The sequence below is a fragment of the Kitasatospora sp. NPDC005748 genome (genome assembly GCF_040630735.1).
Lineage (GTDB): Bacteria > Actinomycetota > Actinomycetes > Streptomycetales > Streptomycetaceae > Kitasatospora.
Genome location: NZ_JBEXYD010000056.1, coordinates 1 through 50,963 on the forward strand (window position 1 = coordinate 1; position 50,963 = coordinate 50,963).

General features: G+C 73.2%; 45 protein-coding genes and 1 pseudogene. 23 read left to right on the forward strand and 23 right to left on the reverse strand.

The genetic code is table 11. From position 1 onward, the window contains the following. Positions 1-653 precede the first annotated feature (653 nt). Positions 654-1,658, reverse strand: coding sequence for an NADP-dependent oxidoreductase (locus tag ABZ495_RS29335; RefSeq protein WP_359838893.1), 1,005 nt, complete (start codon positions 1,656-1,658; stop codon positions 654-656). Between the two features lie 586 nt (positions 1,659-2,244). Further along, on the reverse strand, positions 2,245-2,931 hold the full coding sequence (locus ABZ495_RS29340; RefSeq protein WP_359838895.1) for an SDR family oxidoreductase: 687 nt from the start codon (positions 2,929-2,931) through the stop codon (positions 2,245-2,247). Between the two features lie 116 nt (positions 2,932-3,047). Between ABZ495_RS29340 and ABZ495_RS29345 the strand changes: the two genes are divergently transcribed. Then, complete coding sequence (locus ABZ495_RS29345; RefSeq protein ID WP_359838897.1) at positions 3,048-3,608, forward strand: DUF6262 family protein; 561 nt, start codon at positions 3,048-3,050, stop codon at positions 3,606-3,608. A gap of 175 nt (positions 3,609-3,783) precedes the next feature. On the opposite strand, the gene ABZ495_RS29350 is transcribed toward ABZ495_RS29345, so the two are convergent. Next, positions 3,784-4,257, reverse strand: a complete 474-nt coding sequence (locus ABZ495_RS29350) for an MSMEG_6728 family protein (protein WP_359838898.1) — start codon at positions 4,255-4,257, stop codon at positions 3,784-3,786. Positions 4,258-4,527: 270 nt separating this feature from the next. Beyond that, positions 4,528-4,767, reverse strand: coding sequence for a hypothetical protein (locus ABZ495_RS29355; RefSeq protein WP_359838900.1), 240 nt, complete (start codon positions 4,765-4,767; stop codon positions 4,528-4,530). Positions 4,768-4,976: 209 nt separating this feature from the next. Between ABZ495_RS29355 and ABZ495_RS29360 the strand changes: the two genes are divergently transcribed. Then, the gene (locus ABZ495_RS29360) at positions 4,977-5,147 is read left to right on the forward strand and encodes a hydrophobic protein (protein ID WP_329485246.1); all 171 of its coding nucleotides are present in this window, start codon (positions 4,977-4,979) and stop codon (positions 5,145-5,147) included. Positions 5,148-5,268: 121 nt separating this feature from the next. Here the strand turns inward: ABZ495_RS29360 and ABZ495_RS29365 are convergent, their stop codons facing one another. After that, on the reverse strand, positions 5,269-5,553 hold the full coding sequence (locus ABZ495_RS29365; RefSeq protein ID WP_359838902.1) for a hypothetical protein: 285 nt from the start codon (positions 5,551-5,553) through the stop codon (positions 5,269-5,271). 475 nt (positions 5,554-6,028) lie between these two features. On the opposite strand from ABZ495_RS29365, the gene ABZ495_RS29370 reads away from it, so the two are divergent. Beyond that, on the forward strand, positions 6,029-7,495 hold the full coding sequence (locus tag ABZ495_RS29370) for an ornithine decarboxylase (RefSeq protein WP_359812200.1): 1,467 nt from the start codon (positions 6,029-6,031) through the stop codon (positions 7,493-7,495). 20 nt (positions 7,496-7,515) lie between these two features. Next, on the forward strand, positions 7,516-8,055 hold the full coding sequence (locus ABZ495_RS29375; RefSeq protein ID WP_359838904.1) for a CinA family protein: 540 nt from the start codon (positions 7,516-7,518) through the stop codon (positions 8,053-8,055). A gap of 313 nt (positions 8,056-8,368) precedes the next feature. On the opposite strand, the gene ABZ495_RS29380 is transcribed toward ABZ495_RS29375, so the two are convergent. Together ABZ495_RS29380 and ABZ495_RS29385 are read right to left on the reverse strand one after the other, a co-directional pair. Beyond that, the gene (locus ABZ495_RS29380; protein ID WP_359838906.1) at positions 8,369-8,866 is read right to left on the reverse strand and encodes a hypothetical protein; all 498 of its coding nucleotides are present in this window, start codon (positions 8,864-8,866) and stop codon (positions 8,369-8,371) included. Positions 8,867-9,201: 335 nt separating this feature from the next. Beyond that, complete coding sequence (locus ABZ495_RS29385; RefSeq protein WP_359838908.1) at positions 9,202-9,876, reverse strand: hypothetical protein; 675 nt, start codon at positions 9,874-9,876, stop codon at positions 9,202-9,204. A 576-nt stretch (positions 9,877-10,452) separates the two neighbouring features. Here ABZ495_RS29385 and ABZ495_RS29390 point away from each other — a divergent pair. Together ABZ495_RS29390 and ABZ495_RS29395 are read left to right on the forward strand one after the other, a co-directional pair. Then, positions 10,453-10,656 carry a cold-shock protein gene (locus tag ABZ495_RS29390; protein ID WP_030918248.1) on the forward strand — a complete coding sequence of 68 codons (204 nt, stop codon included), beginning with the start codon at positions 10,453-10,455 and terminating at the stop codon, positions 10,654-10,656. Positions 10,657-11,027: 371 nt separating this feature from the next. Next, the gene (locus tag ABZ495_RS29395; RefSeq protein WP_359838910.1) at positions 11,028-12,566 is read left to right on the forward strand and encodes a DEAD/DEAH box helicase; all 1,539 of its coding nucleotides are present in this window, start codon (positions 11,028-11,030) and stop codon (positions 12,564-12,566) included. 347 nt (positions 12,567-12,913) lie between these two features. Here the strand turns inward: ABZ495_RS29395 and ABZ495_RS29400 are convergent, their stop codons facing one another. After that, positions 12,914-13,303, reverse strand: a complete 390-nt coding sequence (locus tag ABZ495_RS29400; protein ID WP_359838912.1) for an STAS domain-containing protein — start codon at positions 13,301-13,303, stop codon at positions 12,914-12,916. Positions 13,304-13,530: 227 nt separating this feature from the next. Further along, positions 13,531-13,812 (reverse strand): MerR family transcriptional regulator, encoded by a 282-nt coding sequence (locus tag ABZ495_RS29405; protein ID WP_329492399.1) that lies wholly within the window; start codon positions 13,810-13,812, stop codon positions 13,531-13,533. A 1,083-nt stretch (positions 13,813-14,895) separates the two neighbouring features. Between ABZ495_RS29405 and ABZ495_RS29410 the strand changes: the two genes are divergently transcribed. Both ABZ495_RS29410 and ABZ495_RS29415 read left to right on the forward strand, forming a co-directional pair. Next, positions 14,896-15,333, forward strand: a complete 438-nt coding sequence (locus ABZ495_RS29410) for an Hsp20/alpha crystallin family protein (RefSeq protein WP_359838914.1) — start codon at positions 14,896-14,898, stop codon at positions 15,331-15,333. A 160-nt stretch (positions 15,334-15,493) separates the two neighbouring features. After that, positions 15,494-15,877: pseudogene (locus tag ABZ495_RS29415) on the forward strand (DUF2267 domain-containing protein); the annotation flags it as partial. A gap of 389 nt (positions 15,878-16,266) precedes the next feature. On the opposite strand, the gene ABZ495_RS29420 reads toward ABZ495_RS29415, so the two are convergent. Next, complete coding sequence (locus ABZ495_RS29420) at positions 16,267-16,662, reverse strand: hypothetical protein (protein WP_329491749.1); 396 nt, start codon at positions 16,660-16,662, stop codon at positions 16,267-16,269. A 194-nt stretch (positions 16,663-16,856) separates the two neighbouring features. Here ABZ495_RS29420 and ABZ495_RS29425 point away from each other — a divergent pair, with 194 nt between their 5' ends. After that, positions 16,857-17,048 (forward strand): hypothetical protein, encoded by a 192-nt coding sequence (locus ABZ495_RS29425; RefSeq protein WP_329491748.1) that lies wholly within the window; start codon positions 16,857-16,859, stop codon positions 17,046-17,048. A 127-nt stretch (positions 17,049-17,175) separates the two neighbouring features. Continuing rightward, a complete protein-coding gene (locus ABZ495_RS29430; protein WP_329491747.1) occupies positions 17,176-17,376 on the forward strand; it encodes a hypothetical protein in 201 nt (66 codons plus the stop codon). 977 nt (positions 17,377-18,353) lie between these two features. Here ABZ495_RS29430 and ABZ495_RS29435 read toward each other — a convergent pair. Together ABZ495_RS29435 and ABZ495_RS29440 are read right to left on the reverse strand one after the other, a co-directional pair. Next, positions 18,354-20,690 (reverse strand): molybdopterin-dependent oxidoreductase, encoded by a 2,337-nt coding sequence (locus ABZ495_RS29435; protein ID WP_359838915.1) that lies wholly within the window; start codon positions 20,688-20,690, stop codon positions 18,354-18,356. Positions 20,691-20,782: 92 nt separating this feature from the next. Further along, complete coding sequence (locus tag ABZ495_RS29440; protein WP_359838917.1) at positions 20,783-21,106, reverse strand: plasmid stabilization protein; 324 nt, start codon at positions 21,104-21,106, stop codon at positions 20,783-20,785. Positions 21,107-21,405: 299 nt separating this feature from the next. Here ABZ495_RS29440 and ABZ495_RS29445 point away from each other — a divergent pair, with 299 nt between their 5' ends. Both ABZ495_RS29445 and ABZ495_RS29450 read left to right on the forward strand, forming a co-directional pair. Continuing rightward, complete coding sequence (locus tag ABZ495_RS29445; RefSeq protein WP_359838919.1) at positions 21,406-21,966, forward strand: hemerythrin domain-containing protein; 561 nt, start codon at positions 21,406-21,408, stop codon at positions 21,964-21,966. Positions 21,967-22,190: 224 nt separating this feature from the next. Then, positions 22,191-22,700, forward strand: coding sequence for a hypothetical protein (locus tag ABZ495_RS29450; protein ID WP_359838921.1), 510 nt, complete (start codon positions 22,191-22,193; stop codon positions 22,698-22,700). 172 nt (positions 22,701-22,872) lie between these two features. On the opposite strand, the gene ABZ495_RS29455 is transcribed toward ABZ495_RS29450, so the two are convergent. Together ABZ495_RS29455 and ABZ495_RS29460 are read right to left on the reverse strand one after the other, a co-directional pair. Continuing rightward, positions 22,873-23,118 (reverse strand): hypothetical protein, encoded by a 246-nt coding sequence (locus tag ABZ495_RS29455; RefSeq protein WP_359838923.1) that lies wholly within the window; start codon positions 23,116-23,118, stop codon positions 22,873-22,875. Next, positions 23,093-23,782, reverse strand: a complete 690-nt coding sequence (locus tag ABZ495_RS29460; RefSeq protein ID WP_359838925.1) for a hypothetical protein — start codon at positions 23,780-23,782, stop codon at positions 23,093-23,095. Before ABZ495_RS29460 ends, ABZ495_RS29455 begins: the two co-directional genes overlap by 26 nt. A gap of 109 nt (positions 23,783-23,891) precedes the next feature. Between ABZ495_RS29460 and ABZ495_RS29465 the strand changes: the two genes are divergently transcribed. Both ABZ495_RS29465 and ABZ495_RS29470 read left to right on the forward strand, forming a co-directional pair. After that, entirely contained in the window at positions 23,892-24,326 is a 435-nt protein-coding gene (locus ABZ495_RS29465) for an Hsp20/alpha crystallin family protein (RefSeq protein ID WP_359809608.1), read from the forward strand. 125 nt (positions 24,327-24,451) lie between these two features. Beyond that, on the forward strand, positions 24,452-24,745 hold the full coding sequence (locus ABZ495_RS29470; RefSeq protein WP_359838927.1) for an STAS domain-containing protein: 294 nt from the start codon (positions 24,452-24,454) through the stop codon (positions 24,743-24,745). A 156-nt stretch (positions 24,746-24,901) separates the two neighbouring features. On the opposite strand, the gene ABZ495_RS29475 is transcribed toward ABZ495_RS29470, so the two are convergent. From ABZ495_RS29475 to ABZ495_RS29485, 3 genes are all read right to left on the reverse strand, one after another. Continuing rightward, a complete protein-coding gene (locus ABZ495_RS29475; RefSeq protein ID WP_359809604.1) occupies positions 24,902-25,321 on the reverse strand; it encodes a hypothetical protein in 420 nt (139 codons plus the stop codon). 314 nt (positions 25,322-25,635) lie between these two features. Then, entirely contained in the window at positions 25,636-26,604 is a 969-nt protein-coding gene (locus ABZ495_RS29480) for an LLM class F420-dependent oxidoreductase (protein WP_359809602.1), read from the reverse strand. A gap of 508 nt (positions 26,605-27,112) precedes the next feature. Further along, positions 27,113-28,024, reverse strand: a complete 912-nt coding sequence (locus ABZ495_RS29485; protein ID WP_359809600.1) for a helix-turn-helix transcriptional regulator — start codon at positions 28,022-28,024, stop codon at positions 27,113-27,115. Positions 28,025-28,249: 225 nt separating this feature from the next. On the opposite strand from ABZ495_RS29485, the gene ABZ495_RS29490 reads away from it, so the two are divergent. The 4 genes from ABZ495_RS29490 to ABZ495_RS29505 all read left to right on the forward strand — a co-directional run bounded on the left by ABZ495_RS29490 (position 28,250) and on the right by ABZ495_RS29505 (position 31,678). Beyond that, the gene (locus ABZ495_RS29490) at positions 28,250-29,266 is read left to right on the forward strand and encodes a zinc-dependent alcohol dehydrogenase family protein (protein WP_359809598.1); all 1,017 of its coding nucleotides are present in this window, start codon (positions 28,250-28,252) and stop codon (positions 29,264-29,266) included. 29 nt (positions 29,267-29,295) lie between these two features. Beyond that, entirely contained in the window at positions 29,296-29,706 is a 411-nt protein-coding gene (locus tag ABZ495_RS29495) for a cupin domain-containing protein (protein WP_359809597.1), read from the forward strand. A gap of 414 nt (positions 29,707-30,120) precedes the next feature. Beyond that, positions 30,121-30,762, forward strand: a complete 642-nt coding sequence (locus ABZ495_RS29500) for a dihydrofolate reductase family protein (RefSeq protein ID WP_359809595.1) — start codon at positions 30,121-30,123, stop codon at positions 30,760-30,762. Positions 30,763-30,766: 4 nt separating this feature from the next. After that, positions 30,767-31,678 carry an alpha/beta hydrolase gene (locus ABZ495_RS29505; protein WP_359838929.1) on the forward strand — a complete coding sequence of 304 codons (912 nt, stop codon included), beginning with the start codon at positions 30,767-30,769 and terminating at the stop codon, positions 31,676-31,678. Between the two features lie 144 nt (positions 31,679-31,822). Here ABZ495_RS29505 and ABZ495_RS29510 read toward each other — a convergent pair whose 3' ends face one another. After that, the gene (locus tag ABZ495_RS29510; protein ID WP_359838946.1) at positions 31,823-32,989 is read right to left on the reverse strand and encodes a GDSL-type esterase/lipase family protein; all 1,167 of its coding nucleotides are present in this window, start codon (positions 32,987-32,989) and stop codon (positions 31,823-31,825) included. Positions 32,990-34,226: 1,237 nt separating this feature from the next. Here ABZ495_RS29510 and ABZ495_RS29515 point away from each other — a divergent pair. Together ABZ495_RS29515 and ABZ495_RS29520 are read left to right on the forward strand one after the other, a co-directional pair. Beyond that, the gene (locus ABZ495_RS29515; RefSeq protein ID WP_359838931.1) at positions 34,227-42,266 is read left to right on the forward strand and encodes a DNRLRE domain-containing protein; all 8,040 of its coding nucleotides are present in this window, start codon (positions 34,227-34,229) and stop codon (positions 42,264-42,266) included. A gap of 111 nt (positions 42,267-42,377) precedes the next feature. Beyond that, positions 42,378-42,839 carry a hypothetical protein gene (locus ABZ495_RS29520; RefSeq protein ID WP_359838932.1) on the forward strand — a complete coding sequence of 154 codons (462 nt, stop codon included), beginning with the start codon at positions 42,378-42,380 and terminating at the stop codon, positions 42,837-42,839. 217 nt (positions 42,840-43,056) lie between these two features. Here the strand turns inward: ABZ495_RS29520 and ABZ495_RS29525 are convergent, their stop codons facing one another. Further along, positions 43,057-43,548, reverse strand: a complete 492-nt coding sequence (locus ABZ495_RS29525) for a heme-degrading domain-containing protein (RefSeq protein WP_359838934.1) — start codon at positions 43,546-43,548, stop codon at positions 43,057-43,059. Continuing rightward, positions 43,545-44,639, reverse strand: a complete 1,095-nt coding sequence (locus ABZ495_RS29530) for a Gfo/Idh/MocA family oxidoreductase (RefSeq protein WP_359838936.1) — start codon at positions 44,637-44,639, stop codon at positions 43,545-43,547. Before ABZ495_RS29530 ends, ABZ495_RS29525 begins: the two co-directional genes overlap by 4 nt. Positions 44,640-44,708: 69 nt before the next feature. Between ABZ495_RS29530 and ABZ495_RS29535 the strand changes: the two genes are divergently transcribed. Then, on the forward strand, positions 44,709-45,845 hold the full coding sequence (locus ABZ495_RS29535; protein ID WP_359838937.1) for an ROK family protein: 1,137 nt from the start codon (positions 44,709-44,711) through the stop codon (positions 45,843-45,845). 502 nt (positions 45,846-46,347) lie between these two features. On the opposite strand, the gene ABZ495_RS29540 is transcribed toward ABZ495_RS29535, so the two are convergent. From ABZ495_RS29540 to ABZ495_RS29550, 3 genes are all read right to left on the reverse strand, one after another. Then, positions 46,348-47,289, reverse strand: coding sequence for an ADP-ribosylglycohydrolase family protein (locus ABZ495_RS29540; RefSeq protein WP_359809582.1), 942 nt, complete (start codon positions 47,287-47,289; stop codon positions 46,348-46,350). A 231-nt stretch (positions 47,290-47,520) separates the two neighbouring features. Beyond that, positions 47,521-48,051 (reverse strand): HAD domain-containing protein, encoded by a 531-nt coding sequence (locus ABZ495_RS29545; protein WP_359838939.1) that lies wholly within the window; start codon positions 48,049-48,051, stop codon positions 47,521-47,523. A gap of 294 nt (positions 48,052-48,345) precedes the next feature. After that, the gene (locus ABZ495_RS29550) at positions 48,346-49,263 is read right to left on the reverse strand and encodes an alpha/beta hydrolase (RefSeq protein ID WP_359838941.1); all 918 of its coding nucleotides are present in this window, start codon (positions 49,261-49,263) and stop codon (positions 48,346-48,348) included. 96 nt (positions 49,264-49,359) lie between these two features. On the opposite strand from ABZ495_RS29550, the gene ABZ495_RS29555 reads away from it, so the two are divergent. Together ABZ495_RS29555 and ABZ495_RS29560 are read left to right on the forward strand one after the other, a co-directional pair. Then, positions 49,360-50,064, forward strand: a complete 705-nt coding sequence (locus ABZ495_RS29555) for a TetR/AcrR family transcriptional regulator (protein WP_359838943.1) — start codon at positions 49,360-49,362, stop codon at positions 50,062-50,064. A 256-nt stretch (positions 50,065-50,320) separates the two neighbouring features. After that, entirely contained in the window at positions 50,321-50,878 is a 558-nt protein-coding gene (locus ABZ495_RS29560) for a hypothetical protein (protein WP_359838945.1), read from the forward strand. Positions 50,879-50,963: the final 85 nt, after the last annotated feature.

Here is a 50,963-nt window from a genome sequence, read left to right on the forward strand (position 1 = left end):
GTGGGACGGCTCACCGAGGGCGACTGGGTGGTCGACCACGAAGTCGCCCACGGCCTGTCCGACGAACCGGTCCGCGTCCTGGTGGCCTACCGGGTCCGCGAAGGCCTCATCGACCGCGTCGAGTTCCTCGGCTGAGCCGCCTGGGCGTGCGGTGATGTGCGACGTCGCTTGACTTCCCCTGAGCCCCGCAGAGCGGCCGGGTTGGCCGAACGGACCAGGAGCCCGGCATCGCGGCCGAAGCGCCACCGTCCGCGACGCACTGCCGGCGACAGGGCCGCGATGAAGGAGGCAGCCGGCACGATCCGCTTCTCGAAGCGCGGTGGCGGCAGGCGTGTCAGCAGGTCACGGAGGCAAGACGTCTGGTCGGTGACGCAGATGATCGCCAGCGCACCCGCGTCGAGCGCGTCGCCGATGGTCGGTGCCAGCCGTGCCCCCTCGTCACCACCGAGAACACCACGCTCAAGCAGCGGGTCCGCCGGCTCACGACCGACAACCGCACGCTCGACGAGCGGCTCAAGGCCACTCGCTCCAGTCTGCGTGGCCAACACCGCCGCGTCGCCGGCCTCGAGGCCCAGCGGTCCGCGCCAGGATGACCCTCGTCTCCCGGCAGCCGAGGGGGCTCCGCCGGTCTGCCGGCGGGAGGACTGTTTCGGTCAGGTCATCGTGACGACGACCTTGCCGGCCTTCGCGCGGCCCTTCTCGACGTACTCCATCGCCTCCCCGGTCCAGTCGAAGGGGAAGACACGGTCGACCACCGGGCGGATCTTTCCGGCGTCGATGAGCGCGGTGAGTTCGCGCAGCTGGTCGCCGCCGGCCTTCATGAACAGGAACGAGTACGTCACGCCGCGGCGCCGGGCGCGGCGCCGGGTCCTGAAGCTCAGCGCGTTCATCACCAGCCGCAGGGCCGCGTTCGCGCCCAGCTCGCGGGCGAACGCGGCGTCCGGAGGGCCTGCGACGCTGATGACCGTCCCGCCGGGCTTGAGCACCCGCAGCGACTTCTCCAGCGTCTCACCGCCGAGGGTGTCCAGGACGACGTCGTAGTCGTCGAGTACGGACGCGAAGTCCTGCTTCCTGTAGTCGACGACGATGTCGGCGCCCAGCTCCTTCACCAGGTCGGCCTTGGCGGTGCTCACGGTGGTGGCCACCTGCGCGCCCAGGTGTTTGGCCAGCTGGACGGCGATGGTGCCCACCCCGCCGGCGCCGGCGTGGACGAGGACCTTCTGGCCCGGCCGCACGTGTGCCCGTTCCACCAGTGCCTGCCAGGCGGTCAGGGCGACCAGGGGAAGGGAGGCGGCCTCCGCCATGGTGAGTGCGGCCGGTTTGGGGGCGAGGTCGTCCTGGTGGACGGCGATGAGTTCGGCGAACGTGCCGATGCGGTCCTTGTCGGGCCGCGCGTAGACCTCGTCGCCCACCGTGAACCGGGTGACGGACGATCCCACCTGGACCACCACCCCGGCGAGGTCGTTGCCCAGGACGAGAGGGAGACGGTAGGGCAGGATCGCCTTGAAGGCCCCGTCGCGGAGCTTGATGTCGAGCGGGTTGACGCTCGCCGCGTGGATCCGGACCAGGACGTCGCCGGCGCCCACCCGGGGGTCGGGCATCTCACCGGCGTGGGGGCCGGCCGTGTCGCCGTACCGCTCGATCAGGAAGGCCTTCATCGTCGTCTCCGCTTCTCGTCCGGGAGGGGACGGATCTCGGGTCCATGCTGGGCTTCTCCCAGTACGAGACACTCTGTGGTGCTTGTTTCGGTCTTCCGGGGCCCCTCGCCGATGCGGCGCTCTGCGCTCACCGGCTCGGCGTCCATCGCCCTCCGTGCACCCGGAGCAGGTCGATGTGGTCCGTGCCCAGGCGCCTCAGGCTCGCCTCCACCGAGGCGACCATGTTCTTGCGGCTGTTGCCCGTTGTGGAGATGCCGGCTGCGGCGCGGCCCCGAGGGTGAACTTGGTGGCCAGGACGAAGTGGTCCCGGTCCGCGGAGACGAACTTCCCCGTCAGCTCCTCCGACTCGCCGAACTGCTAGGTGTCCGCGGTGTCCAGGAAGGTGCCGCCTGCTTCGGCGAACCGGTCGAAGATCCGGCGTGCCTTCCGGCTCGGCGCCGGCGCCCCAGCCGGTGCCGAAGTTCGCCGTGCCGAGCGCGTACTCGGACACGCGCAGACCCGTCCGGCGTCCAAAAGTCGTGTAACGCATCAGCTGTCCTTGCTCAAGATTCACCAGGGGAGGAAGGGAGGGTGCGGCGGATGCGCTTCACGCCGCGTTCGGCGAGGCGGCCAGGCCCTGCTTGACGTACCGGGTGCTCTCGTCGGCGAGGATCTCGGGCAGGCCCGTCTCGATGCCGTGCAGGGCCTGGGCGGCGACATCGGCGGGGTCGGCCTTCTGGTCGGCGGGAATCCCTGCGGCCATGTCGGTGTCCATGTATCCGACGTGCAGCGCGGAGACGGTGATGCCGTGCGGGGCCAGTTCCTCCCGGGCCGCGCCGGTCAGTGCCCATGCCGCGGCCTTCGCCGCCGCGTAGGACCCCAGGGCCGCCGGATGCAGCCACGACAGCACGGACAGGACGTTGAGCACGGCGCCGCCGCCGTTGGCCTCGATGACCGGGGCGAAAGCCCGTGTCACCGCGAGCGGGCCGAAGTAGTTCGTCTCCATCTCCAGACGCACCGCGTCCAGGCCGCCCGCGATCAGCGGCGTGGCGGTGGAGATGCCCGCGTTGTTGACCAGCAGCGTCGCGTCGGACGCGACGCGGGCAGCGGCCCGGATCGACTCCTCGTCCGTCACGTCCAGCCGCAGCGGGATGACACCCGGCAGGTCCACCGTCTCGGGGCGGCGGGCCGCCGCGTACACCTTCGCTCCGCGCTCCACGAGCTGCGCGGCCAGATGGCAGCCCAGCCCCCGATTGGCTCCGGTGACCACGGCGACCGCGTCCTTCAGTTCCATGTGCGCTCCCAGCGTCGCGGCGGCCCGACCGTTCGGGCCGCCCTCAATTAGATTACGCATCCAATCTAACCTGCGACTAGGATAGATGCCAGTCGACATCCACATGGAGGTGCCCGATGGGCCGCGTATCGCAGGCGCAGGCGCAGGAGAACCGCAAGCGGGTCGTGGAGACCGCCTCACGCCTCTTCCGCGAGCAGGGCACGCACGTCAGCGTCGCCGACCTCATGAAGGCGGCCGGATTGACCCACGGCGCCTTCTACAAGCAGTTCGCCTCCAAGGAGGCCCTCATCGACGAAGCCACCACCCACGCGTTCGAGGCGCTCACCCAGCGCCGCGATGCCGGACTCGAGCAGCAGGCTGGGCAGCGTGAGGCCGCCCGGCGAGCCCTCGTCGACATCTACCTCTCCACGGAGCACCGCGACGACGTGGCAGAGGGCTGCCCCACCGCCGCCCTGGCCGCCGACATGGCGCGCGAACCCGGCGCCCGCGACGCCCACCGCGCCTACACCGAAGGAGTGAGCGACTTCGCCGCGTGGCTCGCCACCGAGGACCAGGACGGCATCGCCCAGCTCTGCACGATGGTCGGCGCACTCGTCCTGGCACGCGCCACCAAGGGCTCCCCGCTCTCCGAGCAGATCCTCACCACCGCGCGCGCAGCCCTGACGGCAACCAGCTGATCCGCACAGCCAGGCTGGTCGGCGCGGTGCTCGAAAACGCAGCACTCGCGACCCAGGCGACGCGACCGAGAACCACCCCGAACGGACGGCACCAGCTCGTGACGCGACGCCGACGCCGCCATGTCTCGGCGCGAAACGCCCGGCCGGCCGCCGCGCGGAGGGCGGTGGCCCCGCCTCACACCCGGCGCGCACGGTCGGATGCGGGCCACACGTAGGACAGGTCGTCCGGTTCGTCCGGGAAGCGGGCCCGGTAGAAGGCCGGGTCCTTGCGGAGCAACGCGGACCGGTGGCTGCGGTGGAACTCCGCGGCTCCGAGCCACGGAGGGAGTTCTCCCGCACCCCCCAGCTCCGCCTGCGAGCGCACGGCGGGCGCCCCGGCGCGCTCCGGCAGGCCGTCCCGGAGGCTGTGCGCGCAGGTGTCCCGGCGCCCCTCGGCGGTCCAGGCCCGGCACATCTCCAGCCCGTACCGGACGAGCGCCTCCTCGTAGCCGGCCCACATCCCTACGGCCGGATGGTGGCGCCAGCCGTACCCGGGGACGGTCAGTCCACGAAGCACCTGAAGGGCCTCCACCCGCTGCTTGCCGAGCCGCCTCGGGTCCAGCACCGCGGCGGACTCAGCGAAGTCCGGGTAGGGCAGGAAGGTCTGCACCCCTCCATCGTGCCGGGCCCCTCCGGAGCGCGCGCGGCAGGGCGGCCGGGCCGACCGGCCGGGTCAGCGGCCCGGTTGGGGCTCGCCGAAGCGCTGGGCGGCCCGTCGCCGGAAACAGCCTGAGCACCTCGTACAGGTGCGGGTCGGATCCGCACGGTCCGCTGGTGGTGACCCTGACGACAACGTCGATCGGGTACCTCTTCGGTCCTCATGTCCCGCTGGCCGTGCGCCGGCTGACAGCCTTCCCTGTGCCCCTTGCCAGGGGTGCATTCACTCGTCGGGTCGGTCGCTCGTGGGCTGCTCCCGATCGCCGCTCTCCTGCCGATCGGCCTTCCGGTCGGTCCGCTGTTCGGCGACCGGCTGTCCGGCGCGGACGGTCTTCGCCTCCCGGCCGCGGCCGTCCGACGGACCGTCCGGGGTCGCGGGGCTGTCGGGAGTCCCGGGGTGGCCGGGGTCGTCGTGGTGGTGACCGGGCACTCCGCCGGAGCCGCCCTGGGGGATGTCGTCCATGGCTCCTCCTCTTCGGGTACCGCGCGCCTGCCCGGGCGGTCCTGCGCCAAACGGGCACCGCGGCAGCCCGCCGGGCCCGGGAGGCGCCGAAGCGGTCGGGGCACCTGCGCCGAACGGGCCCCTCTACCCCGGGCTGCCGGAAAGATTCGGGCGAATATGCGTGCGACCCCGGGGCAACCGGTTGCTCGACACCGACTGCGGAGGTTCCGATGGTTCCCCTTCTTCTCGTCCTGCTGCTGGCCCTGCTGCTCTTCGGCGCCGGGTTCGCACTCAAGATTCTCTGGTGGGTGGCGATTGCCGTACTCGTGCTGTGGCTGGTGGGCTTCGTGGCCCGTGGCACGCACTCCTCGGGCCGGCGCCACCGCTGGTACCGCTGGTAGGTCACATCCGCAGATCAGGCTCGGCGGGGCGCACGCGTGAAGCGAGCGCCCCGCCGCCGTGCGTGCGGCCCCGTCAGCCGACCGCCGTTCCCGCCGGACGGGAGCTGTCGTCCCGGCGGTCCTAAGCGGCCGGCCCGGTGTACTGCCTGGCCGTCCGGCACGTGTAGCAGGTGTTCCAGCGCGCCTGGCGCCAGGGCTGGTCGGGGTCGGTGGGTCGGTGCGGGGCGAGGGTCATCTCGCCGGTGTCCAGGCCGCACAGGGTGAGGGGGCCGCAGACGCCCGAGGCCTCCGCCGGGGCGGCGTGTGCGCGGCGTACCGGGCCCTGCGGGTCGGCCGGGGCGAAGTCCGCTTCCAGGAGCCGAACGTTGGTCGGGGTGTCCGGCTCCAGCACGGTGACGATGTCCATCTCCTCAACCTGGCCGCAGGGACGGTCCGTCGCACCCCGACGGTGGCATCCGGACCAGCCCGGTAGCCCGGTGGGGGGAGCGGAGGGTGCGCGCGCCCCCGGCACCCGGGTGCGGACGCCGCCCGGCCCGCGTCCGTCCCGTGGACCTGCGCCGGCTCCGGCGCCACCCACCCCGACCGGGTTCTCAGCGCGGCAGACGCGTCGGCCCCACCCACTCCCCCACCACCTCGTACCGGCCGACCGCGGTCACCGTGCCGGGCGCCAACACCGTCGGCCACCCGGCCCGCGCATCCCCCTGCCACCCCAGCCCACCGGCCCGCCGGCTGAGCCCCGATCCCTTCGCGACCCCGCACCCAGGTCGGCACGTCGGGCGCGGCCGCGTCAGCCCCGGCAGCTCAAAGCAGCCTCGGGGCGGTGCCGGCTCCGAGCCGGCGCCGCCCCGTTTCCTGACCCGACCTGTGGGAAGACGCGCGGCATGGACCAGTCCCAGGCACCGGTACTCGAAGCACTCGCGGCATTCCACGCCAACCCGCTGACCGCCTTCACCCCGCCCGGCCACAAGCAGGGCCGCGGCGCCGACCCCCGCGTACTGGAGACCCTTGGCACGGGCGTCTTCCGCGCGGACGTCCTGGCCACGGGCGGCCTGGACGACCGCCTCGATACGCGAGGCATCCTCCAGCACGCCCAGGAACTGATGGCGGAGGCCGTCGGTGCCGACCACACGTTCTTCTCCACCTGCGGCAGCTCCCTGTCGGTGAAGGCCGCGATGCTCGCCGTCGCCGGTCCCCACGAGACGCTGCTGGTGGGCCGGGACGTGCACAAGTCCGTCGTCGCCGGACTCATCGTCGCCGGGATCCGGCCGCTGTGGGTCGATCCCCAGTGGGACGCCGACCTGCACCTCGCGCACCCCCCGACCGCCGAGTCCTTCAAGGCGGTATTCGACGAACACCCTGACGCCCGCGGCGCCCTGGTGACCTCGCCCACCCCCTACGGGACATGTGCCGACCTGGAGGCGATCGCCAGGGTGTGCCATGACCGCGGCAAACCGCTGATCGTCGACGAGGCATGGGGCGCGCACCTGCCCTTCCACCCCCGGCTGCCGCGCTGGGCGATGGACGCGGGGGCGGACGTGTGCGTCACCTCCGTCCACAAGATGGGATCGGCCCTGGAGCAGAGTTCCGTCTTCCACCTGCAGGGCGACCTGATCGACCCCGCCGTCCTCAAGCAACGCGAGGACCTGCTCGGCACCACCAGTCCCTCCACCCTGATCTACGCCGCTCTCGACGGCTGGCGCCGCCAGATGGTCCAGCACGGCCGCGCCCTCTACGACCGAACCCTCGACCTCGCCGACACGACCCGCGCCCGGATCGAAGCCCTGGAGGGTCTGCACGTTCACGGCCGCGACGACTTCTGCGCACCGGGCCTCGCCGCCGACCTCGACCCGCTCCAGGTCATCGTCGACATCTCCGCACTCGGCACCACCGGCTACCGCGCCGCCGACTGGCTGCGCTCCCACCACCAGATCACCCTGCACGTCTGCGACCACCGCCGCGTCAGCGCCCAACTCACCCACGCCGACGACACCACGACCGCCGACACCCTCATCCGCGCACTGACCGAACTGGCCGAGAGCGCCCCGGATCTGCGGCCCGCACCCCGTATCCACATTCCCGCCCCCGGGGACCTGCGCCTGGAACAGGTGATGCTGCCGCGCGACGCGTTCTTCGGCCCCACCGAACAGGTGCCCGTCGAGAAGGCGTCGGGCCGAATCACCGCCGAGATGCTCACCCCCTACCCGCCGGGCATCCCCGCCGCCCTCCCGGGCGAACGCCTCAACGACGACGTGATCGACTACCTGCGCAGCGGCGTCGACGCGGGGATGCTCGTCCCCGACAGCGCCGACCCCGAACTCGCCTCCCTGCGCGTCGTGGTCGAGACCTGATCCTTGCCTGAGAGATCCCCATGCCCCCCGACACAGGCCGCACTGGACACGCCGGCCAGGACGGCTCCCGCGGGCTCGACCCGGCCGGCGTCCTGGTCCGGCAGATAACCTCCGCGCTGGCCGCCGCCGGCCACAGCGTCGCGGCGGCCGAATCCCTCACCGGCGGCCGCCTCGCGGTGGCGCTGTCGGACGCGCCCGGCTCCGGCGCGACGTTCCTCGGCGGAGTCGTCGCCTACGCCACCGACCTCAAGACCGGGCTGCTGCACGTCGATGCCGCCCTGGTCGGCGAGGTCGGAGCCGTCCACCCCGAGGTGGCCGCCCAGATGGCCCAGGGCGTGCGCGCCCTCACTCAGGCCACCTACGGCCTGGCCACCACCGGCGTCGCCGGCCCCGCCCCGCAGGACGGCCAACCGGTGGGCACGGTCTTCGTGGCCGTCGCCGCCCCGCACGCCACGATCGCCACCCAGCCCGAGCCGCGCTCCGGGCACCGCGACGACATCCAGAACGACGCAGTCCTCGCCGCCCTGCAGCTCCTCCACGACCTGCTGCGACCCGACTGATCAGCACGGACACAGTTCGGGAGCACAGGCGTGGCGCAGTCGGGGAAGAGTCTGCTCTCCTCGTCCCGGACGTGGGCGGCGGCCTCGTCCGTGAGCTGCTGAAGAAGCGTGCTCATCCGCGGATGGCCGTTGCGCGCCCTCTCCGGCTGCTTGACGAGCTTCTCCTCTGGGGAGCGGCCCTCGATCTCCGCCTCGGCGAGGGCTGTCTTCCCCCTTGGCCGGGGGGACGGACCGGCCGCTCACCCTCGGCCCGTGGAGCGCTTCCCGCCGTGCCCGGACCGTGCCCGACCGTGCTCGGACCGGCGGGCGTGTCTCACCCGAGCGGAGGCGCGTCAGCCAGCGAGAAGCCCGCGGCGGGCGGCCACGCGGGCCGGGAGAGGATCGTCGTCAAGGGAATGCACAGGTACAGGGCCTCCCACAGACGTCGGCAGGCCCGACCGAGCGCCTCGCCCGCCAGCGCTGATTCCACACGCCGCAGATACGCGACCGCATCCTCCACCGTCGCCACCTCCACGACACACCGCGCCCTGCCGGACCGGTCGCGCAGCGCGTTCTCGACAGCCACGGCCAGGTGCTGGCGGTCCGGCGTCTGCGACGGCCGACCGACTGCGGACCGCAGACGACGCGCCACCTCCGCGGCCGCATCGCCGGACCGCCGATCGAAGAGCGGCACCCCGTGGTCGAGGACGGCCGCGGCCAGGACCAGGAGGCCTTCGTCGACCCGTAGCGCCGCTTGCCGCCCCCCATTTCCGGGCTCCCCGCCGTCCGGGCGGCCGGGGGAATCGGTTCGCTGTGCCGTTGCGTACTCCATAACCGCAGGCTGCTGCCGAGTCACACGCCGTGGCCAGCCCAGCGCACCCGTCCAGGTGAGCCGTGCCCCGGACGTCGAAGGGGCCGCGGCGCCGTCTCGCCCGAGCAGGCCTCCTCGCCCACCCGAGGCGCCGCTCGGCACCCCTACCGCCCGCGAGGTCACGGTGGCCCTGGCGCGTCTCCCTCCGACGCACTCGACCACGGGACACGCGGCGCCCGCTACGCCCTGGTGGGGACGCTCGGCCTGGATCCCGTGCCCCGATCACCGCCGCCGCCCGCCGCCGGCACGGGCTCCTCGTCTGGTCCGCCTGACCATCTCCGGGGCGGGCCTCCGGGCTACCGTCCGGCCGTCTTCGGTGCCTCCAACTCGGTGTGGTGGACGGTGAAGCCACCCCGCAGGACCGGGGCGAACGGCGCCGGCGCCATACAGGTGCCGACCACCGGCTGGTACGGCTTCCCGTCGGCCCCCATGTCCATGTTCGCCACGCCCCAGGAGAACCCGAGCCGACCGTCGCCGTGCCCGGTGCCCTGGTAGACGCTCAGGCCTATCCGCTCGCCGGTGTTGCCCACGTCCGACCTGGTGACGACGGCCGTCAGCGTGGCGACCGGGCCGCCGGTGCTCAGGCAGTCCACCTCCGCCTCGGCGCTGTAGACCTCCCCGGTGGCGGCCTTCCGGTGGGAGTAGCGGATGGTGCCCCGGGCGTCGGTGGGCAGCCCCTCGGACGCCTGGGTACCCGGCAGGGGGCGGGTGTACGGCTCCGCCCAGGCATCGAGGGTGAACCGGATCTCGTCGTCCGGAGTGATCGCGTACCAGATCCGGGCCGTACCACTGACGCTCGCAGGACGACCGGGCCGCCCGTCCTGCGGCACGGACGGGCCCGCAGCGGGGCCGGTGGTACCGGTGGCCGACGCCGGAGCGATCCCCGCGAGCCCGGCAAGGGCCAGCCCGGCAGCGGCGGCACCCCGGACGACACGGGCGCTGACGCGGGCACGGCTACGAATACGGAACATGGTGGGCTTCCCTCCTCCAGGCGGCCCCGTCGGCCGCCGTCCTGATGCCCCTAATCCTCGCCTCCCCACCCCCTCCCGCACATGTGCCGATCGGCATGAACGGGGCCGCCCTCCCGGGGTGTTGCACCCTGCCGATCGGCACGGTGCAACGCGCCGGGAGAGGCCCCGGCCACCTCAGCCCCCCCGATGCCCGATCACGCCCCCGCCCGCTCAACGGCCCCGCAGGGATTCCTCCGTCGGCTCGTCGCAGTCGAAGCCGTGGACGCCGTGCGGCGTCGACCAGCCGCCCCTCCGGTGGCGAGCGCACCGGACATTGGTGATCCGGTCAGCTCGGGCCCGGCGGGCCCCGAGGAGGGCTGTCGCACAACCGGAGGTGAGGAAATCCACCACGGGAGGCCGTGGCCTGCTAGAGTGGCTCTTAGTTGCAGTAGTGGTTCCCATGAACTTTGTGTGCGCCTGCTGATGTATCGCAGGCGCATTTTTGTTTCCCGGCTCTTCCCCGGGTGGGTGCTCATCGCGGCGACTCGAAGCACGCACGGTGCGTGCTTCGGACAGCCCCTTGAAGGAGATTTCTTTATGGCTAATGGCACTGTGAAGTGGTTCAACGCGGAAAAGGGCTTCGGCTTCATCGAGCAGGAGGGTGGCGGCCCCGACGTCTTCGCCCACTACTCGAACATCAACGCCAACGGCTTCCGCGAGCTGCTCGAGGGCCAGAAGGTCGAGTTCGACGTCACGCAGGGCCAGAAGGGCCCGCAGGCCGAGAACATTCGTCCGCTGTAGTTTCTGCCACGGCACCCGCCTGGTAGCGAGGGGCCCGCACCGCGTATCTGATGCCCGGTGCGGGCCCCTCGGCATTGCGCCACACGCGCATCCCCGGCCGTTCAGGCCCCTGGCTCCGCCACCGGCGGCCATCCCCACGCGAGACGCCCAGCGCCGCGTCCGGATCGGCGCCCTGCCGTGACAGCTCACGGTTCGAGGTTCTTCGCTCCCGCCCCTTCGCGGTGAGCGCCGACCGTAGGTGACGTGCCGCACGGTTCTACCGTCCACGCTCCGCCCGTCACTCTTTCGGCCCGTTCCCTTGCGGTCTCCGCCGGCGCCTCCGCGCCACGGAGCCTTCCTCGTGACGTGCCGCCCTGAGGAAGGTCTCCCAGATGAACCGCTCCAGTCGCTCCTCATACCAGAACGCCAACTCCCGCTCCTCCACGGGCTCCCGCTCCGGCGGCAGCTCCTTCTACGGCGACCGGCCCGCCGGCGGCCGGTACTCCTCCGGCGGCCGGGGCTCCCGTCAGGGCTCGTCCCCGCAGGGCGAGTTCGCGATGCCGGTCAGCACCACCCCGGCGCTGCCGGCCGTCGAAGCGTTCGACGAGCTGGACATGCCGAAGGCCCTGCTGTCGGTACTCACCCGCCAGGGCGTCACCGCGCCGTTCCCGATCCAGGCCGCGACGCTCCCGAACTCGCTGGCCGGCCGCGACGTCCTCGGACGAGGCCGCACCGGCTCCGGCAAGACCATCGCCTTCGGCCTCGCCGTCCTGGCCCGCACCGCCGGGCGCAAAGCCGAGCCGCGCCGCCCGCTGGCCCTGGTCCTGGTCCCCACCCGCGAACTCGCCCAGCAGGTCACCGATGCCCTCACCCCCTACGCCCACGCGGTGCGCCTGCGGATGGCGACCGTGGTCGGCGGGATGTCGATCGGCCGCCAGGCCCAGACACTGAACCGCGGCGCCGAGGTCGTGGTAGCCACCCCCGGGCGGCTCAAGGACCTGATCCAGCGCGGTGACTGCCAGCTCGACGGGGTCGGCATCACCGTGCTCGACGAGGCCGACCAGATGGCCGACATGGGCTTCCTGCCGCAGGTCACCGAGCTCCTTGAGCAGGTCGCCGAGGGCTGCCAGACGATGCTCTTCTCCGCCACCCTGGACCGCAACGTCGACCGCCTGGTACGCCGCTTCCTCAAGGACCCGGTCACCCACTCGGTGGACCCGTCCGCCGGAGCGGTCAGCACCATGGAGCACCACGTGCTGCACGTCCAGAGCTTCGACAAGAACGCCACGATCGCCCACATCGCCTCGCGTGACGGCGGGGTGATCATGTTCATCGACACCAAGCACGGCGCCGACCGCCTGGTCGACGAGCTGCTCGCCAACGGCGTGAAGGCCGCCGCCCTGCACGGCGGCAAGTCCCAGCCCCAGCGCACCCGCACCCTGGAGCAGTTCCGCACCGGCCAGGTCACCGCCCTGATCGCGACCAACGTCGCCGCCCGGGGCATCCACGTCGACGGCCTGGACCTGGTCGTCAACCTGGACCCGCCGAACGACCACAAGGACTACCTCCACCGGGGCGGGCGCACCGCCCGGGCCGGCGAGTCCGGCACCGTCGTGACGCTGGTGCTTCCCAACCAGCGCCGCGAGATGGCCCGGATGATGACGACGGCCGCCATCACCCCCGTCACCACCCGGGTCACCGCCGGCGACGAGGAACTGTCCCGCATCACCGGCGCCCGCGTGCCCACCGGCATCCCCACCGTGATCGCCGACCCCGTCGCCGAACGCCCCCGCCGCAGCGCGTCCACCAGCCGTGGCCGCCGCGGCCGCCCCGCAGGCGGCTCCGGCGACACCCGGTCTGCCGCGGGCCGCGACAACCGGGGCACCTCCGGCCGCCGCCGCGCGCCCGGGCGCGTGGCCCTCGCCGCGTAGCACCCGCCGGGCCCGGTGCTCACAGCGCACCGGGCCCACGCGGTTCGCCGCCCCGGCGACACCGGCTTCCCGCGACGCCCCGCACGCGCGAGCCGCCGACAGCGCCCCGCCCCGGCGGACCCGCCGGGCGAGAGACGGCGAGGACGGCCGCTGCGCCGGTCAGGACCGGCCTCGGGCGCCGATGTACGGCAGAGGTCGCCTGCTCCCGGCGGCCGGAGGCGACGGCCTGGGACGCTCACGAGTGCGCGACGAAGTCCCACCGGGGCTCCGCGGCCTCCGGGCCGCCCGTGGCACCCGGCCACCGGCGACCTTCTCCCCGCCGGGCGCTGCTCCGCGGCGGTTCGACCTCACGCGAACCCGGGCACGCCCTCCTGGGTGAAGGCCGCCGCAGGGTCCGGGCCCACGAGCAGGACCTGGTCCACGCCGGTACGGCGCAGCAGAGCCGCGACGGGTGCGGTCGGACGCAGCAGGTGAAGCTCCGACCCCGCTTCGCGGGCGCGCAGGTGGGCGCGGATGAGGGCATTGAGGCCGCCGGAGTCGCAGAACGCGACCCGGGACATGTCGACCACCAGCTTCCCGGGAACGGCCGGCGTGTCCAGGACGCTCTCCACGGCGGCGCTCAGCAGTGGACCGGTGGTCTGGTCGAGGTCGCCCGCCGCGTCGAGCACCACGTCGCCCGCGCCCGGTCTCAGGGAGACATCGAGGGCAGGAGGTCGACTCTCCTCGGAGACGGTCACCGTTCACTCCTTGCGGCCCCGATCCCGGCGGCCCGGGGTGCGCCCGCGAAGCGGGAAACTGACCTGACGGCCCGCGTGCGGGGGCACACCACACCGTAGCGGCCGGGGGGCCGGCGGACCACCCGCGTGGGCGAACCGCCTACTGGCGGGTCCCGGGGCCGGGCGGCCTGCGGTGAGCGCTTGTCGCCCACCGCGGGCCGGTCTCGTCGGCCGGGCGGGGCAGACGGTCAGGTATCGGCGTCGGGGGCCTGGCCCTGCTGGGAGCGGCGGAGCTCGTCGTTGATGCGCAGGGCTTCTTCGAGCTGGTCTTCGAGGATGACGATGCGGCAGGCTGCGTCGATGGCGGTGCCCTGGTCGACGAGGTCACGCGCGCGCATCGCGATGCGCAGCTGGTAGCGGGAGTAGCGTCGGTGGCCGCCTTCGGAGCGCAGGGGGGTGATGAGGCCCTGGTCGCCGAGGGAGCGTAGGAAGCCGGGTGTGGTACCGGTCATCTCGGCGGCGCGGCCCATGGTGTAGGCGGGGTAGTCGTCGTCGTCGAGACGGTCGGGGGTGTCGGGGGTATGCGGTCGGATGGTTGCCGTGGTCACTGCACCTCTTCTTGTTGTGTCCGGGGACGCGCTGAGGGGCCCCGGGGCCATTGCGGCTCCCGGGGCCCCGAAGGGTTTTACACCATCTTCCGGCCCTATGGCCGGGTTCCTTGAGTCCGCCTCGCCCCGGGTGAGGGGGCGTGCGGGGATCGCGTATGCGTGACCGGAAACCACCGTCCTTGCCTCGGGGTCCTCGGATTCCGCCCGGTTCATTGCCTCACGGGCCGGGCGATCCTGATGGCGCTACGTCCCTCCGTTCATCCTCTGCACTACCCGGGTTCTGTCCCTGCGAACTGCGGTTACTGCTGTACTGCCAACTACTGCTGCGGCGGTCCTGATGGTCCGCCCGGTCCGGCAGCCAGCCCCGTCGCCCGTCGTGCTCACCTGCTCGGCTTGGAACCCCACTGCCCGGACCTCCCAGCACGCGCGCCCGCAGTCCTGGCGCCTTTACTGAGATACCGCGTCCTGCGACTGCTGGTACTGCCCAACTCAACTTCACCTTCGGGTCATGCACTTACTTGGCCATGCACGTGCTGAACTGCGGTAACGCTGGGTGGCGGCCCCTGATACCTGCGGGCCGCCCGGAGCGGCCACCGGTCCTGTTGCCTTACTGCACATCCCTGGCTTCAGGACCCTGCAACCGCGCCGACCTGCGAACTTGCGTACTGCTGCCCGCCAGTTCGTGTCTGGCGGGTCCTGCTCGACCGCGTCTACGAGAGAAACAGTAACCACGGCGCCAGGCAATGTCTACTTCAGCGGGCATAGATTTTCCGGTTCGTACCGAGGAGGCAGTCTTCTCCCTGCGCGAGGGCCTGGCTCGGCGGCCCGCGCCCGGAGCCCATACCGGCCGGGGCCGGTGGAGGCCCGCACCGGGCGCGACCGCTCCCTCCAGGCGTCACTCTGTCGGAGACATCGGTCGTTGTCATCGGATGGATGACATGCTACAACGGTGTCAGGTGAAGCGCATTGGCACTTGGTTGCCCGGACCACTGGAGGTGTTTCGCGATGTTGATGCGCACCGACCCCTTCCGCGAGCTGGACCGTCTGACCCAGCAGCTCGTCACCCAGAGCGGAACCTGGAGCAGGCCCGCCCCGATGCCGCTGGACGCCTACCGGGCCGGCGACGAGTACGTGATCGCGTTCGACCTTCCCGGGGTGGACCCGGCGGCGATCGACATCGACGTGGAGCGGAACATGCTGACCGTCAAGGCGGAGCGGCGCCCGCGCCCGGAGGTCGAGGGCGCGCGCATGGAGCTCTCGGAGCGGCCGCTGGGCGTGTTCTCCCGCCAGGTGATGCTCTCCGACACCCTCGACCCGGACGGGATCAGCGCCGACTACGACGCGGGCGTGCTGACCCTGCGCATCCCGGTCGCGGAGAAGGCCAAGCCCCGCAAGATCTCCGTCACCGCCCAGGGTCCGGCCCCCAGGCAGATCCGCGCCTGACCTCCTGAGCCTGCCGCCCCGGTCACCCGGATCCTGCGCCCCACCGGCCTGGGACGGGCCTGACCGGCGGATCCCGACCTCACCGCCACCGGGCCCGCGAACGGCAGCAACCCGCGCCCGGGCCCAACCGCCCACCCACGCATCCGGAGAGGCAACCACGATGACTCTTCGACCCGAGGCGTTCCTGGCCCAGGTCCGAGAACGCGGCGAGTACCCCACACCCCGCGAGGCCGATCAGGCCGCCCGCGTGGTCCTGGCCCTGCTCGGTGCCCACGTCGCCGGCCGCGACCGGGCCGAGCTGGCGGCCCGGCTCCCGGAGACCTTCGCCCTGGTCCTCCTCAACCCCCTGCAGGCCGCCCAGCCCCTGGACGCGGAACGGTTCGTACGGGCCACCGCCGCCTGGATCCCCGGAGCGAGCGAGGCGACCGCCGCCTGGGACGTCAGCGCCGTCCTCAGCGTCGTCGCCGACGCCGCGGGCGACGACCTCACCCACCGCCTCCTGCTCCAACTCCCCCCGGGTTACGACCTCCTCTTCGGCCGCCCCGACCCCGCAGCAGGGCCACCGCGGCCACGACCGGGCACACCCGCCCCGACCGCGACCGCATCCTCGGCCGCCACCAGAACAGCCCGAGGGCCGAACGCGCCCTGACCACGGCCAGGGCGTCCTCGGCGCACGACTCGTCGGCGAGGAGCGGTGCGACCTCGCCGACGCCCTCCCCGTCGAGGCCTGCACCGCGACGACCGGCGAACTCCCCCTCCCCCGGCCACTGGTGGCCCTCGTCGTCAGCGCTCCCGTTCGGCAACGCGCCACCGGCCACCGCGGCCTGACACCCCACACCATCACCGCGCCGCGCTGAAGCCGACCATCCAACACCGGCCATGGCCGTGCCCCGGGCTCGCTGGCCCGGGGCACGGCCATGGCCGGCCCTGGTGTCACTGGTCGGAGTAGCTGAGGTCTCCCACCGTCCAACTGCTGATGTCGGCGATGGCGATGCGGTACATGCCGCCGGTGTGCGGCAGCCCGTAGCTGCCCTGAAGGATGCGGGCGACGTGCAGGTGCAGATGCGTCGGCCGCACCGCCGGCACCGCCGTGCCTTCGCCGGCCGCGTCACCAGCGCCGGCCGCGGGCGCCGCGAAGAGTGCGGCGAACGGCTTGAGGTGCTCCGAGCCGGCGAGGACTTCCGCCACTCGCTCGTTCCACAGGCTCTGCGGCGCGAGCCGGCCGGTGATGACCGCCCCAGGCACGACGACGGTCAGGGGCATTTGGTTGCTGTGCTCGGACTCCACCATCGCGGCGATGTCGACGAGCAGCCCATCAGGGTTCGACATGCCACCAGAGGATAGTGCCCGCCGCAGCGCGGCCGCGCGGGCACCCCCGGCCCGCCGTCCGCCGGCACCTCCACCGGGCGCGCCGGGTGCAGGGAGATTCCACTGCCTGTGATCGAAGCATGGAAAAATGTGGTGCAGCCAGCGCAGATATCGGCGGCGGCCTGGCGCCTCCGCCGGACTACGGAGGGAGAAGCATGATCCTCAACTTGTCGGCCGTCGTGTTCTTCGGCGCGGTCCTCGCCGTGCTGATCCGTCAGCGCCGCGCGACCCCGGCCGCCGCGTGCGTCGCCGTCGCTTTCGGGTTCCTGCTCGCCTCCAGCTCGGCCGCGCCCGCCGTTCACGGCGCCCTGGCCGCCGCGCTCACCGCACTCGCGCCCGCCGGCTGAACAGGCCGCTCAACCCGGTACCCCGCAGCTCCGGGTCGCCGCGCGGCCGGTAGCCTCCCGCCCTGTCCGAGATGTCCCAGGCCCCGGAGAGGGCCTACGCCCCTGAGGGGCGCGAAGGAGGGTGGAAATGCAGCAGCCCGCACCGACCGTGGACGGTTCCGTCCTGAGCGGAATCGTGGAGGCGGTCCGCGACGGCGACGACCGGGTCCTGCGCCGACTGCTGGCGCGCCTGGCCGAGCAGGCGACCGCCGCCGACCTCTACGCCCTGCGAGACGCCCTCGACCCGAGCTCCGACGACCCCGTCCCCGGCCGGACGCGGCCGCAATAAGGTCCGACATCCAGACACGGAAACCTGTGCTGGTGAGAGTAGACATTGCACGGCAGTCTGTGTAGTGTTCCTGGCGTTGGGAGAGCAGGACAGCAGAACGGGCAGACACGAACTGCCCGGGCAGTACCGCAGTTCGCAGTACCAGCAGTACCAGCGGTGATGCAGGAGGCGTGCAGGTCGTCAGTACGCGGGACCCGGTCATGACAGAAGGGGTTCGCGGCGGAAGGCGGGTGACCTGCCAGGCGTCACGGGCCCGGTTGTGCGTGGGGCCCGCGGCGGTGGCGGTCGCGCACGCGCAGGACGCAACATCCAGCAGTTCGCAGTACCGGCAGTACGCACGATGTACACCAGAGGAGAAGGGAAGGGTTCACCCCGTCGGATCGCCCGCCACGGCACGCAATCGGAGCCAGGCGGTCACCGCAGTAGCCATCGTCATGGAACGTCATGGAAGAGGTGGTCTTCGGTCACGCATACGCGATCCCCGCGCAATGCCCCTCCCCCGGGCAACGCGGACACCGCAAGCCGGCCCGACAGTCGGCAGCAGTAGTGCAGTAGATGGAGCAGTGAATCCACATATCCCTGGGCCCCGGCGCACACAGCGCCGGGGCCCTCGACCCGTTTACGGGAAGGCAGGTGCTGGCGGAACGCGCCACCCTCGCCAACGGCCGGAGCACGGCGAACCACATATGCGCCGAGACTTCTCGGCTTCACGTCCCAGGCTGTACGAACGACTATCCCGATCGGCGGCGACCCGCCCGGCACGACACACCCGCTCCCCCGAGGACGGCCACCCCGCCGCCTCCTCTGTCGCTCCTCCTCACGCCGGTCAGCGGTCTCCCGGGTGGCAGCGGGCTGTGCGGCCGGCGCTCGTTTCCTCCCGTCGACCTCGTCCTGGAGGTGCGCCGGGCCCTCGGCCTTCCGGTAGGCGCCCGTCACCCTGACTTCCCGGGTCCCGGGCGCTTCCGGGGGTTGCAGGGTCAGCGGTGGGGTTCGGAGCGGGCCAGGCGGGCGGTGGCCGTCTTGAAGACCGGTTGCTTCGACGAGGGGTCGAGGCGGGTGGCGATGAGCTCGTTCGCGGCACGGTCCCGGCGCGGCGGACTGTCGGCGTGGTCGGGGCCGTGGTCCCAGTAGCCGTAGTGGAACGGCAGGAAGAGCAGCCCCTCGCGGATCCCGGTGATCCGGACCCGGGCGGTGACGGAGCCACGGGCGGTGGTCAGGACCGCCCGGTCCCCGTCGGTGAGGCCGTGTCGGCAGGCGTCGGCCCGGGAGCATTCGACCCATACCTCGGGCGCGGCGCGCTGGAGTTCGGGAACACGGCCGGTCTTGGTGCGGGTGTGGAAGTGGTAGATGGTGCGGCCGGTGGTCAGCCACAGCGGGTAGGCGTCGTCGGGCGGTTCCGGGGGCGGCTCGTAGTCGGCAGCCCGGAGGAGTGCTTTGCCGTTCGGGTTCAGGGCCCGGTACTGGGCCTCGGTCGCGGGCTCGCCGGTGTCGAGGTCGCGGCCGTAGGTCTCACAGGTCTCCGGATGGGCCCAGAAGCGGCCCTCGGCGTAGAGCCTCGGCGTGCCGAAGGGGAGAGCGGGTGTCGCGGGCCACTGGGTGCCGCCGTGTTCGCGCAGCAGTTGGTAGCTGAGCCCGGTGTAGTCGCAGGGGCGCCCCTTGCTGCACTGCTGCCATGCGGCGAACGCCGACGGGGCGTCCTGCCAGGTGATCAGTGGACGGCCGGTGCGGGTGCGCAGATCCATTCGGTGGGCGAAGCCGAGGAAGATGTCGAGGTCGGACCTGGCGAGGCCCGGTGGGTCGACGGCCTTCTCCGAGAGGTGGACGGTGCGGTCGGCGTTGGTGAAGGTGCCGGTCTTCTCGCCCCAGGTCGCGGCCGGCAGGACCACGTCGGCGAACTCGCCGGTCTCGGTGGGGAAGATGTCCTGCACGACGACGAACAGGTCGGGCCGGGCGAGGATCCGGCGGATCCTGGTGAGGTCGGGCAGGGACACCGCGGGGTTGGTGGCGCTGATCCACAGGAACTTCAGGGCGCCGGTCTCGGCGAGGCGGAACATCTCCAGCGCATGGGTGGGCGGGCCGCCGTGATCCAGCACCGCTGGGTCGATGCTCCACAGCTCGGCGAGTTCGGCGACGTGGCGCGGATTCGCCCAGTTGCGGAAACCCGGCAGGTCGCCGTTGGCACCGCACTCGCGGGTGTTCTGGGCGGTGGGCTGGCCGTTCATCTGAAGGACGCCGGCGCCGGGGCGTCCGAGTTGTCCGCGCAGCAGGTGCAGGTTGTTGACCTGGACGGCGCTTGCCGTGGCCTGGTGCGATTGGTAGACGCCCTGGAGCACGGTGGAGACGAGCCGGTCGGTGCCCGCGATCAGCTCGGCGGCGCGGCGGATCTCGCCCGCGGGCAGTCCGCAGATGCCGGCCGCCCATTCGGGGGTGCAGCGAGCCACCCGGGCGGCGAGTTCCGGGTAGCCGACCGTGTGCTCCCGCACGTAGGCGTGGTCGACGCGGCCGGTGGCGATGACCTCGTTCAACAGGGCGTTCAGGAGGGCGAGGTTGGTGCCGGGGCGCGGCGCCAGGTGGATCGTGGCTTCCCGGGCGGTCGGTGTGGGGCGGGGGTCGAGAACGAGCAGTGCCGGCGGGTCCGCTCCGTGGAGCCGGTCGAGGACGCGCATCCACAGCACGGGCTGGCACTCGGCGACGTTGTGGCCCCACAGGGCGATCACCTCGGCGTGGTCGATGTCCTGGTAGGAGCCGGGTTGGCCGTCGCAGCCGAAGGACTCCTTGAGGGCCTCGCCCGCCGTGGCGGTGCACAGGCGGGTGTTGCCGTCCAGGTGGTTGGTGCCGATCCCGGCGCGGGCGAGGACGGTCAGCGTGTAGTACTCCTCCAGGAACAGCTGGCCCGAGGTGTAGAAGCCGACCGCGTCCGGCCCGTGGTCCTTCAGCACGGACCGGCAGCGCCCGGCGACGGTGTCCAGGGCGGTGTCCCAGTCCGTAGCGACGAGTCGGCCGCCGCGGCGGACCTGCGGCGCGGTGAGCCGGTCGGGTGAGGCGTTGGCCTGCCACCCGAACAGGTCCTTGATGTCGAGGCGGCCGTGGTTGACCCGGTCCCCGGCCCGGCCGCGGACACCGACGATCCTCCCGTCACGGACCGCGATGTCCATGGCGTCGCCGTTGGAGTGCAGAAGCGACGCGGAAGGCACCCAGCGCTGCACGTCGGCCTCGCTGAGCCCCGGGGCCAGGTGGAGGTCGACCCGGGCGGGCCACGGCGTGCCGGGTGCGTACGGGGTGCGGGGCCCCCAGAGATCGGCGGTCCGGTCCACGGTCGTGCTCCTTCCATCACCGGCCCCGGCGGTCGGGAGGCAACTTCTGCGCGGTGGCACCGGGGCCCTCAGGGGGCGCGGGCGGCGGTCGGTCAGTGGCCGAGAGCGCTGGCGAGCTCCTTCTTGGTCATCTTCGAGCGGCCGTGGATGTTGCGCTGCTTGGCCTCGTCGTACAGCTGTTCCTTCGTCGGCCCCTGGGAGCCGGAGTGCGAACGCTGGCCGCCGCGCCGGGAGGAGGAGGTGTCGTGGGTGGAGGAGCGACTGGCCGTCTTCGACTCGCCGTGCCGGGCCCGTTCCTTGTTCACGGTCCGGGCCGCGATCTCCTCGGCCCGCTTCTTGCCCTCCCCGCGGTCCAGGGCACTGTCCTTGATGTGCTCGTACTGGCGTTCACGCTTCTTGCTCGATCCGGCAGGCATGACTCCTCCTTCTGACGGTGCTCCGCAGCGGCGTCTACCCCGAACGTAAGGGCCGACTCGCGGGCCCGCCCGTGCCCGTCCCGGCGGTGCGCCGTGCCGCGCTGCCCCCGCGCCGGGCCCGGCCACGTGCCGGGGCCCGGCTCCGGCCTCGGGGGCCGGGCCCAGGGACCTGGCCGCGGTCGGCCTCCGTTCGGGTGAGGTGGCGTCGCCGTCGCCCACCGCACGCGCCCGCCGGGGAACGACTGCCCGGTGGCCGGGACCAGCCCGGCCCGGACGGAACGAACGAGAGGGGGCGTTTCATGGGACACGGCGGAAACGTGATCGACGAACTGATGGCCGACCACCGGGAGGTGGAGGAGATGTTCGCCCGGATCCAGGCGATGACGGGCGGCGGCCAGCAGCTGCGGGACGTGGTCGACGAGGTCACCATCGAGCTGGTGCGGCACTCCGTCGCCGAGGAGCAGTACCTCTACCCGGCGGTGCGCGAGCACGTCCAGGGCGGCGACCGGCTCGCGGACAAGGAGATCGCCGACCACGGCCGGGTCGAGGAACTCCTCAAGAAGCTGGAGAACACGAAGACGGACGACCCGCAGATGAGCCCCCTGCTCCGGCGGCTCATGGGCGAGGTCGCGGCACACGTCCAGGACGAGGAGCACAACCTCTTCCCCATGCTGCGCCAAGCGTGTACGCCGGAGCAGCTGAACGACCTCGGTGACAAGATCCGCCGGGCCAAGTCCATGGCGCCGACCCGCCCCCACCCCGCCGCACCCGACAGCCCCGCGGCCAGCAAGCTGCTCGCTCCCGGTGTCGGCCTGGTCGACCGGGCCCGCGACTTCGTCACCGGCCGCGGCAAGTCCTGATCCACCCCCGCGACCGGCCGACGGTCCTGGCGTCGGGGCGGGGCCGTCGCACGGCCCGCCCTGCCCCGACGCCAGGATCGGGCCGGCGTGATGCCCGTCATGCCGCCCCCGCAAGGAAGCGGCCTACACTGGGCGGCCACGAGCTGGGCAGCGCGGCTCCGTACCGGACGGCTCGCACCACCGGCACCGGACCAGGCGAGCGCCTCCCCGAGGGACCGATCCCCGTGCCCGACCTGTCACCCGTCATAGCCTCCTGCACCCGCTGGCTCCTGAACGCCTACCCTCCCCCGGCCGGCGCCTTCAGCCGCGCACTCGCCGAGAGCCAGGCCCGGCAGGCGACCGCCCTGGCAGCCGCCCTGTGCTACCCCACCCCGATGGACGTCCAGCTCCTGGACCTGCTCGGCCCCGGCGGCGCCGACCGGCTCGACCGGCTCGCCGGCCACGACCCCCGTCCAGACGACGCCGCGTGGCGGACCTGGGTGGACGAGACCGTGGTCAGCTGGGCCGCCTGCTTCCTCGCCGACCCCGCCCTCGCCTCGCACGCCCACCAGACCCTCGCCACGACCGAGCACCACACCGGGGCGGGAGCCCTGCGACGCCTCACCGAGCCCGGCATCCGCGACACCGAGGCCGCCGTCCTGCTGCGCCACCCCGACCTCCTGGAGCCCGTCGCCGCCCTGCACCGGAGCCGGCTCGGGGAGCGGCTGGACGTCGAGGGCGCCCCGACGGCGTGATGCCGCCGGCCGACCGAGCGTCCGACATCGGGGCCACCTGGAGCTGGCAGACCGCTGGAGGCCACTGGCGCTGACCGCCGCCGGGGCGCGCCGGTGGGACACGGGCGCGCCCCGGCGGCAGTCGCGGGCCGCAGGCGCCTCCCGGCCGGGTCGGGCCTGTTGGCTGGCCGGGTCAGGCGTGCTGGTCGCTCGCCGGCGTGGCCCGGGGGCCGCCTGCATCGGGGGCGAGCAGTGACCAGTCAGGTCGGGCGAGCTGGTGGCGCAGGGTGTCGAGCCGGGCCAGGTGGGAGTCGAGGGCGGTGGTGACGGCGACCGTGGTGGCGGCCACTCGTGCTTCGAGGTCGTGAATCCGGTCCAGGAGCTCCTGCCAGCGCTCCTCGGCGGCGACGGGATCAGGCGCGGCGTTGGTCGCTGTCATCGCGGAGCTGGGTGGTGTGGTGGGTGAGGGCGTCGAGGCGGGTGGCGAGGTCGTCCTGGCCGGCGCCGAGGTGGGGGCGGACGGCGGCGAGGGGCTCGATGAGGTCGGCGGGGTCGGTGGCGCCGAGGGCGGCGGTCAGGGCGGCCTGGGCGGGACGAGCGCCGGGGCCGAGCGCGGTCGTGGTGATCTGGGCGGCGAGGACCCGCAGCTCGGCGGCGTTGTCACGGGCCCAGGCGGTGACGGTGCGGTCGGCGGCTCGGCGGTCACGGACGGCCTTGACGCGTTCCGCGCCGGTACCGGCCCGCGTCGTGCGGCCTGCGGCGGGCTTGAGGCGCAGGTAGCGGTTCTCGGCCGCCTGGCGGCTGGCGACGCCCATGGGGTGGGCGAGGTCGGCCCAGGTGGCACCGGCCTCCCGGGCGGTCCGCACCAGTCCGGCCTCCCAGCCGGCGAGCTCGGTGCGCAGCTCCCGCAGCAGGACGAGTGCGGCCAGAGCGGGCTCGGGGCCGTCCTGCGCGTCAAGGGCGCCCGGGGGCTGTGTACCGGGGTCGCGGGCGGTGCGGACGGCGTCGTCGATGGCGGCCAGCGCCGCCGCGGCCGCCAGGAACGAGGCGGGTTCGACCGGCCGGGGGCCGTCGGGGGCGGGTCTGCGGGGCTTGTCGTTCATGCAGTCACTCTATAGGCGACGCGGCGACTTGTCATCGGATGGATGACGCGCTACAACGGTCTCAGACGAAGCGCACTGGCACCCGTTCGATCTGTGGAGGTGTTTCGCGATGCTGCTGCGCACTGACCCGTTCCGCGAGCTGGACCGGCTGACCCAGCAGTTCCTGGGCAACACGGGAACCTGGTCGCGGCCGGCATCGATGCCGTTGGACGCCTACCGGGCCGGGGACGAGTACGTGATCTGCTTCGACCTGCCCGGGGTGGCCCCGGAAGCCATCGACATCGACGTCGAACGGAACATGGTGACCGTCAAGGCCGAGCGTCGCCCCCGCCGCGAGAGCGAGGGCGTGAAGTGGGAGCTGTCCGAGCGCCCGCTCGGGGTGTTCTCCCGCCAGGTCATGCTGTCCGACACCCTCGACCCCGCCGGGATCACCGCCGACTACGACGCCGGCGTGCTGACCCTGAAGATCCCGGTCACCGAGAGAGCCAAGCCCCGCAAGGTCGCGATCAGCCACAGCGGAAGCCGCACGCAGATCCAGGCCTGACCCGCCCCGATGCCGTTCCGCGCCGCCCCCGATCTCTCCCCCCTCGATCGAGGGGGCGGCCGGAACACCCCCGACCGCAGGCCGGCCCGCCCGGACCGGCCTGCCCGCAGCGACGCGAAAACGCCATGAACAGCCGGAGCAGCGAACCCTTCATCGTGCGGGCGGACGGCGAGGTCGACCTCGACACCGCCCCGGCCCTGCGCCATGCCCTGGCCACCGCGCTCGAGTCGCACCGGGAGGTGGTCCTCGACCTGTCGGAGGTGACGTTCATGGACTGCGCGGGCCTGGGCGCCCTCGTCCAGGCTTGCAACCAGGCCGACCGCAACGGCAGGCGCCTGATCGTGCGCGGAGCCGGGCGTTGCGTCATCCGCCTGCTGAAGCTCACCGGTCTGCACCGGCGCCTGGCCGTGCCGCCCTGACCGGACACCGGCTTTTGGGGTGAAGGAAGAATCGCGGTGACTCTTCCCTGGGAGGCGTTCCTGGCGGAATCCGGGAACGCGGTGATGACGCCACCCCCAGGAGGCCGAACGGGCCGCCCGGATCGTCCTGACCCTCCTCGGCGCCCACCCGGCCGGTCAGGTGGTATGGCTGCCGCGGGTGAGCATGGCGGCGAGGAGGCGGGCGGCGGCCTCGGCGTCGGCGAGTTCGTCGCCGGTGGGGAGGACGGCGCCGAAGCTGCGGTTGCCGGGGGCGTCCAGGGCGCGCCAGTGAAGGACCGGTGCGAGGTGGCTGCTGGCGTCGGCGAGGAACCAGGCGAGGTGGCCATGGGTGCGGGCGATGGTCAGTGCCAGGGCCGCGAGAGCTTCGCGCAGTGCGGCGAGCCGCTCGATCCTCGACAGCGCCTGGTGGGTGTCGGCGGGGCCGATGGCGGCATCGAGGGCTGCGGCGGTCTTGCGGGCCAGAGCGGAGTCGGTCGCGGTGAGTTCCCAGGTCCCGTCGGTGAGCTGGAGTTCCGCCTCGTGGATGACGCGCTCGACCGCCATGACCATGCTCATGACGGGAAGTGTATCGGCAGGGCCCAGCGCGCCGGTCGGCGGTGTCAGCGGGGACGGGTTAAGCGTGCGGGCAGGTGGGCCGGCCTGATCCGACCGGTCCTTCGAGCGGCCGGGCCGCCTCCCCGACGATCTCCCTCCGGGGGACGTCGGTTCTGTCCGTGTGCACCGGCGCCTCCCCCGGACCAGGTCACGCCCGTCAGATCGACGATCGGCCCGGAGGGGCGGTCCGCGAACGCCTTGGCGAGGGCGTCGTCGAGCATGCCCCGACCGTCCTGTGCCCGGCGGAGCCGCGGCGTGACCGAGCCGCCCAGGTTTCAGAACGCCTCACGCAAGGCCGGCAGCAGGGTGCCCTCGGCCCAGTCGAGGAACGCGGGCTGGCTGTCGCCGCCGACCTGTATGAGGGCCACCTCGTCGAACCCGGCGTCGACGAACGGCCGCACCGCCTCGACGAAGTCGTCGACCCGGTCACCGCACGGAATGGATTCGGCGACGTCCTCGGGGCGGACGAAGCGGCTCGCGGCGGCGAACCCCGCCGTCCCGGGCAGCTCGGCGTTGACCTTCCAACCGCCGCCGAACCAGCGGAACTGCTCGTGGGCCCGCCGGACAGCGGTGTCCCGGTCGGTGTCCCAGCACACCGGAAGCTGACCCACGGCCGGCTTTCCGGCGCCGCCGTGCTCGGCGAACCCGGTGATCAGCGCCTGGTCCGGCTCCACGGCGATCACCAGATCGGCCAGCCGGCCGGCAAGCTCGCAGGAGTCCGGCCCTGATACCGCCACCCCGATCGGCGGCGGCCGGTCGGGCAGATCCCACAGCCTGGCACCCTCGACGTCGAAGTACCGGCCCCGCCGGGTGACGTACCCGCCGTCGAACAGTGCCCGGATGATCTGTACCGCCTCGTCGAGCATCGCCTGGCGCACCGGTACCGCCGGCCAGCCCCGGCCGATCACGTGCTCGTTGAGGTTCTCGCCGCTGCCCAGCCCGAGCCGGAAGCGGCCCTCGGACAGCAACTGCAGCGTGGCGGCCTTCTGCGCCACCACCACGGGGTGGTAGCGGAACGTCGGGCACGTCACGTAGGTCATGAGCGGGATCCGGGAGGTGGCCTGCGCGGCGGCACCGAGCACCGCCCACGCGTACGGGGCGTGACCCTGCTCGTCCAGCCAGGGGAAGGAGTGGTCCGAGATCACCGAGAAGTCGAACCCGCCCTGCTCGGCGCGCACCACGTCCGCGACCAGGTCACGCGGGCCGCGCTGCTCGGTCATCATCGTGTATCCGATTCTCACCATGACCCCGCGCCTGCCCGATCACCGTCACCCTCACACCGAGCCGCCCCGTCCCATCCGGGCCCCCGGATGCCGGCAGCGGCAGCGGCCACCTGCCGGCGCCCGCCCGACGCGGGCCGTGGCTGCGCCACAGGGCGGCGGTCGTCCAGGCCTCGGCGGCACCCCGACCGGAGGACGCTGGACACCGACGGGGGCCTGAGGCGTGTCCGAGGGCCCGTCCTTCAACCGGTCGTCGGCCGGGCGGGCCGCGCGACAACGACGAAGCCGACGGAGATCCACCCTGTGTCTCCGCCGGCCTCGTCACGCGGTCAGGCCACTTCCATGTCGGGCTTCGTCCTCCTCGACGCCAAGGAGGGCGCACCTGGACGGCGTCTCGTCCCGGTCAGGGTGGGACGGCAGGCGGCGGGCGTGCGCTGATGCCCGGGCTCCTCACGTCGACGAGCGTGAGGAGCCCGGCCGTCTTGGGGGGCGGTGCCGATCCCGGATTCAGGGTCCACACAGTGGGACGTGCTCACTCGTGAGGAGTCGACGCCGACTGTTCGGTCTGCCGGAAGCCACTCCCGGCTTCGCGGGTGGCGGCCCAGGAGGCGAGCAGACGCAGGCCCTCGTCGGAGGCGGAGCCGGGTTCGGCGGAGTAGACGGTGAGGGTGAGGCCGGGTTCGGCGGCCAGCTCCAGGCCTTCGTACGCGAGGGTGAGGTCGCCGACCGCGTGATGGTGGAAGCGTTTGGTGCCGGTGCCGTGATGACGGACGTCGTGGGCGCCCCAGCGGGTCCGGAACTCGTCGCTACGGGTGGAGAGCTCACCGACCAGGTCGTGGAGGTCCTTGTCGTGGGGGTCGCGGCCGGCCTCGGTGCGCAGGATGGCGACGGCGATGTCGGCGGCCTGGTCCCAGTCGGGGTAGAAGCGGCGGGAGGCGGGGTCGAGGAAGTTGAACCGGGCCAGGTTGTTCCGGTTGCCGGGTGTGTCGTAGACCTCGGCGTAGAACGCGCGGGCCAGCTGGTTGGCGGCGAGCAGATCCATACGGCCGTTGCGGACGAACGCCGGCCCGGCGGTGACGGCGTCGAGCATCCACTGCAGGCTGGGGCGCGGCGTCCACGGGCGGCCGCCGGTGCGGCGGCGGGGGCGGGCGAGGACGTAGGAGCCGTCGGCGGCCTGGGCGAGGCGCAGCAGGTGGGCGCGTTCGGCGTCGTCGAGCTGCAGGGCGCGGGCGACGGCCTCCAGGACGGCGGGCGAGGCACCGGCGAGGCTGCCGCGTTCCAGTTTGGCGTAGTACTCGACGCTCAGGTCGGCGAGGGCGGCGACCTCGCTGCGCCGCAGGCCGGGCACCCGGCGGCGGGAGCCCGCGGGCATGCCCGCCCGTTCGGGGGTGATCTTCGCGCGCCGCGAGGTGAGGAACTCGCGGACCTCCTGGCTGTTGTCCACGCCTTCGACGGTACGGCGATCCGGGCGGCGCAGGGGTGTACTGCCGGTACGCCCCTCGACGGTGGCTCGCTGCGCTCGCCGGCACCGGGTTTCCTGGATCACGTGGCGCTCTCCGCCTCGGAGCCGACAGGACCGAGCGGACCGAGCGGAGTGTGCGCCCGACCCGTACTCGGCGGCGGCCGGCTCGCCCGGCCGCCGCGCCCCGGAACGCGAAGGAAGATCCCCATGCGCGGCGCAGTGATCCACGCCCCCGGTGACGTCCGCTTCGAGACGCTGGACGACCCGAAGATCCTCCACCCCACCGACGCGGTCATCCGCACGGCCGTCACCTGCGTGTGCGGCTCCGACCTGTGGCCCTACCGGGGCGCGGAGCCGATCGGCGATCCGCACCCGATGGGCCACGAGTACGTCGGCTTCGTGGAGGAGGTCGGCTCCGAGGTGACCGGTCTGCGGCCGGGCCAGTTCGTGGTCGGCTCGTTCGCGACCTCCGACAACACCTGCCCGAACTGCCGCAACGGCTTCCAGTCGAACTGCCTGCACCGGGAGTTCATGTCCACCTGCCAGGCCGAATACGTGCGCATCCCGAACGCCGCCGGGACCCTGGTCGCCCTGGACGAGGTCCCCGGCGAGGAGTTCTGGCCGGGCCTGCTGGCGAACTCGGACGTGATGGGCACCGGCTGGTGGGCCGCCGACGCCGCCCGCGTCCGACCCGGCTCGACCGCGGTGGTGGTCGGTGACGGCGCGGTCGGCCTGTGCGCGGTGATCGCCGCGAAGGAGCTCGGTGCGGAGCGGATCATCGCCATGTCCCGCCACGCCTCCCGGCAGAACCTCGCCCGGGCCTTCGGCGCCACCGACATCGTCACCGAACGCGGCGAGGACGGCATCGCCCGGATCAAGGAACTGACCGGCGGCATCGGCGCCGACAGCGTCCTGGAGTGCGTCGGCACCGCCCAGTCCATGCAGCAGGCGCTGCACTCCGCCCGCCCCGGCGGCAGTGTCGGCTTCGTCGGCGTCCCGCACGAGGTCGCCCTCGACGGGCAGGAACTGTTCTTCTCCCACGTCGGCCTGCGCGGCGGCCCCGCCCCGGTGCGCCGCTACCTGCCCGACCTGATCGAACGCGTCCTCACCGGCCGGATCGCCCCCGGCAAGGTCTTCGACCTCACCCTGCCCCTCGACCAGGTCGCCGAGGGCTACAGGGCGATGGACGAGCGCCGCGCGATCAAAACCCTCCTCACCCCCTGACAGCCCCCGCCCCCGTACAAGGAGCACACGTGCAGATCACCCGAAGCTCGATCGACACCGCCAAGGGCCCAGCGGACTGGTTCACCGGCGACGTCTACATCGATGCCGTCGCCGCCGCGCCCACGCCCTCCCGGGTCACCGCCAACCTGGTGCACTTCATGCCCGGCGCCCGCACCCACTGGCACCGCCACCCGCTGGGCCAGACCGTCTTCGTCACGGAGGGCATCGGCCTGTGCCAGCGCCGCGGCGGACCCGTCGAGGTCATCCGGCCCGGCGACCGCGTCCTGTTCGAAGCCGACGAGGAGCACTGGCACGGCGCGGCGTCGAACCGGCTCATGGTCCACCTCGCGATCAACGAGGGCGACGACGACCACGACGTCGTGCAGTGGCTGAGCCCCGTCACCGACGAGGAGTACACCGCGACTCCGGCCACCCACTGACACGGGCGTCATCGCGGTCACCGGTTACGGCGGCGACGTCGTCGACTTCACCGTCTCGGGACTGACCGCCGCGTTCCACCCTCGCGTCCCGATCGCCCCCGACCGCACGCCCCGCGCACCGCGGCCCCGGGAGCGGCCGTCCGGCAAACCACCGCTCCCTGTCCGCTTCCCCCGACCGACTCGTCGCCGGGTCGCGATCACCCGGGGAGACGACACGGTAGTGACCGGCCAGTACGATCATGGTCGCCATACGGAGCTTCGACAGCAGCGACTCCCCCAGAGCGGCCGGCACCGCGGACGGCCCGGACGGCGGACCGGCGGATACGGAAACCGGGTTCCGGCGCGGCGATGAGTTTTCCGGCCCCGGCAGGTCTATATCTCGACCGGGATCACCGACTCATCGGGAGTACAGACATGGGACTCATCCACATCGAGCTGTTCGCGACCCTCGACCTCGTCGCGCAGGCGCCCGGCGGACCCGACGAGGACCCGGCGGGGTTCCCGTTCGGCGGCTGGCAGGCGCCCCTGCTGAACGAGGCCACCGGCGCGCAGATCGTCGCCGCGTACGAGGGCACCGACGCCCTGCTGCTCGGCCGGCGCACGTACGACATCTTCGCCGCCTACTGGCCGCACCAGAAGGACGGCGAGATCGCCGAGCTCTTCAACCGCGTCCCGAAGTACGTGGCCTCCCGGGGCACGCCCGATCTCCCGTGGGCCGGGTCCACCCGGCTCGGCCCGGACCTGGCCGGCGCGGTGCGCGAGATCCGCGAGCGGCACGAGCACGTGAAGGTCGTCGGGAGCCTGGACCTGGTGCAGACCCTCCTGCGGGAGAAGCTCTTCGACCGTCTCGACCTCTGGGTGCACCCGATCACGCTCGGCGTCGGGAAGAAGGTGTTCGACGGCGGCGCGGTGCCCACGAACCTCACCCTCCTCGAACCGCCGGTCGCCGGTCCGGAGGGCACCGTCTACCTGCGCTACGGGCTCGCCGACGGCACGCCCGCGACGGGCGACATGAGCGCGCCCGACCGCGGTCTCGGCCGCGACGAGTCCCGGTGACCCGATGACCGTCGTCCATACCAACGGGACCGCCCTGGGCATCGAGTCGTTCGGCCGCGAGGACGCGCCACTCGTCCTGCTCGCGGGCGGAACGACGATGCTCTCCTGGCCCGACGCGCTGTGCGAACGCCTCGCCGCCGGCGGACGCCGCGTGGTGCGCTACGACCTGCGCGACAGCGGGGAGTCGACGACCGCGGATCCGCAGGCACCCGACTACACCCTGCGCGACCTCGCCGCCGACGCGGCGGCCCTCGCCGAGACGCTCGGCGGGGGCCCCGCCCACCTCGCGGGCATCGGCGTCAGCGGCATGGTCGCCCAGGTCGCCGTGCTCGACCACCCGGACAGCTTCTCGGCGCTCACGCTCGTCGGCACCCGCCCCGTCGCCCCCGGCCCGCCCGACGACGACCTCCCCGACCACGACCCCGCGACCATGAGCCGGCTGTTCGCACGCCCGATGCCCGACTGGACCGACCGCCGGGCCGTCGCCGAGTTCGCCGCCACCGGCGCCGAGATCCTCGGCGACGACCCCGCCGCCGCCCGCGCGACCGCCGCGCGCATCTGGGACCGCACCCCCGGCACCGCGCCCCCGGTCCAGACGGCCAACCAGCTGCGGATGACGTTCTCCAAGCTCGACTGCCGGCCCCGCTGGCGCGAGCGCCTGCCCGAGATCAGGATCCCCACCCTCGTCGTCCACGGCCGCCGCGACCCGTTCTTCCCCGTCGGCAACGGCGAGGCGATCGCGCGCGCGATCCCCCGGGCACGACTGCTCGTTCTCGAAGACGCCGCCACCGCGATGCCGGACGCGGCCCTCGGCGAGGTCAGCGAGGCGATGCTCGCGCTCGGACAGCGGACGGCCGGTGCTGCGCGGCTCCCGCCTCCGGACGGGTCCGCCCCGCGCGGCGGCCGTCCACGGTGAACGCCCCCACCCACCACCGGTCCACCGCGCACCCGCCAGCCTCGGCGGCCCCGGCGCCACCGGGGTCGGAGGCTGCCCGGGAACGCCTCGGACGGCCCCGGGCTCCTCGGACCCGGCTCGCCGGGCGCCGCACCCCCGGACGGCTCACTCGGCCGGCCGGGTGCGGGGGCGGGCGCGGAACGGGCCGTCGGCGGCGAAGGCGTGGGCGGCGAAGCGTTCGCCCATGCGGCGGTAGGCGGCGGCGGACGGGTGCAGCCCGTCGGGGAGGTCGTCCACGTCGGCCGGGCCGAGGAGGTCGCGTCCGTCGAGGTGGTGCAGGTGAGGGTCGTGGGCCTGCCGGGCCGCGACGATCCTCGCCAGCTCGTCACGGACCACCTGCAGCGACAACGCTCCCCGGGCCAGGTCGGCCGGGTCCCCGAGCGCGGTGATCCTTCCGTCCGGGCTCATCGTCGTCGGGCCGGGACGATCCTCCAGCGCGGGGCAGCTCACCGGGGAGATCACCAGCAGCGGGGTGTCGGGATGGCCGTCCCGGATGGTGTCCAGGAATCCGTGCACCGCCGGGCCGAAGGTCCGCAGGCGGAAGGTGGCCAGGCCCACGATGTTGACGCCGGTCTTGAGGCTGATCAGGTCGGCGGGAAGGTCGCGGATCGTTCGGGCGACGTAGGGGTCCAGCATGGCGTTGCCCGGCTCGCTGAGGTTGGTCACCTCCACGCCCCCGATGGACGCCGCGACCACGGGCCAGGTGCCGGTGGGACCGTCGGCTTCGAGGCAGTGGCTGATGGAACTGCCGTGGTGCACCCACCGGGGCCGGCCGTCGGGAAGGGGTGCCAGGACCTCGCCGTCGGCGCGGAGCGCCACCAGTTCCGTGGGGGTCTGCTGCGGCAGCCACAGCTCGACGTCCTTCATCCCGGCCGGCAGTCCGGCGAAGCGCGCCGTCGCCGGCTTCCCCGGTATCAGCCGCTGCTCGGCCTCGGGGCCCGCCATCCGCATGACGTTGCCCAACGGCGCTCGCTGCCGCCCGACCAGGACGCCGTCCACCGTCAGGTCCAGCATTCCGGTCGGCCGGGGCTCCGGGTCGCCGTCGAGCTGTCCCGTGGACGTGAGCACCTCGAACTCGAGCACCCGCGCCTCGGTGCGGAACACCAGCCGCACGCCCGAGGGCATCACCGTTCCCCCGTAGACCGACGGGTCCTGGTACTGCTCCTTGGTCCAGGCCGGCAGCCGGCGCGGCATCACCCCGGCCGGCGTCCGCTCCAGATCAAGCGCCCCCCGTACCTCGACCGGACCGCCCACCAGCGGATACTCCCGCATCGTCACTGTCACCGCTCCTCGACTCCGGCCCGTCCGGCCGGGCGGGTGCCCGGCCGGAGGCATCGGGCCCCACCACGAACCTAGTCACCGCGACGGTGATGTGGTGTCGGCCGGGTGCGGGTCGTGCCGGTCCGCCGGTCGGATCCCGAGGGGGTACGTACCTGAATCGGCGCCGAGGACGGGGCGGGGCTGCGACGGGGAATCAGCCCGGCGGCGTCCCGTGCCGCGCCGAGGGCGGGCGGGAGGCGCTCGCCGCGAAGGGCAGCCCGGAGTGGTCCGGCACCGGGAAGGCGTTCGGCGTGCCGGTGCTGTCCTGGGCCGTCCAAGGCGTGCCGTTCGACCGGCGCGGGTACTGCCGGACCGGAAACTCCGCGGAGAAGAAAGGACGTTAGCCTCGTCCGGATCCGGTTGCGGATCGTACCCGCCGGAATTGACCAGCCGGCCGCCTGGCGATTCGATCCGGGGGCGTCGAGGAATGCCGTGCGTTTCTCCGCCGCCGTAGCGGGCGGGATATTCGGTGGGTCAATCCGGATGTCGTAGTCGCGATGATTCCGGAGCATGGCCCGACCGCTCCCGGCCGGCCCGTGATAACCGGACGCGGGTTTCCCGGCGAATCGTGCGCCGCCGAGGTGGTCCACGGTGTCGGCCGGATCGAACGGACGCGGGGGCGAGGGGACGTCGCCGCCCCGGAACGCGACCCGGAACGCGACCCGGTCCGCGCCGACCTGCGGGAAGGACGTCCCGCCGGCCGCGATCTGCCCGCCTTCGGCGCAGGTGGCCGTCGACGGGACGACCGCGGTGCCGCCGAAGGCGCCATCCCCAGGGCCTTCGGACATCGCATCCCACCCCCGTGCTCGTAGCGCGTCCGAGCGGGAGTCGGCATCGCCCCCGGTCGGCCCGGAAATGACTATCCACAACATGATCGTCTGCCGTCAAATCATGATCGACGACCCCCGCCGATCTGCGGGGGTGCGGGTCGGGCGTCGGCGAGCAAAGCGTCTCCTTTCCCGGCCAACTGACATGCAGTCAGCATTTTATGTAATATCGGGGCAAAGTGGGCATCGGTCGGCCAATCTTTGCCGATTCGATATCCGGATCCGGGGATTCCCGGTCAGCCGCTCTGCGATCTTGGTGTGGCACGACTTCTTTGCCATCACTATTCGTGGAGAAAACTCTCTTGCCATCGAGGAAGCAGGCCCCGCCCGTTTTTGGGGGCGGGGCCTTCACTACGCGCCGGATGCGGCGGACAGCCGTTCTGGCGGCGCTCGCGCTACTGGTGGAGACGGGGGTCGCGCTCGATGCGCTGACCGCCGACTCCGCCTACGCCGCACCCGCGACCGACCCCAAGGCCACGGCCACCGCACCCGTCAACGAGGCCCCCGACGCGGCCTCCGCCCTGCTCGCCGCCCGGCTGAACGGCCACCGGGTCGAGGTGACCGGCGCCCGGACCGCCACCACCACGCTCTGGGCCGACCCCGCGGGGACGCTGACCCAGGACACCGCGACCGGACCGGTCCGGGTCAAGGTCGGCGACGCCTGGGTCCCGGTCGACACCACGCTGGTGGAGACCCCGGACGGCAAGGTCGCGCCGAAGGTCCACCCGGAGGGCCTGACCTTCACCGGTGGCGACCCCGGCGTGCGCACCGGTGACGCCGTCGCCCCGCCCGCCGGCGCGCCCGGGACCGGTATACCCGCCGCCGGCACCCCCGCCGCCGAAGCCCCCGCGCACGCGGCCGCGGCCGACGCCCGGGCCGGCCGCGACGAGGCCCGGCCGCAGCTGCCCACTGCGCCCGGCCCCGGCTCCGCCTTCGCCAAGCCCGCCGACTCGGCCCCCGCTGCCGCCGCGCCCAACCCCGCCGCCGAGAAGCCCGCCGAGCGCGAGCTGGTCAAGATCGGCGCCGGCGAGCAGCAGGTGCAGCTCGGCTGGCTCGGCCGCCTGCCCAAGCCCAGGCTCGACGGCAGCCGGGCCACCTACGTCGACGCCCGCCCCGGAGTGGACCTCGTCCTGGAGGCCACCCGGACCGGCTTCGAGCAGTACCTGATCGTCAAGGACCGCTCGGCCGTCTCCCAGGCCGGCACCGTCGTGCTGCCGATCGACACCAGCGGCCTGGACGTCGACCGCAAGGACGACGGCTCGATCGAGCTGACCGAGCGTCCGTCCGGCAAGGTGCAGGCGAAGATCCCCGCCCCCGTGATGTGGGACGCGGCGGTCGACCCGCAGTCGCTGGAGCACAACCGCCGCGCGCCCGTCGCGATGGAGCTGCGCGGTGCCGGCGCGGAGGCCGAGCTGGTCTTCACCCCGGACGCCGGCTTCCTCGGCGACCCGGCGACCAGCTACCCGGTGACGATCGACCCGGCGCTCACCGTCGGCGCCTCCTTCGACACCTTCGTCCAGCAGGGCTGGACCACCGACCAGTCGTCCGCCACCGAGCTGAAGCTCGGCAACAACGGCAGCGGCCAGGTCGCCCGCTCCTTCCTGCACTTCCCCGAGGGTCCGTACCACGGCAAGCACATCCTCTCGGCGAAGCTGAACCTGTACAACACCCACTCGTGGTCCTGCGAGCCCTGGTCCTGGGAGGTCTGGGACACCGGCCTCGCCTCCACCGGCTCCCGGTGGACCAACCAGCCCAACTGGAACAAGCAGTGGGCGGTCAGCAACGCCACCAAGGGCAACGAGAACGCCGGCTGCGGCGACGCCTGGGTCGCCCAGGACGTCACCTCGCTGGTCACCGCCTGGTCCGACAACGGCTACGCCAACAACGCCCTCGGCCTGCGCGCCTCCACCGAGACCAGCCCGTACTCGTGGAAGCGCTTCGACTCCTCCCAGGGCGGCCACCCGCCGTTCCTGTCGGTGACCTACAACACCGTCCCCGCGGCGCCGCCGGCGGTCGACGTGTTCCCGGCCCGCCAGGGCAACCCCCGCTTCACCTCCTCGGCCACCCCGACCTTCCAGGTCCTGGCCAGTGACCCGGACAGCGGCGGCAAGGTCGGCGCCGACTTCGACCTCTACCGCGCCGGCGTCCTCGTCAAGCGCGTGTACAAGGAGGTCCCGAACGGCAGCTACGCCCAGGTGAAGCCGGCCGACTTCGGCCTCGCCAAGCTCGACGAGGGCGTGCAGTACTCGATGGGCGCCCGGCTCTGGGACGGCACCGACAACTCGCCGTGGGCCCCGCAGGACGTGGTCGTCGTCGCCGACACCACCCGGCCGGGCGCGCCGTTCGTCACCTCCGCCGACTACCCCGCCGACGAGGTGTGGCACGGCGCCGCCGGCCAGACCGGACGGTTCACCCTCACCCCGCCGGCCGGCACCGACGACGTGGTCGGCTACGTCTACACCTTGGACGGCAAGGCACCGGTGACGGTCGACGCGACCGGTCCGACCACCGCGTCGATCACCCCGCCCACCGACGGCACGCACACCCTCAAGGTGCAGACCAAGGACCGGGCGGACAACCTCTCCGACCCGGCCGTCCACACCTTCCGGGTCGGCCGGGCCGGCGTCAGCTCCCCGGTCGACGGCTCCGAGACCGCCAAGCGCGTCAAGCTCGCGGTCGACGCCCAGACCCAGTACACCCGGGTCACCTGGCAGTACCGCCGCGGCCCCGGCGCCACCGAGTACGACATCCCTGCGGCCCACCTCACCAAGGCCGACAACACCCCGACCGCCGGCACCCGGCCGCGGCTCGCCGAACTCGGAGGTCACGCCAACTGGTCGGTGCTGGAGTCGCTGGGGCAGATCGGCGGCGTCGTACAGGTCCGCGCGCTGCTCTACACGGACCAGGACAGCGACCCGGCCTACCCGACGGCCTGGTCCACCTTCACCGCCGACGCCAACGCCGACGGCGCCACCGGCGTCGAGGTCGGCCCCGGCTCCGTCAACCTGCTCACCGGTGACTACTCGGTGGACGTCACCGACACCGACGAGTTCGGCATGACCACCACGCGTTCCTCCTCCTCCCGCGGCACGACCCGCGGCTGGCAGGAACAGGGCGAGCGGCTGACCGCCAACCAGCAGCAGGTCTCCACCGACACCACCGGCTTCCTGGCCACCCCGGGCACCGCCGTGCGGGCCACCGACCGGGGCCAGGGCGGCTCGACCGACTCGCTGAAGGTCCTGCCGGACGCCAACCGCAGCGGTGACACCTACGCGCTGCTCGGCGGCTCGGGCGGCCTCCAGCTGGGCATGAAGCCCGGCCACACCTACCGGGTCAAGGCCTGGGTGTACGTGCCCTCCTCGACCGGTCTGACCGCGGGCCTCGACGACCGCGGCATGCGGATCGTGGCCGTCCACGGCAAGGCCGGCGCGCTGACCACGACCGTCTCCCGCAAGGCGCCGTACACCGACGCCTGGGCCGAACTGACCACCGACGTCACGCTCGCCGCGGACGCCACCGAGGCGCAGATCCGGCTCTACAACGGGCACTCGGACAACGCCGACAAGCCGGTCTACTTCGACGGCATGTCGGTGCGCGAACTGGTCGCGCCGTTCGGCCCGCAGTGGGCCGGCGGGGCGCACGGCGAGTCCGCCGACTACGTGTCGCTGGCCTTCCCGAGCGCGGACGCCGCCGTCCTCAAGGGCGTCGACGACACCTCGCTCACCTTCGCGCGGGCGCAGGACGGCACGCTCTTCCCCGAGCCGGGCGCCGAGCACCTCGTCCTGAAGGCGACCGGCGACACCTACACGCTGTCCGAACTGGACGGGTCCGCCACGGTGTTCGCCCGCCAGGCCGGCTCGGACGTGTACAGCGTCCAGTCCTCCACCGGGCCGGACGCCGGGTCCACCGCCCGCTACGTCTACGACTCCACCGACCGGCGCTCGCTCGTCAAGCGGGTGATCGCCCCGGTCGAGCCCGGTGTCGACGACGCGAACGGCTGCACCGTCGACCCGCTGCCGCGCGGCTGCGAGGTCACCGACTACGACTACGCGTCCGCCACCACCGCGACGGCCGCGGCCCCGGGTGACTTCACCGACCGGATCCGGTCGGTGAAGGTCTGGTCCTGGAACCCGGTGACCGCCAAGCAGGAGGCGGTCGAGGTCGCGCACTACGTCTACGACGAGCGCGGCCGCCTGGCCCAGGTCTGGGACCCGCGCCTGGCCCAGCCGCTGAAGACCGCCTACGACTACGACGACGCGGGGCGGGTCACCCGGATCACCCCCGCGGGCGAGCTGCCGTGGAACCTCGACTACGGCAGGGCCGCCGCGGACCAGGACCCGGGACGCCTGCTGAAGGTCCGTCGCGCGGCCCTGGCCAGGGGCAGCAAGGACCAGGTCAGCGGTGAGACCGCGAGCAAGGTCGTCTACGACGTGCCGCTGACGCGCGCCACGGGCGGTCCGTACGACCTGGGCGGCCCGGACGTGGCCGCCTGGGCCCAGACCGACGCGCCGACCGACGCCACCGCCGTCTACGGCCCCGAGGACGACCCGGGCACCGGCACCGCCACGGCGGCCAGGCCCGGACCGGACGGCTACCGGCCGGCCGTCGTCCACTACCTGAACGCCTCCGGCAACGAGGTCAACACGGCGACGCCGTCGACCACCCCCGGCGGCGACATCGACACCACCGAGTACGACCGCTACGGTCACGCCGTCCGCACCCTGGAGGCCACCAACCGCGCCATCGCGCTCGGCACCCACCCGGACACCGAACGCCTCGCGGCCGAGCTGAACCTGCCCGCCGACTCCGCGTCCCGGGCCCGTCTGCTGGACTCCCGGACCCTCTACACGCCGGACGGCCTCGACGTCACCGAGACGCTCGGACCGGTCTACCGCGCCTCGCTCGCCGAGCAGGTCGACGGCCAGACCGCACCCGTCACCGTCACGGCCGAGGGCGAGAGCCTGGTCCAGCTGGGCGCCACCGACCCGGTGCGCGTCCAGACCCTGGCCACCTGCTGCGCCGGGGCCGGCTGGTCCGGCGGCGGCCAGGTGTTCCTCGCCGCCGACGCGGTCGGGGACAACGCCTCCTTCCGGGTCTCGGTCCCCGAGGAGGGCACGTACCAGCTCGGCGCGCTGCTGACCAAGGCGGCCGACTACGGCATCGTCCAGCTGTCGGTCGACGGCCAGAACGTCGGTGCCCCCTTCGACGGCTACAGCGCGGCGGTCACCACCACCCCGTTCGCCGCCGGTCCGACCGGCCGGCTCGCCCGCGGCGACCACGAGCTGCGGCTCACCGTCACCGGGAAGAACCCGGCGGCCGTCGCGCCCTCCTACCAGGCGGGTCTGGACCGGGTCACCCTGACCAAGACCACGCTCAACCCCACGCTCGCCGCCGGCACGCCGGTCGTGGCGCGGGACCACAACACCAACACCTACGACGAGGGCAAGCCCGACGGCAAGGCCTACCACCTGGTCACCACCAGCACCGACGGCGCCCGGATCGACGGCTACGCCGACGACGTCGAGCTGCGGGTCACCAGGACGGGCTACGACGCCCCGATCGGCGGCACCGCCGGCTGGACGCTGAAGGCGGCCACCTCGGTGACCACCGACGCGCTCGGCGCCAAGCTGACGGCGACCATCCGGTACGACGCCGCCGGCCGCGCCGTGGAGTCGCGCAAGCCGGGTTCGACGGGCGGCGACGCCGGGACGGTCAGGTCGGTGTTCTACACCGCCGGTGCCAACCCGGAGGACCCCGCCTGCGCCAACCGCCCCGAATGGGCGGGCAGCCCGTGCGCCACGCTGCCCGGCGGCGCGGTCACCGATGCCGACGGCACCCGGATGCCGACCACCCTGCCCGTCAAGCGGGTCACCCGGTACTCGCCGTTCGGCGAGCCCGAGGAGACCACCGAGACCAACGCGGGCAAGTCGCGCAGGACGGTCGTCGGTTACGACGGCGCCGACCGGATCACCTCGACCGAGATCACCTCGGACGAGGGCGTGGCGATGCCGAAGGTCACCACCGAGTACGACCCGGCCACGGGTGACGCGGTGCGGACCACGGCCGACGGCAAGTCGCTGACCCGGGTCATGGACCAGCTGGGCCGGCTGGTCTCCTACACGGACGCCGACGGCGGCACCACCACCACGGAGTTCGACGCCTTCGGCAAGCCGGTGAAGGTCGCCGACCCGACCGGGTCCACCACCTACACCTACGACCGCGCGAAGGAGCCGCGCGGCCTGGTCACCTCGGTCAACGACAGCACGGCCGGCGAGTTCACCGCCGCCTACGGTCCGGACGGCCAACTGGTCGAGCAGACCTATCCCGGCGGGATCGTCCGCAGGGACACCTTCAACGCGGTCGGCGAGGCCACCGGCCGCACCTACACCCGCACCTCCGACAACGCCGTGGTCTGGGCCCAGACCAGCGACGTCTCCACCCAGGGCCAGGTGGCCAGGGACACCAGCTCCACCGCCACCCGCACCTACCGCTACGACCGGCTCGGCCGACTGGTGAAGGCCCAGCAGTCGACCACCACGACCGGCTGCGTGACCCGGCAGTACGCCTTCGACGCCCACTCCAACCGGCTGTCGAAGACCACCCTGCCCTCGGCCCTCGACGGCACCTGCGGCACGACCGGGGCCACCGTCGAGAACCACGGCTACGACTCCGCCGACCGGCTCACCGACCCCGGCTTCGGGTACGACGCCTTCGGGCGGACGGTGCGCACCGCGACCGGCGCGACCAACACCTACTGGGCCAACGACAAGGTCGCCGCCCAGGAGAAGGGGGACACCAGGCAGCAGTGGGCCCAGGACGCCGCCCACCGCCTCACCGCGTTCACCACGGCCAAGAAGCAGACCGACGGCTCGTGGGCCAACGCCACGTCGAAGCTCAACCACTACGGCGACGACTCCGACGAGGTCCGCTGGGTCGTCGAGGACACCACCCAGGGCACCGTGACCCGCAACGTATCGGGCCCGGACACCGACCTGGTGGCCACCACGAGCCGGACCGGTGACGTCCAGCTCCAACTGACCGACCTGTTCGGCTCCGTCGTGCTGACGACCGACCCGGCGCTCACCAAGCCGGTCGTGCTGGACTTCGACGAGTTCGGCATCCCGCAGGACGGCCAGGCCGCCGCGCGGTACGGCTGGCTGGGCGGCAAGCAGCGCTCCGCCGAGGCCCAGGACGGCGACATCCTCATGGGTGCCCGCCTCTACAGCCCGGCGCTGGGCCGCTTCCTCCAGGTCGACCCGGAGCCCGGCGGCAACGCCGGCGCGTACGACTACTGCACCGGCGACCCGGTCAACTGCACGGACCTCGACGGCCACTGGGGCATGCCCAAGTGGCTGAAGAAGACCGTGCACGTGGTGGCCAAGGTCGCCGAGGTCGCGTCGTACATCCCGGGCCCGATCGGCTCCGCCGCGGCCGCCGTCTCCGCCGTCTCGTACGCGGCGACCGGCAACTGGCGCAAGGCCGCCGAGATGAGCATCACCGCGGCGGCCGGCCTGGTCGGCGGCAACACGGCGGTCCGGGCCGGCTTCGCGGCCGCCCGCTACTCGCGGGGCGCGGCGCGCGTACGGCGCGTCTCCTCCCGGGTCCGCTCGGTGTTCCGCCGGACCGGCTGCAACTCCTTCGACCCGGGCACCCCGGTGCTGATGGGCGACGGCGGGCAGCTGCCGATCGGTGAGGTCCAGGTCGGCGACCTGGTGCTCTCCACCGACCCGGCGACCGGTCAGACCCGGTCGGAGCCGGTGCTGTCGGTGATCTACGGGTACGGCACCAAGCACCTGGTCGACATCGAGACCGCGACGGCGGATCCGTCGACGGCGACGGCGAGCGCGACCGGGGACCCGGACACCGCGGCCGCGCTGCGGGTCACCGCCGAGCACCCGGTCTGGGTGAGCGGCAAGGGCTGGACCGACGCCGCGCAGGTGCGGGTCGGCGACTCCCTGGTGACGCCGGCCGGCACCCCGGTCCCGGTCACCCGGGTCACCGACCGGGGCGAGATCGCCGACCAGCTGGTCGTCAACCTCACCATCGGCGACCAGCACACCTACAGCGTGCGGGTCGGTGACGACTGGGTCGTCGCGCACAACAAGAACGCGTGCCACATCGACCTGCCGCACATCCTCGGCGGGCACGGCGCGAAGTCCCGCGTGGCGGGCAAGAGCCGGTTCCGCTCGCGCAACGTCCGCGAGGTCAAGTACCTGATCCACACCACGATCAAGAAGGGCAAGAGCCGGGCCAACACCGGTGGCCGCGACGGCCGGATCTACGAGCACGACTTCGGCCGGATCATCGGCCGGGACGGCAACGGCCGGCACACCACGCGGCTGCGCGTCGTCGTGAAGCAGCACAAGGGACGGAGGACGGCCAGGACGGCGCACCCGTACTGACCGGGGTCGCACCGACCGAACGGTCCCGACCGTGAGACCCGGATCGCCGGGGGCTGGAGCATCAGCCCCCGGCGATCCGCCGTCCCGCCCACCTGCGAGAATGTGAGCATCATGATCGAACTGTCCTTCTCCGCCGCCGACACCGGCGGCGCCGACCGCGGGCCCCGCGGCACCATGGACTTCGCCTCGGCGGACCTCTACGACCTCACCTGCGAGGCGTTCCGGGGCCCCTACACCTTCCGCGTCGAGGGCGCCGACTTCAGCGGCACCGGGCCGGTCCTGGACCTCGCACTCGGCCTGTTCACCGCGGCCGGGGAGCTGGCGGGAGCCGGGCGCGCCCGCTACTCGGCCGCCGGGGGCGCCGGTGAGTACCGCTTCGAACGCCGGGGCGGCAAGGAGACCGTCCGGATCCACCGGGAGCGGGACGGCAAGGGCAGCGCGGAGTACGCCGAGTTCGAGGCCGCCACCCGGGCCTTCCTCGGCGAGGTGGTGCGCGGCCTCTGCGAGCGCTTCCCCGACCTGCGCCGCAACCCCGAGATCCGCCGCCTCCGGGAGGCCGCCGCCGGCGGGTGACGGCGCCGGCCGCGGGCCTTCCGGCCCGTGGAACCCGCGACGATCGCCGGCAACCGCCACCGGGACGGCGGGTCCTCCCCGTGCGGCGCCACGATCAACGGCCTCCGGCCTCGGACTCGGTCGCCGGGTGAGCAGGCCGGCGGGGGCCGGACCCCCTCCAGGTCCAGGCCCCCCGCCGCCCGCCGCCTCGCCGGGGCGGTGGGCGGCCGGCGGCGGGTCAGACGGTTTCGAGGCGCCGGTCCAGGTGCCGTTCGAGGGCGGTGACGACCAGGCGGTGGTCCTCGGCCTGGGGGAGGCCGGAGACGGCCACCGTGCCGACCACCCCGACGCCCTCCACGTGGATCGGGAAGGCGCCGCCGTGGGCGGCGTAGGTGTCGGGGTCGAGCCGGGAGTCCTCCTCGAAGGTCCGGCCCTTGGCCGCGAAGCGCAGGCCGACCAGGTAGGAGGAGCAGCCGTAGCGGTCCACCGTGCGGGCCTTGCGCAGGATCCAGGCGTCGTTGTCGGCCGAACTGCCCGGCAGCGCGTAGTGGAAGAGCTGCTGGCCGTTGCGCCGGATGTCCACCACCACGGGCGCCTCCTCGGCGCGCGCCAGGCCGACCAGCAGGGTGCCGAGCAGCCAGGCGTCGTCGTTGTCGAAGTGCGGCAGGCGCAGACGGCGTTCCTCGTCCTCGACCCGCTGGATCAGGGCCGCGGCCTCGTCGGGGGTCATCGGGCGACCCTCTCGGTCAGGGTGACGGTGCGGCCCTCGGCGGCCGAGCGGCGGGCGGCCTCCAGGACGGTCAGCGCCGCGACGGCGTCGCGCGGGTCGACCGGCGCGGGCCCGCCCTCGCGCAGCGAGCGGACCACCCCGGCGTAGAAGGAGGGGTAGTCGCCGGGGAGCGAGGGGTACCCGGCGGCGCCGTCGGTGGTGCCGAGCAGGCCGTACCCCGACGCGGGCACCTCGCCCCAGCCCGGGCCCGGGCGCTGTCCGGCGCGCAGCGCGTCCTCCTGCGGGTCCATGCCGTCCACGGTGTACGCGGAGCGGTCGCCCAGGACGCGCAGGCGCGGTCCGAGCCGGCCGGCGAGCGCGCTCATCCACAGGTGGGAGCGGACCCCGCCGGCGTGGGTCAGCGCCACGAAGGCGTCGTCGTCCACGGCAGCGCCGGCGCGGCGGACGTCCACCTCGGCGTACACCTGGACGGCCGGGCCGAAGAGGGTGAGCGCCTGGTCGACCAGGTGGCTGCCCAGATCGTAGAGGATGCCGCCGGCGTCGACCGGGTCGGCGGACTCGCGCCAGCCCTCCTTCAGCTCCGGCCGCCAGCGCTCGAAGCGGGACTCGTAGCGGTGCACGGTGCCGAGCGCGCCGGTGTCGACCAGCTGCCGGACGGTGCGGAAGTCGGTGTCCCAGCGGCGGTTCTGGAAGACGGTGAGCAGCAGGCCGCAGGCCTCGGCGAGCTCGACCAGGCCGGCCGCCTCGGCCGCGGTGGCGGCGAGCGGCTTGTCCACCACGACGGGCAGCCCGGCCTCCAGGGCGGCCCGGGCGAGCGGCACGTGGCTGCGGTTGGGGGAGGCGACGACCAGCAGGTCGAGAGCGCAGGGAGCGGCCAGCAGCTGCTCGGCGCTGTCCACGACGCGGGCCTGCGGGTGGTCCTGGCGCAGCTGCTCGCGCCGCTCGGGCGCGGACGTGACCACGGCGTCCAGGCGGAGCCCGGGCGTGGCGGCGATCAGCGGGGCGTGGAAGGCCGCTCCGGCCAGGCCGTAGCCGACCAGTCCGACGCGGAGGGCGGGGTGCCCGGGACCGGGGGTGCTCTCGAAGGTCATGCGAACCAGTTAAACAACGGTGTTTCCTAAGTGCAAGCCCCACCGCCCGGCCCCAGGCAGAATGAGCCCATGACGACGCCGCCCCCCGGCCCGGCCGGCCACCACCGACCGGCCGGCACCAACCTGGCCGGACTGCGCGACCACAACGCCGCCCTCGTCCTCGGCCTGCTCCGGGCCGCCCCGCAGGGCGGCAGCCGCGTCGAACTCGCCGCCCGGACCGGCCTCACCCCGCAGGCCATCGGCAAGATCACCGCCCGGCTGCTCGTCGAAGGCATGATCGTCGAAGCCGGCCAGGCGGCCTCCACCGGCGGCAAGCCCCGCACCCTGCTCCGGCTGCGCGCCGAAGCCGCCTGCGCCGTCGGCGTCCACCTGGAACGCGACGAGCTCACCGTCCTGCTGGTCGACCTCGCGGGCCGCCACCACCACGTCCGCACCGAACCCGTCGAGCGGGGCCTCACCCCCGCCGACGCCGTCCGCCTCGTCACCGCGCGGATCCACCGGGCCGCCGCCGACCTGCCGCCGGGCGCCCGCCTGCTCGGGGCCGGCATCGGCTGCCGCGGACCGCTCGACCACGCCGCCGGCGTCCTGCACTGGTTCACCCCCCTCGACGCCCGGGACCCCCCGGGCTGGGACCGCTACCCGCTGCGCGACGAACTCGCCGCCCGGCTGGACGGCCTGCCCGTCGTCGTCGACAAGGACACCAACACCGCCGCCCTGGCCGAGGCCCCGACCACCCCGCGACCCGGTGGCGGTCTCGCCTACGTCCACCTCTCCGCCGGCCTCGGCGCGGGCCTGCTCCTCGACGGGACCCTGCACCGCGGCACCCGCACCAACGCCGGCGAGTTCGGCCACCAGACCGTCCAGCTCGACGGACCGCCCTGCGACTGCGGCAACCGCGGCTGCCTGGAGGTGCTCTGCCTCGCCGAGCTGCGCCGCGGCGACCACGCCGCCGCGGCCCGACTGCTCGGCGTCGGCGTCGCCAACCTCGTCCGACTGCTCGACATCGACCGGGTGGTGCTCGGCGGGCGGGCCGTCCTGTCCGCCCCCGACGTCTACCTCGCCGGCGTCACCGCACAGCTCGAGTCCCGGATCCCGGTCCCCGACTGGCAGCCCGTCCCGGTCTCCGTCAGCACCGCCGGCCGCCTCGCCGTCGCCGCCGGCGCCGCCGAACTCGTCCTCGGCCCACTCTTCGGCCGCCGGACCTGACGGCCTGGGCTGGCCGCAGTGGCTCATGGCGGCCGGCGGCGGCCACGACCTCCTGCGTCAGCCGTGGCCCCCCGCAGGGCGCCGTCGCCGTGTCCCGGCTCACCGCGGCCACGGCGGAAACCCCGGCCTCGGACTGATCGCCACCGGACCGGCACTCACCGCCCAGATCCGTGGCGTCGTCGCGGCCCCGAACGGCAACCGTCACCCGCCCGCGCGCGACGGCCCCCGCATCACCCCCGAAACTCTCACCTGGTCCGAGCGCCGCATCCGCGCCCGCGAAGGACTCGAAACCGGCAGCCCCGTCCCCCAGCACGCCCTCCACCTCGCCGCCCGCACCGCGTACCGGCTCATCACCGACCTCCTGACCGGCTGCCCTCATCTCCGCCGGGCGAGGCGGTGCCGACGTTCGACGGGTTCGGCGGTATCCGGGTGCCAGTGGTCCTCCGGCGCTCCGGGGCCCGGTCCCGGCGATCGCCGGGACCGGGCCCGAACCCACGCAGGGTCAGGCCCGGTCCTCCGACTCCGACTCCGCCTCGGCGACCCAGGCGGGCAGTGGCTCGCGGCAGGCCAGCCAGGCCTGCGGCACATCCGCCAGACCGGTGCGGGCGGCGACGACGCCGCCGGTGATGGCGCAGGTGGTGTCCACGTCGCCCAGGCCCTCCGCCGTGGTCCAGAGGGCGTCGGCCAGGCTGTCCAGGTGATGCGCGGCGGACCACAGGGCGAACGGGACGGTGTCGCTCGCCCGGACCCGCTGCCCGTTGCCGAGCAGGTCGGCGGCGCGCCAGGGCTCGGTGGCGGCGGGCAGCCCGGCGGCCCGGCGCAGCCCGTCGCGAACGGCGCCCGCCGGGGTGCGGTCCGCGACCTCGGCCAGCAGGTCCGCGCCGCCGGGCGCCGTCCCGGAGCGGCCACGCGCGGCGAGGGCCGCTCCCAGGGCCACGGCCACCGCGCCGGCCACGCCCTCCGGATGTGCGTGGGTGACCTCGGCGGACAGCGCCGCCTGCTCGGCCGCCTCGTCCAGGTCGGCGCAGAACCAGGCGCCCAGCGGAGCCACCCGCATCGCCGCGCCGTTGCCGAGGCTGCCCTGGCCGTCGAACAGCGCCCGTGCGGCGGTACGCCAACTCGCCGGGTCCGCGCCGAGTTCGGGCAGCAGCACGTGCATGCCGTACCCGTACCCGCGCCCCTGGTCCGCCCGGTAGGCGGCCGCGAAGGCCTCGGCGAGCCGCTCCTGGTGGACCGCGTCGAAGGCGGTCAGGATCCCGTAGACCGACAGCGCCATCGCGGTGTCGTCGGTCCAGTGCCAGGGCCCCTCCTCCGGGGTGCGCCGGGCCCGGATCTGTTCGAACGCCTCCTTGGGCGAGCGGAAGAGGGGGAACCAGCGCTCCCCGAATCCGTCCCCCAGGGCCAAACCTTCCAACGAGTCGCGAGCAGCGGAGATGGTCGTCATCCCGGCATCCTGACAGCCTCCTCGGTCCTGCCGCAGCCGGTTTCCGAGCGGCGGCACCAGCGGCCGGTGCCTGCCGGTTCCCAACCCGTCGCCGTCGCCGACGCGGTCCCGGCAGCACCGCGCCCTCGCCGCCCTGCCGCCTCGTGCCGACTTGACGACCCAGTGGCCGAGCGAAGCCCGGCCCGTCCACGAGCGCCCGGACAGCACCGGCCGCCCGGGCAGGGGTCTGCCTCAGGCCTCGCGCAGCCAGTGGTCGAGCACGGCGTAGTCGGCCTCGGTCAGACCCCGCCGGGGGTCGACGCGGTGGAGAAGGGCCCGACCGCCGTGGTGCGCCGACATCCAGGCCCGATCGATGTCCGTGATCTCGTCGTCGACCCAGGCGAAACGGCGGCCGGCCGCCCAGTCGAGCAGGGCGCGGGTCTTCCAGTGCAGGCCGTCCTGCTCGTCCTGCTCGTCCTGGTCGGTCGGCTCGGGCCAGGTCACCACCGGCAGTTCCGGCAGGCCGATCAGCGGTGCGACGTACTCGTTCGCCTCGGCCATCCAGGTCGTGGCCCACACCAGTTCGCACGGCAGCGCCGCCAAGCGGCGCCCATGCGCGGGATCGATCCTGGCCAGGAGCGGATTCGCGTCCGCCCCCCGCAGTCCGGTAGCCGTCCGAAACGTCGGATAACCGTCCGGAAGCTCCTGCGCGGTGGCCCCGAACGGGATCAGCGGTCCGTCGACATCCAGGAAGAGCAGCGGACGCTGTGCAGAACTGGTCATCGCTGCACGGTAGCCCTGTGGCGCAGCGACCCGGCGCAGGTGCTCGTCGAAGAAGCGGCGGGGGGTCGCCGCCCATACGGGCGAGCGTCACCAAGGCGGTGAGCGCCATGTCGCACGCCTCCTTGCGTACGTCGTCCCAGTCGTGCGAGAAGCTCTTGCGGGGGTTGGCACCGAGCGCGCCGAGCACGGCCTCGGCGACCTCCCCCGGCACCGGCTCGGCAGGCGGCGCCCCGACGGGCCGACTGTTCGAGGCCTTCGCGAAGGCCGATGGCCGGACCTTCGTCGAAGCACTCCTCAGCTGCGCGCCGCCCGGTCGGCCAGGGCGCGGATCTCGCCGGCGATGGTGCGCCAGACCGATTCGGGCAGTTCGTGGCCGACCTCCAGCAGCAGCAGCTTGCGAGCGTTCGGGATCCGGGACGCGATCGCCGTCGCGGCGGCGGGCTTGATCAGGGGGTCGTCCGCGCCGTGCAGGACCAGTGTCGGCCGCCGGATGCCGCTGATCGGCCCGCCGTGCCACTGGGCGCCGACCTGGCGGCTCTGCGCCTGCTGGTCGTGGACGCCCGCGTCGGCGGTGCGCTCGGCGGCTTCCCTCGCGGCGTGCTCGTCGAAGGGGCGGGCCCGCGAAGCGAGCAGCCGGGAGACCTCGACACTGGCGGCGATCGCGCCCTCCCGGGTAGCGGGGAACCTCAGCTTGGCGAACTTCGCGAGGGTGCCCATCCGGATGAACCGCATGGTCTTCAGGCCCGCGACATCGCCGGGAACCGCGGACATGGTCGTCACGGTCCGCACCCGGTCCGGGTGCCGCAGGGCCACGCGCTGGGCGATGGCGCCGCCGAGGGAGACGCCCAGCAGATGCGCGGATTCCCAGCCCAGCGCGTCCATGACGGCGATCGCGTCGTCCGCCATGTCCTCGGCCGTATAGGCCTCGCCGCGCTTGCGGAACAGCGCGGAGACGGGGTTCCTGGTGGCGGCGGGCGGCAGGTGGGTGGATTCGCCGCCGTCGCGCTGGTCGTAGCGGGCGACGGCGAAGCCCGCGTCGGCGAGCAGGTGGCACAGGCCGTCCGGGATCCAGAGCCGGTTGACGCCGAGACCGGTCATCAGCAGCAGCGGCTCCCCGCCGGTCCCCTCGGTGAGCCGGTCGTACGCGAGCTTGACCGGCCCGTTCCCGGCGAAGCGGACCGGGGTCCACGGGTGCGCAGTGGACTCGGACATGGCGACCTCCCAATAAAGTGCGATCGATGTTCGCAGTTTTAGTATAGGGGGCGCTCACAGGCAGCAGCACGACAACGGATGAGAGCAGGTGCACGAGTGGCCCAGGAGCCCGTCATCGTCTGGACCCGGCCGGAGCGCGGCACACGCGGGCCCGCCGCCGTGCACACCCGTGCGGAGTTGGCCGAGGTTGCCGTCCGACTGGCGGACCGCGGCGGCCTCGCGGCCGTGTCCATGCGCCAGGTCGGCGCGGAACTCGGCACCGGCCAGGCGTCGCTGTACCGCTACCTCGGCTCCCGCGACGACCTCCTCGACCTGATGACGGACGCGGTCGCGGGCGAGATCGGCCTGGACGTCCCGCTGACCGGTGACCCGATCGAGGACCTGGTCACCCTCGCGGTCCGGGCGAAGGACGCGCGGCTGCGGCACCCCTGGCTCGTCGACGTCCCCCCGGAGCCCCTCCGGATCGGCCCGAACGGGATGGACTTCCTGGAGTACGCGCTCCAGGCGCTCGCCCCCGCCGGGCTGCCCGGCCGGACCAGTATGGAGATCGTCGCCGTACTGAACGCCCTGACCGAGCAGTTCTCCCGCGCCGAGTTGCAGACCGACCGCGGACTCACAAGCCGCCAGGGGGCGCAGGCCGCGTACATCGGCGAGACGGCGGCCCGCGGCGGGCACCCGCACCTCGCAGCGGCCCTGGCTCAGCAGTCGGAAGCGGACCCGGCGGAGGACGGGCAACAGCGGTTCGAGCGCATCATGCGGCGGGTACTCACCGGCCTCATCACGCAGGGGGCCGACTCCTGAGCTTGTCCTACCTTCCGCGCGTTCAACGACCCAGCGGTAGACCCGAGGCCTGACCCATGGGGCACTCCGCGGCGGGCTCGGTCCGCTTGGGGACCCCGTCGGGCAGCCAGGAGCCCCTGAGGCCACGGCGTTCGAGCGCACGGGCCGCTTGCAGAGCCGTCGCCGCACCTGCCCCGCGCTTCCGAACGTTCGGCGACGCCACCGATCGGTCCCGGCGTAGGCTCTCCGATGATCACAGCAGTCACGAGAGGTGGACATGGGCCAGAAGATCATTCGGTTCTCGGACCTGACCGGCAAGCACGTCGAGAACGACGGCGACCTGGTGCGCGTCGTGGTGCGCCAGCACCCCGATCTGGAGGGCGGGCCGGTCGAGATCGAGGCGCTGGCGGAAGAGCTGGCCCCGGTGGAGGAGCTGGCGCTCGACCTGGTGACGATCGAGCTGCACTTCCCGGACGCCGAGGAGCCGGAGACGGTCGTCCTGGAGGCCGAAGCGTTCAACCGGCTTGCCTCGGCCGCTCCGATGGCCGACGTGCTGCGCGGCGCCAAGCGGGTGGCCCGGACCGTCCCGAGCCAGGCCGCGGTGCCGACGGGCGCCAGGGAGCGGGTCAACTACGCCAGCCTGGCGCACGCCGGTAGGCCGCACAAGGGCCGCACCACCGACGCCGAGAAGCAGCTCGTCCAGCAGCACCTGGACGAGGTCAACGCGCGGCTGGCCGCCGAGGGCACCCGGACGATCGACCTGGGCAACGCCGAGCACGTGGCACGGTACGGCCTGGAGGCGCTGGCCCACGAGCGCGGCACGACGCTCGGCTGACAGTGATGATGTTCGTGGTGATGTTGCTGGCGGGTCTGACCCTTCGGCTGACTGACGCTTCGGCTGTCTTGTTTGGGATTTGTCG

Coding starts and splice junctions, on each gene's coding strand:
- ABZ495_RS29375 (WP_359838904.1), top strand. CDS start 7,516: ATGCCCCCCGACACAGGCCGCACTGGACACGCCGGCCAGGACGGCTCC.
- ABZ495_RS29355 (WP_359838900.1), bottom strand. CDS start 4,767: ATGGACGACATCCCCCAGGGCGGCTCCGGCGGAGTGCCCGGTCACCAC.
- ABZ495_RS29345 (WP_359838897.1), top strand. CDS start 3,048: ATGGGCCGCGTATCGCAGGCGCAGGCGCAGGAGAACCGCAAGCGGGTC.
- ABZ495_RS29510 (WP_359838946.1), bottom strand. CDS start 32,989: ATGCGGGAGTATCCGCTGGTGGGCGGTCCGGTCGAGGTACGGGGGGCG.
- ABZ495_RS29500 (WP_359809595.1), top strand. CDS start 30,121: ATGGGACTCATCCACATCGAGCTGTTCGCGACCCTCGACCTCGTCGCG.
- ABZ495_RS29335 (WP_359838893.1), bottom strand. CDS start 1,658: ATGAAGGCCTTCCTGATCGAGCGGTACGGCGACACGGCCGGCCCCCAC.
- ABZ495_RS29475 (WP_359809604.1), bottom strand. CDS start 25,321: ATGAGCATGGTCATGGCGGTCGAGCGCGTCATCCACGAGGCGGAACTC.
- ABZ495_RS29380 (WP_359838906.1), bottom strand. CDS start 8,866: ATGGAGTACGCAACGGCACAGCGAACCGATTCCCCCGGCCGCCCGGAC.
- ABZ495_RS29430 (WP_329491747.1), top strand. CDS start 17,176: ATGCAGCAGCCCGCACCGACCGTGGACGGTTCCGTCCTGAGCGGAATC.
- ABZ495_RS29515 (WP_359838931.1), top strand. CDS start 34,227: ATGCGGCGGACAGCCGTTCTGGCGGCGCTCGCGCTACTGGTGGAGACG.
- ABZ495_RS29445 (WP_359838919.1), top strand. CDS start 21,406: ATGGGACACGGCGGAAACGTGATCGACGAACTGATGGCCGACCACCGG.
- ABZ495_RS29550 (WP_359838941.1), bottom strand. CDS start 49,263: ATGTCCGAGTCCACTGCGCACCCGTGGACCCCGGTCCGCTTCGCCGGG.
- ABZ495_RS29540 (WP_359809582.1), bottom strand. CDS start 47,289: ATGACGACCATCTCCGCTGCTCGCGACTCGTTGGAAGGTTTGGCCCTG.
- ABZ495_RS29340 (WP_359838895.1), bottom strand. CDS start 2,931: ATGGAACTGAAGGACGCGGTCGCCGTGGTCACCGGAGCCAATCGGGGG.
- ABZ495_RS29460 (WP_359838925.1), bottom strand. CDS start 23,782: ATGAACGACAAGCCCCGCAGACCCGCCCCCGACGGCCCCCGGCCGGTC.
- ABZ495_RS29420 (WP_329491749.1), bottom strand. CDS start 16,662: ATGTCGAACCCTGATGGGCTGCTCGTCGACATCGCCGCGATGGTGGAG.
- ABZ495_RS29490 (WP_359809598.1), top strand. CDS start 28,250: ATGCGCGGCGCAGTGATCCACGCCCCCGGTGACGTCCGCTTCGAGACG.
- ABZ495_RS29390 (WP_030918248.1), top strand. CDS start 10,453: ATGGCTAATGGCACTGTGAAGTGGTTCAACGCGGAAAAGGGCTTCGGC.
- ABZ495_RS29525 (WP_359838934.1), bottom strand. CDS start 43,548: ATGACCCCCGACGAGGCCGCGGCCCTGATCCAGCGGGTCGAGGACGAG.
- ABZ495_RS29365 (WP_359838902.1), bottom strand. CDS start 5,553: ATGGACATCGTCACCGTGCTGGAGCCGGACACCCCGACCAACGTTCGG.
- ABZ495_RS29530 (WP_359838936.1), bottom strand. CDS start 44,639: ATGACCTTCGAGAGCACCCCCGGTCCCGGGCACCCCGCCCTCCGCGTC.
- ABZ495_RS29535 (WP_359838937.1), top strand. CDS start 44,709: ATGACGACGCCGCCCCCCGGCCCGGCCGGCCACCACCGACCGGCCGGC.
- ABZ495_RS29455 (WP_359838923.1), bottom strand. CDS start 23,118: ATGACAGCGACCAACGCCGCGCCTGATCCCGTCGCCGCCGAGGAGCGC.
- ABZ495_RS29395 (WP_359838910.1), top strand. CDS start 11,028: ATGAACCGCTCCAGTCGCTCCTCATACCAGAACGCCAACTCCCGCTCC.
- ABZ495_RS29480 (WP_359809602.1), bottom strand. CDS start 26,604: ATGGTGAGAATCGGATACACGATGATGACCGAGCAGCGCGGCCCGCGT.
- ABZ495_RS29470 (WP_359838927.1), top strand. CDS start 24,452: ATGAACAGCCGGAGCAGCGAACCCTTCATCGTGCGGGCGGACGGCGAG.
- ABZ495_RS29370 (WP_359812200.1), top strand. CDS start 6,029: ATGGACCAGTCCCAGGCACCGGTACTCGAAGCACTCGCGGCATTCCAC.
- ABZ495_RS29440 (WP_359838917.1), bottom strand. CDS start 21,106: ATGCCTGCCGGATCGAGCAAGAAGCGTGAACGCCAGTACGAGCACATC.
- ABZ495_RS29545 (WP_359838939.1), bottom strand. CDS start 48,051: ATGACCAGTTCTGCACAGCGTCCGCTGCTCTTCCTGGATGTCGACGGA.
- ABZ495_RS29505 (WP_359838929.1), top strand. CDS start 30,767: ATGACCGTCGTCCATACCAACGGGACCGCCCTGGGCATCGAGTCGTTC.
- ABZ495_RS29405 (WP_329492399.1), bottom strand. CDS start 13,812: ATGGGCCGCGCCGCCGAGATGACCGGTACCACACCCGGCTTCCTACGC.
- ABZ495_RS29560 (WP_359838945.1), top strand. CDS start 50,321: ATGGGCCAGAAGATCATTCGGTTCTCGGACCTGACCGGCAAGCACGTC.
- ABZ495_RS29360 (WP_329485246.1), top strand. CDS start 4,977: ATGGTTCCCCTTCTTCTCGTCCTGCTGCTGGCCCTGCTGCTCTTCGGC.
- ABZ495_RS29520 (WP_359838932.1), top strand. CDS start 42,378: ATGATCGAACTGTCCTTCTCCGCCGCCGACACCGGCGGCGCCGACCGC.
- ABZ495_RS29425 (WP_329491748.1), top strand. CDS start 16,857: ATGATCCTCAACTTGTCGGCCGTCGTGTTCTTCGGCGCGGTCCTCGCC.
- ABZ495_RS29465 (WP_359809608.1), top strand. CDS start 23,892: ATGCTGCTGCGCACTGACCCGTTCCGCGAGCTGGACCGGCTGACCCAG.
- ABZ495_RS29385 (WP_359838908.1), bottom strand. CDS start 9,876: ATGTTCCGTATTCGTAGCCGTGCCCGCGTCAGCGCCCGTGTCGTCCGG.
- ABZ495_RS29410 (WP_359838914.1), top strand. CDS start 14,896: ATGTTGATGCGCACCGACCCCTTCCGCGAGCTGGACCGTCTGACCCAG.